The organism is Nocardia cyriacigeorgica (genome assembly GCF_010858045.1).
In the GTDB taxonomy this organism is placed as follows: domain Bacteria; phylum Actinomycetota; class Actinomycetes; order Mycobacteriales; family Mycobacteriaceae; genus Nocardia; species Nocardia cyriacigeorgica_E.
In genome coordinates, this window is sequence record NZ_JAAGVC010000015.1 from 57,672 (window position 1) to 111,016 (window position 53,345).

The 53,345-nt window shown below is 69.3% G+C and carries 44 protein-coding genes and 1 pseudogene (1 of these 45 only partly in view); 15 read left to right on the plus strand and 30 right to left on the minus strand.

Annotated features, from left to right (window positions below; genetic code table 11):
- From GV790_RS15670 to lepA, 3 genes are all read right to left on the minus strand, one after another.
- Positions 1 to 1,647 carry the 5' portion of a dynamin family protein gene (locus GV790_RS15670; protein ID WP_163814096.1) on the minus strand. 159 nt of this gene lie to the left of the window's left edge, so only the first 1,647 of its 1,806 coding nucleotides appear in the window; the start codon lies at positions 1,645 to 1,647; the stop codon falls past the left edge of the window.
- A gap of 105 nt (positions 1,648 to 1,752) precedes the next feature.
- Entirely contained in the window at positions 1,753 to 4,068 is a 2,316-nt protein-coding gene (locus tag GV790_RS31655) for a hypothetical protein (RefSeq protein ID WP_163814097.1), read from the minus strand.
- Between the two features lie 223 nt (positions 4,069 to 4,291).
- On the minus strand, positions 4,292 to 6,169 hold the full coding sequence (gene lepA / locus GV790_RS15680) for a translation elongation factor 4 (protein ID WP_130919267.1): 1,878 nt from the start codon (positions 6,167 to 6,169) through the stop codon (positions 4,292 to 4,294).
- Between the two features lie 162 nt (positions 6,170 to 6,331).
- Here lepA and GV790_RS15685 point away from each other — a divergent pair, with 162 nt between their 5' ends.
- Positions 6,332 to 6,913, plus strand: coding sequence for a type II toxin-antitoxin system PemK/MazF family toxin (locus GV790_RS15685; RefSeq protein ID WP_163814098.1), 582 nt, complete (start codon positions 6,332 to 6,334; stop codon positions 6,911 to 6,913).
- A gap of 55 nt (positions 6,914 to 6,968) precedes the next feature.
- Here the strand turns inward: GV790_RS15685 and GV790_RS15690 are convergent, their stop codons facing one another.
- Positions 6,969 to 7,757: an aquaporin gene (locus tag GV790_RS15690; protein ID WP_163814099.1), complete on the minus strand. Its 789-nt coding sequence runs from the start codon at positions 7,755 to 7,757 to the stop codon at positions 6,969 to 6,971.
- A gap of 396 nt (positions 7,758 to 8,153) precedes the next feature.
- On the opposite strand from GV790_RS15690, the gene rpsT reads away from it, so the two are divergent.
- Positions 8,154 to 8,414, plus strand: a complete 261-nt coding sequence (gene rpsT / locus GV790_RS15695) for a 30S ribosomal protein S20 (protein WP_014349721.1) — start codon at positions 8,154 to 8,156, stop codon at positions 8,412 to 8,414.
- A 135-nt stretch (positions 8,415 to 8,549) separates the two neighbouring features.
- Positions 8,550 to 8,795, plus strand: a complete 246-nt coding sequence (locus GV790_RS15700) for a hypothetical protein (protein ID WP_163814100.1) — start codon at positions 8,550 to 8,552, stop codon at positions 8,793 to 8,795.
- A 129-nt stretch (positions 8,796 to 8,924) separates the two neighbouring features.
- Here the strand turns inward: GV790_RS15700 and GV790_RS15705 are convergent, their stop codons facing one another.
- Positions 8,925 to 9,887: a helix-turn-helix domain-containing protein gene (locus GV790_RS15705; protein WP_256673328.1), complete on the minus strand. Its 963-nt coding sequence runs from the start codon at positions 9,885 to 9,887 to the stop codon at positions 8,925 to 8,927.
- Between the two features lie 118 nt (positions 9,888 to 10,005).
- Between GV790_RS15705 and GV790_RS15710 the strand changes: the two genes are divergently transcribed.
- Entirely contained in the window at positions 10,006 to 11,070 is a 1,065-nt protein-coding gene (locus GV790_RS15710; protein ID WP_163814101.1) for an aldo/keto reductase, read from the plus strand.
- Between the two features lie 138 nt (positions 11,071 to 11,208).
- Positions 11,209 to 11,472 (plus strand): DUF2798 domain-containing protein, encoded by a 264-nt coding sequence (locus GV790_RS15715; protein WP_163814102.1) that lies wholly within the window; start codon positions 11,209 to 11,211, stop codon positions 11,470 to 11,472.
- Between the two features lie 120 nt (positions 11,473 to 11,592).
- On the opposite strand, the gene holA is transcribed toward GV790_RS15715, so the two are convergent.
- The 13 genes and pseudogenes from holA to GV790_RS15780 all read right to left on the minus strand — a co-directional run bounded on the left by holA (position 11,593) and on the right by GV790_RS15780 (position 28,796).
- Positions 11,593 to 12,561 carry a DNA polymerase III subunit delta gene (gene holA / locus GV790_RS31145; RefSeq protein ID WP_163814135.1) on the minus strand — a complete coding sequence of 323 codons (969 nt, stop codon included), beginning with the start codon at positions 12,559 to 12,561 and terminating at the stop codon, positions 11,593 to 11,595.
- A 984-nt stretch (positions 12,562 to 13,545) separates the two neighbouring features.
- Positions 13,546 to 15,471: pseudogene (locus GV790_RS31150) on the minus strand (ComEC/Rec2 family competence protein); the annotation flags it as partial.
- Positions 15,468 to 16,139 carry a ComEA family DNA-binding protein gene (locus tag GV790_RS30760; protein ID WP_306043262.1) on the minus strand — a complete coding sequence of 224 codons (672 nt, stop codon included), beginning with the start codon at positions 16,137 to 16,139 and terminating at the stop codon, positions 15,468 to 15,470. The gene GV790_RS30760 and the pseudogene GV790_RS31150, both read right to left, overlap by 4 nt.
- Before the next feature lie 651 nt (positions 16,140 to 16,790).
- Positions 16,791 to 17,630, minus strand: a complete 840-nt coding sequence (locus GV790_RS15735; protein ID WP_163814103.1) for a DegV family protein — start codon at positions 17,628 to 17,630, stop codon at positions 16,791 to 16,793.
- A 3-nt stretch (positions 17,631 to 17,633) separates the two neighbouring features.
- Positions 17,634 to 18,371, minus strand: coding sequence for a diglucosylglycerate octanoyltransferase (gene octT / locus GV790_RS15740; protein WP_163814104.1), 738 nt, complete (start codon positions 18,369 to 18,371; stop codon positions 17,634 to 17,636).
- A gap of 676 nt (positions 18,372 to 19,047) precedes the next feature.
- Positions 19,048 to 19,710, minus strand: a complete 663-nt coding sequence (locus GV790_RS15745; RefSeq protein WP_163814105.1) for a histidine phosphatase family protein — start codon at positions 19,708 to 19,710, stop codon at positions 19,048 to 19,050.
- Positions 19,707 to 20,111 carry a ribosome silencing factor gene (rsfS, locus tag GV790_RS15750; protein ID WP_036534670.1) on the minus strand — a complete coding sequence of 135 codons (405 nt, stop codon included), beginning with the start codon at positions 20,109 to 20,111 and terminating at the stop codon, positions 19,707 to 19,709. Before rsfS ends, GV790_RS15745 begins: the two co-directional genes overlap by 4 nt.
- A gap of 28 nt (positions 20,112 to 20,139) precedes the next feature.
- Positions 20,140 to 20,781 (minus strand): nicotinate-nucleotide adenylyltransferase, encoded by a 642-nt coding sequence (gene nadD / locus GV790_RS15755; RefSeq protein ID WP_081597211.1) that lies wholly within the window; start codon positions 20,779 to 20,781, stop codon positions 20,140 to 20,142.
- Between the two features lie 51 nt (positions 20,782 to 20,832).
- A complete protein-coding gene (locus GV790_RS30570; protein ID WP_175585905.1) occupies positions 20,833 to 23,256 on the minus strand; it encodes a hypothetical protein in 2,424 nt (807 codons plus the stop codon).
- Between the two features lies 1 nt (position 23,257).
- Positions 23,258 to 25,093, minus strand: a complete 1,836-nt coding sequence (locus GV790_RS15765; protein ID WP_163814106.1) for an HSP90 family protein — start codon at positions 25,091 to 25,093, stop codon at positions 23,258 to 23,260.
- A gap of 51 nt (positions 25,094 to 25,144) precedes the next feature.
- A complete protein-coding gene (locus GV790_RS15770) occupies positions 25,145 to 26,569 on the minus strand; it encodes a vWA domain-containing protein (protein WP_163814107.1) in 1,425 nt (474 codons plus the stop codon).
- Positions 26,570 to 26,573: 4 nt separating this feature from the next.
- On the minus strand, positions 26,574 to 27,470 hold the full coding sequence (locus tag GV790_RS15775; protein ID WP_175585906.1) for an AAA family ATPase: 897 nt from the start codon (positions 27,468 to 27,470) through the stop codon (positions 26,574 to 26,576).
- 60 nt (positions 27,471 to 27,530) lie between these two features.
- Positions 27,531 to 28,796, minus strand: a complete 1,266-nt coding sequence (locus GV790_RS15780; RefSeq protein ID WP_163814109.1) for a glutamate-5-semialdehyde dehydrogenase — start codon at positions 28,794 to 28,796, stop codon at positions 27,531 to 27,533.
- A 136-nt stretch (positions 28,797 to 28,932) separates the two neighbouring features.
- Between GV790_RS15780 and GV790_RS31750 the strand changes: the two genes are divergently transcribed.
- Positions 28,933 to 29,604 carry a pentapeptide repeat-containing protein gene (locus tag GV790_RS31750; protein WP_280210924.1) on the plus strand — a complete coding sequence of 224 codons (672 nt, stop codon included), beginning with the start codon at positions 28,933 to 28,935 and terminating at the stop codon, positions 29,602 to 29,604.
- Between the two features lies 1 nt (position 29,605).
- Here GV790_RS31750 and GV790_RS15790 read toward each other — a convergent pair whose 3' ends face one another.
- On the minus strand, positions 29,606 to 29,971 hold the full coding sequence (locus GV790_RS15790; protein ID WP_163814110.1) for a winged helix-turn-helix transcriptional regulator: 366 nt from the start codon (positions 29,969 to 29,971) through the stop codon (positions 29,606 to 29,608).
- 96 nt (positions 29,972 to 30,067) lie between these two features.
- Between GV790_RS15790 and GV790_RS15795 the strand changes: the two genes are divergently transcribed.
- Together GV790_RS15795 and GV790_RS15800 are read left to right on the plus strand one after the other, a co-directional pair.
- Positions 30,068 to 30,556: an NADPH-dependent F420 reductase gene (locus tag GV790_RS15795; protein WP_163814111.1), complete on the plus strand. Its 489-nt coding sequence runs from the start codon at positions 30,068 to 30,070 to the stop codon at positions 30,554 to 30,556.
- Positions 30,553 to 31,428 (plus strand): ribokinase, encoded by an 876-nt coding sequence (locus GV790_RS15800; protein WP_163814112.1) that lies wholly within the window; start codon positions 30,553 to 30,555, stop codon positions 31,426 to 31,428. Before GV790_RS15795 ends, GV790_RS15800 begins: the two co-directional genes overlap by 4 nt.
- A gap of 99 nt (positions 31,429 to 31,527) precedes the next feature.
- On the opposite strand, the gene GV790_RS15805 is transcribed toward GV790_RS15800, so the two are convergent.
- The 3 genes from GV790_RS15805 to GV790_RS15815 form a co-directional block, all read right to left on the minus strand.
- Positions 31,528 to 32,751, minus strand: a complete 1,224-nt coding sequence (locus GV790_RS15805) for an RtcB family protein (RefSeq protein WP_163814113.1) — start codon at positions 32,749 to 32,751, stop codon at positions 31,528 to 31,530.
- Between the two features lie 157 nt (positions 32,752 to 32,908).
- Positions 32,909 to 33,859, minus strand: coding sequence for a non-homologous end-joining DNA ligase (ligD, locus tag GV790_RS15810; RefSeq protein WP_163814114.1), 951 nt, complete (start codon positions 33,857 to 33,859; stop codon positions 32,909 to 32,911).
- Between the two features lie 54 nt (positions 33,860 to 33,913).
- Positions 33,914 to 36,037 carry a RecQ family ATP-dependent DNA helicase gene (locus tag GV790_RS15815; RefSeq protein ID WP_163814115.1) on the minus strand — a complete coding sequence of 708 codons (2,124 nt, stop codon included), beginning with the start codon at positions 36,035 to 36,037 and terminating at the stop codon, positions 33,914 to 33,916.
- A 226-nt stretch (positions 36,038 to 36,263) separates the two neighbouring features.
- On the opposite strand from GV790_RS15815, the gene GV790_RS15820 reads away from it, so the two are divergent.
- From GV790_RS15820 to GV790_RS15835, 4 genes are all read left to right on the plus strand, one after another.
- A complete protein-coding gene (locus tag GV790_RS15820) occupies positions 36,264 to 36,737 on the plus strand; it encodes a hypothetical protein (RefSeq protein WP_163814116.1) in 474 nt (157 codons plus the stop codon).
- A gap of 187 nt (positions 36,738 to 36,924) precedes the next feature.
- Positions 36,925 to 37,863 (plus strand): D-isomer specific 2-hydroxyacid dehydrogenase family protein, encoded by a 939-nt coding sequence (locus GV790_RS15825; protein WP_163814117.1) that lies wholly within the window; start codon positions 36,925 to 36,927, stop codon positions 37,861 to 37,863.
- 92 nt (positions 37,864 to 37,955) lie between these two features.
- On the plus strand, positions 37,956 to 38,729 hold the full coding sequence (locus GV790_RS15830) for a MerR family transcriptional regulator (RefSeq protein ID WP_163814118.1): 774 nt from the start codon (positions 37,956 to 37,958) through the stop codon (positions 38,727 to 38,729).
- 86 nt (positions 38,730 to 38,815) lie between these two features.
- On the plus strand, positions 38,816 to 39,913 hold the full coding sequence (locus GV790_RS15835) for a methyltransferase (protein ID WP_163814119.1): 1,098 nt from the start codon (positions 38,816 to 38,818) through the stop codon (positions 39,911 to 39,913).
- A gap of 66 nt (positions 39,914 to 39,979) precedes the next feature.
- Here the strand turns inward: GV790_RS15835 and GV790_RS15840 are convergent, their stop codons facing one another.
- Genes GV790_RS15840 through GV790_RS15875 form a run of 8 tightly spaced genes read right to left on the minus strand, consistent with a single transcriptional unit; the run spans position 39,980 to position 51,053 of the window.
- Entirely contained in the window at positions 39,980 to 40,978 is a 999-nt protein-coding gene (locus GV790_RS15840) for a hypothetical protein (protein WP_280210927.1), read from the minus strand.
- On the minus strand, positions 40,954 to 41,571 hold the full coding sequence (locus GV790_RS15845; protein ID WP_175585907.1) for a nitroreductase family protein: 618 nt from the start codon (positions 41,569 to 41,571) through the stop codon (positions 40,954 to 40,956). The genes GV790_RS15840 and GV790_RS15845 overlap by 25 nt, the downstream gene beginning before the upstream one ends.
- Complete coding sequence (locus GV790_RS15850) at positions 41,571 to 42,563, minus strand: ScbA/BarX family gamma-butyrolactone biosynthesis protein (protein ID WP_163814121.1); 993 nt, start codon at positions 42,561 to 42,563, stop codon at positions 41,571 to 41,573. The genes GV790_RS15845 and GV790_RS15850 overlap by 1 nt, the downstream gene beginning before the upstream one ends.
- Positions 42,560 to 43,480, minus strand: a complete 921-nt coding sequence (locus GV790_RS15855) for a nucleoside-diphosphate kinase (protein WP_163814122.1) — start codon at positions 43,478 to 43,480, stop codon at positions 42,560 to 42,562. Before GV790_RS15855 ends, GV790_RS15850 begins: the two co-directional genes overlap by 4 nt.
- Positions 43,477 to 44,562, minus strand: a complete 1,086-nt coding sequence (locus GV790_RS15860) for an SDR family oxidoreductase (RefSeq protein WP_163814123.1) — start codon at positions 44,560 to 44,562, stop codon at positions 43,477 to 43,479. The genes GV790_RS15855 and GV790_RS15860 overlap by 4 nt, the downstream gene beginning before the upstream one ends.
- Positions 44,559 to 44,819 carry an acyl carrier protein gene (locus tag GV790_RS15865; protein WP_163814124.1) on the minus strand — a complete coding sequence of 87 codons (261 nt, stop codon included), beginning with the start codon at positions 44,817 to 44,819 and terminating at the stop codon, positions 44,559 to 44,561. The genes GV790_RS15860 and GV790_RS15865 overlap by 4 nt, the downstream gene beginning before the upstream one ends.
- Entirely contained in the window at positions 44,816 to 48,325 is a 3,510-nt protein-coding gene (locus tag GV790_RS15870) for an AMP-binding protein (protein WP_163814125.1), read from the minus strand. Before GV790_RS15870 ends, GV790_RS15865 begins: the two co-directional genes overlap by 4 nt.
- Complete coding sequence (locus tag GV790_RS15875; RefSeq protein WP_163814126.1) at positions 48,318 to 51,053, minus strand: phosphoenolpyruvate synthase; 2,736 nt, start codon at positions 51,051 to 51,053, stop codon at positions 48,318 to 48,320. The genes GV790_RS15870 and GV790_RS15875 overlap by 8 nt, the downstream gene beginning before the upstream one ends.
- A 252-nt stretch (positions 51,054 to 51,305) precedes the next feature.
- On the opposite strand from GV790_RS15875, the gene GV790_RS15880 reads away from it, so the two are divergent.
- The 3 genes from GV790_RS15880 to GV790_RS15890 form a co-directional block, all read left to right on the plus strand.
- Entirely contained in the window at positions 51,306 to 52,010 is a 705-nt protein-coding gene (locus GV790_RS15880) for an ESX secretion-associated protein EspG (protein ID WP_163814127.1), read from the plus strand.
- A 67-nt stretch (positions 52,011 to 52,077) separates the two neighbouring features.
- Positions 52,078 to 52,452 carry a hypothetical protein gene (locus tag GV790_RS15885; RefSeq protein ID WP_163814128.1) on the plus strand — a complete coding sequence of 125 codons (375 nt, stop codon included), beginning with the start codon at positions 52,078 to 52,080 and terminating at the stop codon, positions 52,450 to 52,452.
- A partial coding sequence (locus tag GV790_RS15890) for a hypothetical protein (protein WP_163814129.1) occupies positions 52,449 to 53,345 on the plus strand: 897 nt, incomplete at its 3' end. The genes GV790_RS15885 and GV790_RS15890, both read left to right, overlap by 4 nt.

The following is a 53,345-nucleotide window of genomic DNA, read 5'->3' on the forward strand; positions in this document are numbered from 1 at the left end:
GGCGATCTCGGTGAAATGGTCGCGCAGCGCGCGTTGGGTCGCGCGCAGGCGATTGCGGGATTCCTTGCTCACCTGGAACACGACATCGTCCATCAGGCGGGCCACCGCCACCTTGGCCTCGGCCTGCCGCCGCTGCTTACGGGCCCGGCGGTCGTCCCACAGCGCGTTGATACCCAGCAGCACACCGGCGCCGGCCGAATACCAGTTCACCAGCGACATTCCGAGCAGGCTGGTGGCAAGACCGACCATCAAGATGCCGCCGTAGGAACCGCGCAGGGCTGAAAGGAACTGCTGGGTGAGGCTGGTCTTCGCGCTTTCCAACGGCTCCAGCGGCGCCACCTGTTCGAGCACCTCACCAGGCTGCTCCAACCGCACCTCCGGTAGCTGCGGGGCACGATGATCGGCCGGGAATTTCGCCGCCACCTGCTCCGACAGCTCCACCGATCGGTAGTGCGCCATCGCGAAGTTCTCCTCGACGGCCTCACAGATGCGGGCGTCCAGGTCGGCGCCGAATTCGTTCCAGCGCCGCGCCGGGTCGGTCTGGGCGATCTCGGCCTCCGCGTCGCGGACCAGGCTGCGCAGGCGGTGACGTAGATCGTGTTCGATATCGGCCATCAGCTCGGTACTGCCGTCGGCCAGGGTGACCTGCCAGTTGGCGGTCCGTTGACGCAGCTGATCGGCCTCGTCGCGGGCGGCCGCCAGCTGTGCGGTGATCTCCGAGCGCCGACGTGGATCACGCAGGGTTTCCGCTTCGGTGCGCAGCGAAGCGGCCAGATGGTCGCAGACCAGCCGGATATCGCCCGCCGCCGCTTCGGTGGCCACCTCGTCGGCGCGGTTGACGATGAAATCGCGCAGATGATCGACCAGCTGCGGCACACCGGATTCGATATCGCGCTGGTAGTTGCCCACCAATCCGGCCTGCCGATGCATCTCCGCCGATACCGGGGCGACCGCGAAACCGAGGCCGGCGGCGTCGAGCAGATCCCGGTTGCGCTGCTGAGTATGTGCCCAATGCGAGTGCACGTCGATCTTGTTCAGCACGCAGACCACGGTCGGGCAGATCTGCTGGATGCGCTGCAGATGGCTGATCTGGTCGGGTGTCAGCTCGGCGGCGGCGTCACCGACGTAGAGCACGGCGTCGGCGGCGGCGATCATCGACCAGGTGGTGTTGTCCTCACGGGCCGCGCCCGGCGCGTCCATCAGCACCACGCCCTCGGCCAGCAGCGGGCTCGGCTGGGTGAACTCGGCCCGGATGACGCCCTTGGCATTGAGTGCGGGCGCCGGATCGAGCGGGTCGACCGGCTGACGTTCGATCCGGCCGCCACCCAGCGACCGCACCAGGGTGGCCGTCGGCTCCGGGCCGTGCTCGATGATGACGGGAACGCTGATCGGGCTGTCGGTGGCGCTGATCTTCGCCCCGACGAGGGCGTTGACCAGGCTACTCATCCCGCTCTTCGGGTCACCGACCACCACGAGCCGCACCCGTGGATCGCTCACCCTGCCCCGGACCATGCTCAGCCGGCCGCCGAGATCGTCACGGCCGGCGGACCGGGTCAGCTCCCGCAGTTCGTCGATGATCCGGATGAGCGGGGCCATGGCGTCCGGATGTTTCACGGTCGCGGCCTCGAGTCCGGCTGCGGCAGACAACCCTGCTCCTTACTATCGTCGCTGTCGTCGAATCTCTCGCACGCTGTCGGCTCTCATTCGATCATGGCGCCCGCGAGCGCCGTCAACCCGTCCCGCTTCGCCCGGTCACATCATCGCGGGGTCCACGTGCGCGACCACATGGTGGGTCTGCGCCATGGCGGACTCCGGCAGCAGGGCGCCGCTGAGCTCACCACCGGCCAGACCGTAGGGGCTGTGATCGGCGAACGAGGCCACCGCGAGCAATGCCGGATCATGCGAACCGGAGTCGTAGTCGGCGATCGGCTTGACGCCGACCTGCGGTTTCATCGTCGGAGCCGGGTTGTTCGGCTGGATGTCCACGGTCGGCGCCTGGGTGGGCGGATCGTAGGTCGGTGCCGTAGGCCGAGGGGCGCTCACCGTCGGAACATCGGCGGTGGGCACGTCCGCGGTGGGGACATCGGCGGTGGGCACGTCGGCGGTGGGCCGGTCCACCGTCGAGGGCAGATCCGCCGTGGTCGGGGTGTCGACCGTCGGCTGCGGCCGAGTGCTCGGCTCCGGAGCGTCGGTGGTCTGCGGGCGGGTGGTGGCGCCGCCGGTGCTTCCGGGCGTGGTGACGTCGTCGTCCGGATCCGACGTGGACGGGCGGGTGCTCGGCTGGCTGCCGCTCGCGCCCGGGGTCTTGGTGATCGGATCGTCGGAGGTCGAGCTACCTGGCCGGGTGGTGACGCTCGCGCCAGGCAGCTTGGTCACGCTCACATCGGGCGTGGAGGTGCTCGGGTCCGGCGAGGTGGTCTTGCCAGGCGTGGTCGGGGTCGGCAGCGTCGAGGTGACCGTGGTCGTCCCGCCAGGGGTGGTGCCGGGTGTCATCTGGGTCGGATCGTCGATTCCGGTGCCCGGCGGCGTCGGCCGCTCGGCGGGCACCGAGCGTTCGAAGATCGCCGGGACCGCCGCTGCGGGGGCGGTGAGCGGGGACGGGCCCGGCGGCGGCGCGATCACATTCGCGATCGGTGACGTCGCGGCGTCGGGCTGGATGGTGGTTTGCAGTGGCGTCGCCACCACCGGCTGGGCTACCGCTGCCGGGGCGACGGCCGCGGGGGCGGGCGCCGGAACCGGGGCGATCGCGGCCGGCGCGACGGAGGCGGCGGGTGCGACCGGCGCGGGCGCGGGAGCGGGCGCCACGGGAGAGACCGGGGCCGCGGCGGCAGGAGCCGAATGCGGGGCGGCCGTCGCCGAATGCGTGGCTCCGTGCGACGCCGACTGCGCGGCCGAAGCGCCGGTCGCGGCCGAACCCGCACCGCCGGCGTGCGGCATGGTGACACCGCCGACCAGGCCCTGATGCGCGCCGCCCGGCTCCCCTGCCTCGGCAGCGGAACGCGAACCGTCCGGTACCCGGATACCGTCGGCCAGCCAGTCGGTGTACTGGTCGAGCTCATCGCCGACGTTGCCGATGCCGAAGTCGACCTTCATCGCGGTGTTCAGGTAGATGCCGTCCGCACCGATGCCGAAGTCGACGCTCAGCTCGGTGCCGAGGAACACCCCGAGATTGTCGCCGTTGCCGATACCGTCGAACGGGTCGCCCGCGCTGGGCGCCCCGGGAGCGGCGGCGTCCGGCTGGGCCACGGGCGAGGCGCCCGGCAGCCCGAAGGGGTTGGAGCCGGGGGCGACGAAGCCATTGGTGCCGGGCAGCCCGAAGCCGTGCCCGGCCTGGCCGAGCCCGTGCCCTGGCAGGCCGAAGCCCTGCCCACCGGGCTCCGCGAGCTCGTCCCCGCCGGTGCCAGGCAGTCCGAATCCGTTCGATGGCCCACCGGTCCCCGGGATTCCACCAAGACCTGGCACGCCCTCGGACGTCGAACCGGGCAGACCACCGAGACCGGGGACGCCCTCGCCGGAGGCGCCGGGAATGCCACCGAGCCCGGGCACGCCGTCACCGCCGGCGCCGGGGATGCCACCGAGCCCAGGAACGCCCTCACCGCTCGAACCGGGCACGCGCATACCGTCGGAACCGTTGCCGGGCAACGACGGCAGTCCCAAACCCGCGTCGGTACCGCCGCCCGCGCCGCCGCTGCCGACACCGCCGTCCAGCCGGGGCAGCGGCATGGTGACCCACGGGTCGGCCCCGGGATCGTCGACCGCGGGCCCCTGATCGGCGACCGGAGTCTGGGTGTACTCGCCGGGAGCGGGATCCGGGAAGGTGAGCACCGGGCTCGGAACATCGGGATCGGGATCACTGTTGCGGGCCCAGCCGGCATTCCAGCTGTCCAGGTGGTGTTCGTTGCCCGGCTGAGCCGGAACTCCACCGCCGTTGGCGGCCACCAGTGCGCCGCCGGTGACGTATGCGCCGCCCCTTGCTACCCGCGCGACACCACTCGCTACACGGTAGGCAGTGTCGCCGCCACGCTCGTCGGCATCGAAATCGCCGTCGAAGGGCAGGTCACGCGTCATACGACAACTCCACTCTCGGGTCTTCCAGCATCCTCACCACGCCGGACCGACCGAGAGTGAAGATCAGGTACCACCATATTTGTGCAGAACCCAGCTGTCACATCCTCCGGGACGCTGAAAAAGTTAACAACGCCACGCGAATTGCTCCAGCCCCCAGTTACCGGGTGGCGACGCCGGCACCGGCCGACGCGCCATTATCCCTGAACAGACCCGAGATCGCGCGCTATTTCTTATCTTTCGGCTTATCCGACTGCGCGTCCGAGGACAGTGCCGCGACGAAGGCCTCCTGCGGGACGTCCACCCGGCCGATGGTCTTCATCCGCTTCTTGCCTTCCTTCTGCTTCTCCAGCAGCTTGCGCTTACGGCTGATGTCACCGCCGTAGCACTTGGCGAGCACGTCCTTGCGGATGGCGCGGATGTTCTCCCGGGCAATGATTTTCGAGCCGATGGCGGCCTGGATCGGCACCTCGAACTGCTGGCGCGGGATCAGCTCGCGCAGCTTGGTGGTCATCTTATGGCCGTAGGCCTGCGCCGCATCGCGGTGCACGATGGCACTGAACGCGTCGACGGCCTCACCCTGCAACAGGATATCCACCTTGACCAGCTGCGATTCCTGCTCGCCCGCCTCTTCGTAGTCGAGGCTGGCATAGCCGCGGGTGCGCGATTTCAGCGAATCGAAGAAGTCGAAGATGATCTCGGCCATCGGCAGCGTGTAGCGCAGCTCCACCCGGGTCTCCGACAGGTAGTCCATGCCGCCGAGTTCGCCGCGACGCGACTGGCACAGCTCCATGATCGAGCCGATGAACTCGCTCGGAGAGATGATGGTGCACTTCACGACCGGCTCGAAGACGCGGCGCACCTTGCCTTCCGGCCAGTACGACGGGTTGGTGACGACCTGCTCGCTGCCGTCCTCCATCTCCACCCGGTAGACCACGTTGGGCGCGGTGGAGATCAGGTCCAGGTCGAATTCGCGCTGCAACCGCTCGCGGGTGATCTCCATGTGCAGCAGACCGAGGAAGCCGCAACGGAATCCGAAGCCCAGCGCCACCGACGTTTCCGGGGTGTAGGTCAGCGCGGCATCGTTGAGCTGCAATTTCTCCAGGGCATCGCGCAGATCCGGGTAGTCGGAGCCGTCGACGGGGTACAGGCCGGAGTACACCATGGGGCGCGGTTCGCGGTATCCGGTGAGCGGTTCGGTGGCGCCGCCGCGAGCCGCGGTGACGGTATCGCCGACCTTCGACTGGCGCACATCCTTCACGCCGGTGATCAGATAACCCACCTCGCCGACGCCGAGGCCCTGCGTCGGTTTGGGCTCGGGCGAGACGATGCCGATCTCGAGCAACTCGTGGGTCGCGCCGGTGGACATCATCTTGATCTTCTCGCGCGGGGTGAGCTTGCCGTCCACCACGCGGATGTAGGTCACCACGCCGCGATAGGTGTCGTAGACCGAGTCGAAGATCATCGCGCGCGCCGGTGCGTCGGCCTCGCCCTGCGGCGGCGGGACCTGCGCGATCACCTCGTCGAGCAGTTCGGCCACCCCGACGCCGGTCTTACCGGAGACGCGCAGCACGTCCGAAGGCTCGCAGCCGACGATGTGCGCCAGCTCGGCCGCATAGCGGTCGGGATCGGCGGCGGGCAGATCGATCTTGTTGAGCACCGGGATGATCGTCAGATCCTTGTCCAGCGCCAGGTACAGGTTGGCCAGGGTCTGCGCCTCGATCCCCTGCGCGGCGTCCACCAGCAGGATCGCGCCCTCACAGGCCTCCAGCGCGCGCGAGACCTCGTAGGTGAAGTCGACGTGGCCAGGGGTGTCGATGAGGTGCAGAACGAAGTCGGTGCCCTCGTGTTCGCCGCTGCGCGGGGTCCACGGCAGCCGGACGTTCTGGGCCTTGATGGTGATGCCGCGTTCGCGCTCGATGTCCATCCGGTCCAGATACTGAGCGCGCATCTGCCGCTCCTCGACCACTCCGGTCAGTTGCAGCATCCGGTCGGCCAGCGTCGACTTGCCGTGGTCGATGTGCGCGATGATGCAGAAGTTCCGGATCCGCGACGGATCGGTGAACGTCGTGTCGGCGAAGCTGGCGGGCACTCCACTCCTCATTCGGGTATCGGCGAACTGCGCTCCATCGTCCCATGGGTAGGGGCAGGCACCCTCCGCTGGCCCGTGCATTGCCGCAATTACCGGCGGCCACACGATGATCGGGGGCCCGCGGACCGCTTCGGTGCGGATGTGATCGCGGCGGCTCGCCGTTATATTCCAGTGATGGCCCGCAGTTGGAACTCTCTCGGCAAGCAGCTCGGCCTCATCGCGAAGGAGCAGGGTCCCAAGATCGTCAAGTCGCAGGCGCCGAAGCTGGTCGGCAAATTGCAGCGCTCCAGCCTGCTGGAGCGGGCAGTCGGATCGCTGGCGCCACCGCGCAAAGCCGCCGCCGTGCCGGTTCGCCCGGCCGCCTCCACCCCCGTGCCCACCGCCGAGCGCGCCCGCCACATCGTCTACGCCCCGCACCTGGACGGGCGGGCCGACCCGGGCGAGATCGTGTGGACCTGGGTGCCGTTCGAGGAAGACCCGGCCAATGGCAAGGACCGGCCGGTGCTCGTGGTCGGCCGCGACCGCCGCACCCTGCTCGGGCTGATGCTGTCGTCGAATCCGGTGCGCGCCCACGATCGCAACTGGGTCGGGATCGGCAGCGGCAGCTGGGACCACGACGGCCGTCCGAGCTGGGTCCGCCTCGACCGGGTGCTCGATGTTCCGGAAGCTGGCATCCGCCGCGAGGGCGCCATCCTGCCGCGCAAGACCTTCGATGTGATCGCGCACCGGCTGGTCATCGAATACAACTGGAGCTGAACGACGGCAGCCCCCGCGCCGATCCGGTCGACGCGGGGGCTGCCGATTGCGGGGATCAGCTGATCATCTCGCGGGACCGGCCGAACAGCATGCCGTAGATCAGGGCGCCGAGGCAGCCGCCGATCAGCGGAAAGACCACGAAGGCCCAGGACTGGGCCATCGCGCCATCCTGATAGGGCGCGACACCGAGGCTGCGGGCCGGATTGACGGAGGTGTTGTCGACCGGGATGGAGATCAGGTGGATGACCGCCAGCGTCACACCGATCGACAATCCGGCCAGCGGGACATCGGAGATCTGATCGGTGGAGGCCAGCACCACGAACACCAGCAGCGCCGTCAACATCACCTCGACGATGATCATGGCCGCCATGCCGTAACCGTCCTGGATCACCACCTGCCCGAGCGGGCCGGTCTGCGCGGACGGACTGTGCTCACCCCAGCCGTTGGCACCGAGCCCGTCGACCGAGCGGTCGTAGGACGGCAGATTCTTCGCGATGGCGAACAGCACAAGGCCGGACAGGAACGCGCCGATCAGCTGGGCGATGACGTAGCCGACCGCGCTCACCGTGGACAACCGGCCCATCAGCAGCTGACCGATCGTCACCGCCGGGTTCACGTGGCACCCGGAGATCGGGCCGATGGCGTAGACGAGGAACATCAGGGTGAGACCGAAGGCCAGCGCCACCCCGAGCGCACCGACTTTATCGCCGGCCAGAACCGCGGTACCGACACCGCCCATGACCAGAATGAAGGTGCCGAGCGCCTCCGCGGCCCATTTCTTGGGCTCGGGTATCGGCTTCAGCTCGGCGGCTTCCTCGACGACTTCCTGCGCAGTAGGTGACATGGCATCCGCCTTCCGAGAGGATCGTCCCCGCCACGGCGGAGAACACACCGGGTAGTCCTGGGTCCTGCTGGAAAAACTGGTACGGCCGAAGTGAAACGGAACGTTACGCGAGGTAATCGACCTGCACAATGATTTCGCGGATGGTTCGGTGCGGTGTCGATGCGGGTCGGCCGCGCTGAGCCCGCGCCTGCCGCGTTGCCGGTACCCGCAAACCGCCTTGCCCGCGCCCGCGTACCCGGCCTCGGCTCGGGGACCGATTTCGTGTGCCGCGAGCGTGCTGGTACCCTCGATCTTCGGCGCAGCGTTACCGATGCCCGGCGTAATCGCAGGGCGCGATGCGCGCTACCAGACTTCAGAGACATCCATCAGCGACAAAGGAAACCAGAGGATACAGGCGTGGCCAACATCAAGTCCCAGATGAAGCGGATCCGGACCAACGAGGAAGCGCGTCAGCGCAACCAGTCGGTGAAGTCCGCGCTGCGCACCGCCATCCGTAGCTTCCGCGAAGCCGCTGCCGCCGGCGACAAGGATGCCGCCGCCGAGCGTCTGCGCTTCGTGAGCCGCAAGCTCGACAAGGCCGCCTCGAAGGGCGTCATCCACGCCAACCAGGCCGCCAACAAGAAGTCGGCCCTCTCGCTGGCCTTCAACAAGCTCTGATCCACCCGGTACCGCTCGGTACCGTCTCGACGCTCCAGCCGCCGCGGCCACGACGACCGCGGCGGCTTTCGCTGTCTGCCCGGCGCGCCCCCAGCGGTCGCGCTGCTGTCGGCCGGCTGCCGTACGATTCGCCCCATGGTGACCCTGTATGCGAATCAGACCGTGGTGCGTGCCGAGGATCTCCCGGAGGTGATCCGCGCCGCCGAGGTGCTCAATATCGGGGTGAAGATCGAGAACGTGGCCGTCCCGCTCGGTGACGACACCTACTCGATGGAATGGATCGTCACCCGCGAGGAGGAGGCGCCCGCCTACGAGGAGTGGGACGGCCGCTACGAGGAATCCGACGACGAAGAACCGGCCGAGCTCACCGCCGTCGACTAGCGCGAACCCGCCAGACCCTCCCCCGGCCCGCTGCCTCGTGCAGCGGGCCGATCATCAGCGCCGCCGAGAACGCCGGCCACCACCCGGAGCGCCGGTTGGACCGCCGCGCTCGAGACACCTGCGTCCACTTCAGGAGCTGGATCCATCAGCGGCTGCGCCGACGGCGGCGCGGCTCTTTCCGGGGCCGCCTCCGTTCACGCTGTGCGCCCGGTCCGGCGGTGCGTCCGTCGGTGCGGTACGCCCGGAGCCCGTTGGCGTGCGGTCGCGGGCGGCGAGGCGGTCGAGAGCCTGCTGGGACGCGGCGTCGGCGGCACGGTAGATGATCAACCGCTGATCGGTCTCCTGTAACGGCATCAGCACCTCGAAATCAACCGTCACCAGGCCGGCCACCGGGTGCTTCATCCGCTTACGACCGCGACCGCGCACCCGCACGTCGTGTTCGGCCCAGGCCATGGCGAACTCGGGGCTGCGCGCGCTGAAGTCGGCCACCATATCGGCCAGGGCCCGATCATCGGGATGCGCCGCCCACGCCGCCCGCAGATCGGCGACGCCCTCCCGGATGATCTGCTCTCGATCGAGGTAGAAATCGCGCATACCGGGATGCATCAGGCACAACCACATGGTGTTGCGGTGCGCCGGCGGCAGCCCATCGATATCGAGCAGCAGCCGCGACATCTCCCGGTTCCAGGCCAGGATGTCGTAGCGGTGATCGACCAGCATCGCCGGCAGTGGCGCCAGGTCCTCGACCAGCATGACCAGCGTCGCGGACGGGACGGTGCTCGCCGTGTCGCAGTAGGGCAGCCGCTGCTGCGCCAGATCGAACAGGTAGGCCGTCTCGTCGAGGGTCAACCGCAGCGCCCGCGCCAGCGCCTCCAGCACCTCCGCCGACGGCCGCAGTCCGCGGCCCTGTTCGAGCCGAACGATGTAGTCGGTGCTCACCCCGGCCAGTTCCGCGACTTCCTCGCGCCGCAGCCCGGGCGTGCGGCGCGACTGTTTGCGGATGGCCAACCCCAGGTCGGCGGGTCGCAGCCGTTCCCGGCGGGCGCGGAGGAAGGCGCCCAGTTCCCGCGTCGCATCGATCGTCCCGGTCATCGGCACCGATCTTACGGCGCGGCCAGGGTGGGACCGGTTTTCCCAGGAAGAACCTTCCCTTACCGACCGGGCGGCCTCGCCACAGACTTGCTGTCGACGCACGACGACAGGAGTTTCCATGAGCACCACCCTCGACACCTACCGGACCCTCGGCCGTTCGGGCCTGCGGGTCTCGCCACTGTCGCTGGGCACCATGACCTTCGGCGCGGACTGGGGCTGGGGCGCCGACAAGGACGAAGCGCGCAAGATCTTCGACACCTATACCGACCGCGGCGGCAACTTCATCGACACCGCCAGCCAGTACACCGACGGCAGCTCCGAACAGCTGCTCGGTGAATTCACCGCAGCCAACCGTGAATCGCTGGTGCTGGCAACGAAGTACACGATGCTGCGCCGCGCAGGCGATCCGAACTCCGGCGGCAACCATCGCAAGAGCATGTTCGCCTCGGTCGAAGCCAGCCTGCGGCGTTTGAACACCGACTACATCGATCTGCTCTACCTGCACGCCTGGGATTTCCTCACCCCGGTGGAGGAAATCTTGCGCGCCATGGATGATCTGGTGCGGGCGGGCAAGGTGCTCTACGTCGGCATCTCCGACGCTCCGGCCTGGCAGGTTTCGCGCATGCAGACCATGGCCGACCTGCGCGGTTGGTCGCCGCTGATCGCGTTGCAGATCGAGTACAGCCTCATTGAGCGCACCGTGGAGCGCGACCTGATTCCGATGGCCCGCGAACTGGGGCTCGGCGTCATTCCGTGGTCGCCGCTCGGCAGCGGAGTCCTCACCGGCAAATACTCGCGCGCCGATCTGGCCGACGCGGCCTCGGCCTCGCCGAGCGGCACGCGGAAGAACGTCGCCGTGGCCAGCGGTGCGCTGACCGAGCGTGGGCTGGCGATCGCCGACGTGGTGGGCGCGGTAGCCGATGAGCTCGGCCGGTCGCCTGCGCAGGTGGCCATCGCGTGGACGCTGCGGAATCCGGGCGTGGCCTCGCCCATCGTCGGGGCCCGTACCGCCGCGCAGCTGGAGGACAATCTGGGCGCGCTGGACATCGAGTTCGACGCCGCGCAGCTGGCCCGGCTGGAACAGGCGAGCGCCATCGAACTCGGCTTCCCGCACGACTTTCTGGCCCGCCCCATGACCCGCGAGGTCACCTTCGGCGACCTGAAGATCGAGGGCGCCGCCTGAGGTACGCGGTTGCGTCGCGGCGCTGGGTCTGGTTAGGCTCGGCCCGCGACATCCGTTCGCCGTAAGCGTTCACGTGAATCAACGCACCGGCCTCGCCATCCGGCGTGGTCGTTGCCCGCGAATGTTTATGGAGTACCGATGAATTCCGCGAATCCCACGCCTCGCGTCAGCGTCGAGCGTTGCAAACTGCCCGCCCGCGCCGCGTCCTTCGTGTTGCCTCTGCTGTTGTCGCTATTGATGACCTGCATCGTCTCGTTGATCAGCACCCTGATGAGTGACGGCCTCGACGTCGGGCTGTGGCTGCGGTCGTGGGCGGTGTCCTGGCCGATCGCTTATCCGACGCTGCTGCTGGTGCTGCCGATCGTGCGACGGATCACGACGCTGGTGGTGCGGGCGGCGTAAAGCCTTGGTGCGCGGGCGGTTCCGGCTGCCGCCGGCGCATTCGGTGGCGCGGGCGGGCAGGGGATCGACGCCGATGAGGTGACGGCCATCGGCTCGGCGAGCGGGTCCTTCGGATGATGATCAGCGGCCGTGCAGGTCGAGAATCTGCATCAGCGCATGCTCGAGCGCGAAGGCCGAATCGGCCGCACCGCCCTTCACGTCCGCGTTCAGCGTCGCGACGACTTGCAGGGCGGAGCCGATGGTGGCGGGGGTCCAGCCACGTGATTGGGCCTGGGCCTTCTTCACCTTCCACGGCGGCATACCGAGCGGACCGGCCAGTTTGAACGGATCGCCGCGGCCCGCCGAGCCGACCTTGGCGATGGTGTGCACCGAATCGGCCAGCGCGTCCGCCAGCAGGACGTGCGGCACGCCGCGGTCGTTGGCCCACCGCAGGGCCTCCATGGCGCCGGGACGGTCACCGGTGACTGCCAGCTCGGCGACGTCGAATCCGGTCACCTCGGCCTTGCCGGAGTAGTAGCGGCGCACCGCCGCGACGTCGATCTTTCCGCCGGTGTCGGCGGCCAGCTGGGAGCTGGCGGCGGCCAGCTCACGCAGGTCCGAACCCACGGCTTCGATCACGGCCTGCACGACGTCACCCGAGACTCGTGCACCCGCTGCCCGGAACTCGGCGCGGACGAACTCGGCGCGCTCGGAGGCCTTGGTGAGTTTGGCGCAGTTGTGCACCACCGCCCCCGCCTTCTGCAGCGCGGGCGCGAGCGCCTTGGCGCGGCCACCGCCGGAGTGCACCACCATGAGCACCACGCCGTCGGGTGGTTCGGCCGCCGCCTCGGTGATCACCGCGACCGCATCCTTACCGGCCTCGGCGGCGGACTCCAGGATGATCACTCGATCCTCGGCGAACAGGGACGGACTCAGCAGCTCGGCCAATTCGGCGGTACTCGCCTCCCCTGCCCGCAGCCGGTCCACCGGCACGCCCTCCGGATCCGGCGCCCCCGCCCTGACCTGCGCGACCACGCTCGCGATGGCACGCTCGATCAACAACTCCTCGTCCCCGAGCACCAGGTGGACCGCCGCAGGCCGTTCGCTCACGCCCCCGATCCTACGGTCGAGGCCCGACAGGGTTCGGCCGGCGGTGGGCACCCCGGCTCGCCGAGTGCTGCTCCCTCCTCCCGGATCGAGCCCGCGCCGCGCTCCTCGCCGACGCTGCGGCGGTCTGCGCGATCTGTGCGTGGGCGTGGCACCGGTGGTGCGGATTTCCAGGTTGCCGTCAACGGCGCGGAGGGTGATGCTGCCGTCACGGTCGGTGCGGGCGATGACGGTTCCCATGGATTCCAGGTCGGACAGGATGCCCGGGTGCGGGTGGCCGAAGGTGTTGATGGCGCCCGCGCTGATGATGGCCAGGCGTGGGTGTACCGCGCGCAGGAATTCGGGTGTGGTGGTGCGGGAGCCGTGGTGCGGGACTTTGAGGATGTCGGCGTGGATCGGCGCGCGGGAGGCCAGCAGCGACCGCTGAGTCGCGGCTTCGATATCGCCGGTGAACAGGATGCGGCCGACCGCTGTGTGTGCGGCGAGCACGATCGAGCGGTCGTTGGCGGTATCGAGATCGAGCGGAGCTCCGCGGGGTGAGCGCGGCGCGGCTGGTGCGAGCACGTCGAGCACGAGGTCGCCGACGGTCAGCCGACAGCCCGCGACGAGCTCCACCACCGGGATGCCGGTGTCGTGAAGAGTTTGCGCGACCTCGGCCGGACCAGCTCTGCTGCGGTCACGGTGACTTCCGTGGCCCTCGGCCAGGGCACCGTCATCGCGATCATCGACCCCGTCGTCGCGCGCTCCACGATCCGCGTCGGCCCCGTCGAACCCGCTTCGCCCCAGATCGTCCCCACCGGTGAGACTGCGAAAACCAGCGGGCCGGCCGAATGCCACCCCGATGCCGGGACCCGGCGACGGCGCCGACATGTCTCCGATAGCGCCCGATGGCTGCGCGTCGGCGGCGCCGAAATGGGCCGTAGTGCCGGGCGTCGGGCCGCATCGCGTGGGCGCCGGCCGGTGTTGATCACCAGGAACCCGGCTTGCCCGGCCGGATGCCGGATCGCTGCGGTGCGTGGGCAATTCGCCGGGGCCGACGGCCACCGCACCGACGTCGCGCCCGTGCAATGCTCCATCGAGTCCGGCGATGTGGTCGGCGTGCGGGTGGCTGAGGATCAACAACGGTATGCGGGTGATGTCGAGGCGGTCCAGACACGCCCGCATGGCGCGGGAATCGGGACCGACATCGATGACGACGGCACTCCCGGCGCCGGCGGCCAGCGCCAAGCCGTCTCCCTGCCCGACATCACAGGCGGCGAGGGCCCAGCCGTCGGGCGGCCAGCCGGAGAACCACAGCCGGACCGGAATCAGCACGGCCGCCGCGGCGATCAGCACGGCCGCCGCCAGTCGGCGCACGAGGGCCGAGCGCAATAGCCAGATCCCCGCTGCGACCACCGCACAGACGATCAGCCCACCGCTCGAACCGCCGGGCACCGCCACCATCGCGCCGGGCATCGCGGCGAAGTACTCGGCCACCGACAGCAACCACCACATCGGCGGCGTCGCGCAACGTAACACGAGCTCCGCCAATGGCATCCACACCGTCGCCGATACCGCACCGGCGGCGCCGACCACGGTGATCGGCGCGATGACCGGCGCGACAAGAACATTCGCGACAACGGCCACCAGGCTGATCTTGCCTGTCAAGGCCACCACGATCGGCGTGGTCACAACGAACGCCGCCGCCGAGACCGCGAGGACCTCCGCAGGCAATCGCCACATCCCCTTCGCCCGTAGCCAGTCCGTCCAACTGGGCGCCAGCAGGATCAACGCGCCGGTCGCCAGTACCGAGAGGGCGAAGCCCGCCGACATCGCCAGCTCGGGCCACAGCGCGAGCAGCCCGATCACCGCGGCACACAGGGCGGGCAGAGCTTGCCGACGGCGGCCGGTCAGCAGCGCCAGCAACGTCACCGCCCCCATCGCCGCCGCCCGTAGCACACTCGGATCCGGCCTGGCGATGACGACGAACATCACCAGCGCCCCGGCCGCGACCCCTGCGGTCATTCGCGGACCGAGAGTGAGCAATCGGGTGAGAAACAGTGCGACGGTGAGCAGAATCGTGAAATTCGCCCCGCTGACGACAGTCAAGTGAGTAAGTCCGGCTGTTTCGAAGTCGCGGCGAACATCGTCGGACAGCGCCGAGGTGTCCCCCACGACGAGCGCCGGCAGCGATCCGGCGGCCGCATCCGGTAGCGCCGCGGCTGAAGCGGTGACCAGGTCCGCGCGCACCGAACCCGCGAGTCGCTGCCACCACGGCAGGGGCCCCGCGGGCGCCGGGGCACCGAGGGGCCGCAAGGTCGCCACGGTGAGATCGCGCAGGCGCGGCGGTGCCACACGAGCGCGAAACTCGACGGGCTGCCCGGGCGGCAGCGTCGCCCATGCCGAGCCCGTGGCCAGAATGACGACCGCTCCCCCGCTCCGCACGATGGTCGAACCGTGCTGATACTCCCGCATGCCCGCCCGCACCAGCCAGGTCCGTTCGCCGCCGAACGCCGCACCGCGCACCGGTTTCGGATCATCGACCGGTGTCACCACCACCCGCACGGAGATCCCCGCCGGGACCGCCCGCAGCGGATGGGTCTGCACCCGATGTTCTCGGCAGGCCGCCGCCACGGCGAAACCGGTACCCAACACGATCGCGCCCAACGCGACCACCGCGACGGCCCGCCACCGTTCCCGCCGATGCGCCACCGCCCACATCAGTGCCATCCACAACCCGATCGCCGCCACCGTCGCGCCCCCGGCGATCATCACCCCGACCCGCCACCCGGCACCGAGTACCAGCACGGTCGCCACCCAGCAGCACACCGCCGCAGGCAGCAGCCGCCCATCGAGCCGGGCGTCCGGCGCACCGTCCTCGCTCTCCGCGCGCCCGATGCCGGGCTCGGTGGCGGCAGCCGATTCTCGGTTCATACCGTCACCAGGTCCCGCAGCCGCGCGAGGCGGGCGGGGCCGATGCCCTCCACATCACCGAGTTGTTCGACGTCGGTGAATCGGCCGTTGGTGGTGCGCCAGGCAATGATGGCCCGAGCGGTGACCGGCCCGATTCCGGGAAGCGCATCCAGGTCGGATTCGGTGGCGGAGTTCAGGTTCACCCGAGTCCCCGGCTCGGCACTCGATCCCGGTGCGGTAGGTCCAGCCGTGCCGGAGGGTCGTCCGGACGCACCGATGGTGGTGCTACCGAGCCGGGGTACGCCGGGTTCGCCGCCTGCCGTGCCGACGATCACCTGGTCGCCATCGGAGAGCCGTTGAGCGAGATTGATACCGGTCAGATCGGCGCCGTCACGAGCACCGCCGGCTGCGGCCACCGCGTCGGCAACCCTGGATCCGGGTGGCAGGCGCACCAGTCCGGATTCGTGCACCAAGCCGACCACACTCACCACCAGCTCGGCGCCGGTACTGTCGGGTGCGGGGACGGCACCGCCGGGTGTAGCAGCCGGGCCGACCACGGCGGACGGAGCGTGCTGCGCCGGAGCCGCGGTGTAGACCGCCGCCACCGGCGGAACCTGTTGTGCGGTGGGACGTTCCCACAGCACCACGCCGACCGCGACCAAGACGGCGACCAGACCGACTCCGGCCATCGTCATCACACCGCGCCGGCCGGGGTCCATCCGTGCCCGACGAAAACGTGGCGGCACCAGCCGGTCTCGCCATCGTCTCCCGGCACGGTCCGGTTCGTCCAACCAGCCGGGAGCACCAACCTCACCGGCGTCGTCGGGCTGATCGAGACGTCGCGGTGGGTCATCGGGCGGCAACTCCGTCAGATGCCATCGCCCGGATTCACGTGCTGTGTTCGAGTCCGGAAGGCCCCCTGCGTCTTCCGGACCTCGACCGACCGAAGGTGGCCGCTCGGTCAGCTCCGCTGCGTCGTGCGGCTGCCGGATCGGCAATTGTTCGCCCCGCCCGGGATTCCCCTCCGTTCCCGGCCGGGATGTCGCGGCCGATCGCGCGACGATCCCCGGTCTCTTCGTTGTGGCCGACCCGGCGACTGCCCGCGTCGCGCCGACCCGTGCGGTCAGCACGCCGAGTCGTTCCCGGATCCGTTCGCGCTCCTCGTGTCGTGACATGGCGGCAACGCTAGGGCCGCCGGCCGTCTCGCCGCCGACGCCGACCAGGGACTTCGACAAACCTGTGGATAACCGCGGGCCTGTGGACAACTCACGCGGACACGCCGCGGCGGCGAGGCCGAACCAGGTCTCGGACCGATGGCCGGATGCGACTATTCGACGGTGTCAGCAGCCACCGGGCAAGACCAGCACACCCACCGCCCCGACGCCGAGATGGACGGCCAGCGCCGGACCGAACTCGGCGGTGATGACCTCGTCCACCCCCGGGACTCGTTCCCGCAGTTGGGCGGCGAGGCTGTCGGCGGCATCGGGAGCGCCCAGGTGCTGCACCGCCACCGCCGCACCGTCTTCGCCAGCGGCGTCCACCGCGGCGGCGACCAGCTTCGCGTAGGCCTTGGAGCGAGTGCGCACTTTCTCCCGCAGCTCCAGCCTGCCACCGACGATCTGCAGCAGCGGTTTGGTGACGAGCTCGCTGCCGAAGAACGAGGCGGCGGAGCTGAGCCGGCCACCGCGGCGCAACTGTTCGGTGCGGTTGACCAGGATGAACGTTCTGGCTCTGGCCGCTGCGGCGACGGCCGCCTCATAGACCACATCCAGCGCCGCACCGGCACACGCGCGCCGCGCCGCCGCCAACACCGGCAAACCGGTCGCCAATCCGGCACCGAGCGAATCGACCAGGCGCACCGTGTCATCGGCGCCCATATCGCGCACGGCCTGTCTGCCCGCCTCCCAGGTGCCCGAGAGCTGACGCGACAGGTGTACGGCCACCACACCGTCGCCGTCACTGCGGTCGAGCGCCGATTCGTAGACGGCACGCAGCTCACCCGGCGACGGCGCCGAGGTGGTCACGGTGTCACTGGTGTAGTCGATGTCGAGGTCGTCGACGCCCTCGCGTACTGCCCGGTCGCCGATCAGGACATGCAGCGGCACAACACCGATGCCCAGTTCGCCGACGAGATCAGCGGGCAGACTCGCCGACGAATCGGTGACGACCACGACGGACACGGACTACCGAACCTCCTGCAAGGTCTTCACCATCGCGTTCGCGACGGCAGTGTGCCCATCCCAGCCCCAGTGGATGCCGTCCGGGTTGGCGGCATCGGAGAAGATGTTCTCGCGCACCGCTTCACCGAGGTCGACCAGTGGCACCGAGGTTCGTTCCGACCAGGCGCGCAGCGCTCGCACGGCACGCTCACGGCCACGGTGGACCCGTCCGTAGGCGGCACAATTGTGCACCGAGGGCAGCACCGCCACCACGGGCAGATCCGGACGCAGCTGCGCCAGCGCCTCACGCGATTGCTCGAGGTAGCCGACGCTGACCTTCGGCGGAAGCGCCACGGGCCGACCGAGTTTCGACAATTTCGGCTGCAACCACTGATAGGTGGCCCGTACTCCGCGCCGTACGGCGGGCGGACGCACGTAGCGGATCAGCTCGCGCAGCGCGGTCGGCAACGGCGAGGGCAGACTGTCCATGCCGCCAACGGCGAACACCACCGCGCCCGCACGCGGAACCGCGGCCCAGACGCGCGGATCACCGATCAGCGCCCAGTAACCGTCACGGCAGGTCCAGCCGATCCGGGCAACCAGCTCCACATCCCAATCCAATTCCGCGCCGACGAGGTTCGGCCAGATGCGGGGATGGTCGGCGGGCAGGCCGCCTTCGGGCCCGAAGTAGGCCAGCGAGTCCGCGATCACCAGCAGGACCGGCCGCTGCTCCGGGGCAGGTGGAGCGACTTCCTTCGACACGGCCGCGACCGGGGTCCCGGCGGGGATTCCGGGCTCGGCGGCAGCGCGATCCCCACCGTCCGCGGGTTCTACCCCGGAAGCGACCGATTCCAGCGCCGAGCCGAGCTCGCCGGATTCAACGGATGCGCTCCGATCGGTTTCCGCGACAGCCGAACTCGTTGCGGCCATCCCGGATTCGTTCGGTGCCGAGTGTGCTCGGCCCGCGTCATCGGGCAGTTCGGCCGACTCGACCGGGGCACCTTTCGGTTCAGCCGAAGCTTCATCCGCCGCAGCCGCGGACTCGACCGCGGATCCCACGGTTGCCGCGGGCTCGACCGCACCCGACGTGCCAACAGCCTCGACCGGGAGAGCCGAAGACTCCGTCGACTCGTCCGAAGAACCGGCCGGCCCAGCCGACGTTTCAGCGATCCCCTCCGCGGGTCCGGCGGCCGCGAGCGCAGCTTGCTCCGGAACACCCTCCGAGGCTGCGGCTTTCACGCTGTCGTCAGCGGCATCCGGAGGTTCGGTGGGCGGTTCGGGCACGACGTCATCGGTCGCGCCGGGCCGGTCGCCGGCCGGAACGGTTTCCGGCGTGCGCGGGGTCGGTGGCGGGCCGAACAGGGCATCAGGGAGGGCGCGTTCCGGTCGGGCGGACACCTTCCGGAACAGTTCGTCCGGCACCTGCCGGAGGGGCTCTTCAGAGGACATCGGGTGCTACCTTCGCCGCTGCGTTCCACACATCGAGGCGCCAGCCGGGCTGGTCGATGCTCGGGCCGTGGCTGCTCAACTGCACCCAGCTGGTGTTGGCCAAACCACCGAGGGCGGGCCAGCTGCGAGGTGGCAGGTCGAGCAGCGCGGCCGTGAGGGCGGCGATCAGCCCGCCGTGCGCCACCAGGATGATAGTCCCGCCGGGCCAATCCTGCCGTTCGGCGAACAGTTCCTGTACCACCGGCAGCGCTCGCGCGCCGACCTCGAGCTTGCTCTCGCCGTTGGGCGGGGTGAACCCGGCGTCCAGCCGCCACGCCACCCTGGCCCCTGGGTATCCCGCGTCGACCTCGATATGGGTGAGGCCTTCCCAGTCACCGAGGTTGGTTTCGCGCAGTCGCGGGTCGCGAACCACTTCGATCCCGGTGTGGTCGGCCAGTGCGACCGCGGTCTCGTAGGCCCGTTTGAGGTCGGAGGAGATGATGGCGATCGCGTTGTGGGTCACCAGCTCTCGGGCGGCCTCTTTGGCCTGGCGGCGGCCGAGTTCGGTGAGATCGGTGTCGATCTGGCCCTGCATGCGGTCGATGGCATTCCATTCGGTCTGCCCGTGGCGCAACAGGATCAGCTTGCGCACATGGCTGTACTTCGAGGTCACTCGCCGTCCTCGGAAGTCGCCGCTTCGGTGGCGGCCGGGCCGGCGAGGCCATCGACCGGTACTACCGGGCAGTCCTTCCACAAGCGTTCCAGCGCATAGAAGTTGCGCTCGTCGTTGTGCTGGATGTGCACCACCACGTCGACGTAGTCCAGCAACGCCCACCGGCCCTCGCGAGTGCCCTCGCGACGGACCGGCTTGTGCCCGGCGGCGCGCAGTTTCTCCTCGACATTGTCGACGATCGCGTTGACCTGACGTTCGTTCGGCGCGGACGCGATCACGAAGCAGTCGGTGATCACCAACTGCTCGGATACGTCGAGCACGACCACATCGGAAGCCAGCTTCTCATCGGCTGCCCGTGCGGCGACCTGCGCCATCTCCACCGCTTCGACAGAGGCCGTCATGCCCGCACCTCGCTGCGCTCGCTCACGCTCAGCTACCTTCCGCTCCTGCCGGCACATACAGGTGCCGCTTCGATATGTACTGCACGACACCGTCGGGCACGAGGTACCAGACCGGCCGGTTCTCGGCGGCGCGGCGACGGCATTCGCTCGACGAGATCGCCAACGCCGGGATCTCGATCATGGTCACCGCATCGGCCGGAAGATCACGCAGGTGCTCCTCCAGATGATCGGTGTGCAGTTCGTAACCCGGACGGCTCACCCCGACGAACCTCGCCAGTTCGAACAGTTCCGCCCAATCCTGCCACGTGAGGATATTGGCCAGCGCGTCCGCTCCGGTGATGAAGTACAGCTCCGCGTCCGGATGCTGGGCACGCAGGTCGCGCAGGGTGTCGACGGTGTAGGTGACCCCGCCGCGGTCGATGTCGGCCCGGCTGACCGAAAAGCGCGGGTTGGACGCCGTCGCGATGACGGTCATCAGGTAGCGATCCTCGGCCGGGCTGACCTGCTTGCCTGCCTTCTGCCACGGCTGCCCGGTGGGCACGAAGACGACTTCGTCGAGGTCGAAGCGGTTGGCGACCTCGCTGGCGGCGACCAGGTGGCCGTGGTGGATGGGATCGAACGTTCCGCCCATCACCCCGAGCTTGCGTCGAGGCCGGCCTGTCGTGTGCATGAGTGCCGAGCTTAACGGGTGGGTGCCGCCGCACCGTGGGCGTGATGGCGGCTATCGGTCGTCGCCGTCCTCGCCGTCGATCTCCGCGCGCATCCGCGCCCGCTGCTCGCGGGTGATCGCCAGCTCCGCAGCCAGCGCAGCGGCGGGCTCGGGTGCCGGATCTCGAGCGAGCGCGGCGCTCAGTTCCGCGATCAGGCCGTCGATGGTGGCCAGCCAAGCCGGTGACGCGGAGTCGGCGTCGGCGTCCCAGGTCTGCATCCAGGCGACGCGGCGCAGGCATTCGCCGCGCGCGCCGATCCGGCCCAGATCGCCCCACAGCTGTGCGGCCCGCCGAAAGGCAGCCAGCGCCTCGGCGCTGCGACCCGCGCGCGACAGGGCCTCGGCTGCCGCCTCGGCGAGTTCGGCACGAAGCCGGTCGTGGCCGGGTAGCTGCTCGATCAGTCGCGCCGCCGATGCGAATTGACGTGCGGCCTCGGCCGGTTTGCCGAGCGCCGACAGCGAGGCCCCGTACTGCGCCCCGATCACCGCGAGTTCCGAGGCCGGGTACCCGAGGTCCGGATCGCCGACGACCTGCTCGAACAGCGCGGCGGCCGGGCCGTGCTGGCCTGCGCGATGGAAGGCGCGTGCCGCGACACAGCTGTGGTGGGCGGCGTCGGCCTCCGACAACCCCGACCAGCGCGCGGCGGCGTACAGGGCCGCGTCGGCCAGATCGGCCTCCCGGCCCGGCTGCCCGGCAAGGGCCGAGACGAGCAGCGAGTTCAGCCGTGCGAGGTCCTCGCGGGGCAGCACACCGGAGGCGAGCGCCAAGGCCCGTCGGAGCTGGGTCTCGGCCGCGGCCGGGTCGGTGTGCAGGCGCGCGGTGGCCGCTTCGATCAGCCGGGCGGTCTCGGCCGCTCGGTCCACGGCCGCATCGTCGGCCGGTTCGGCGCTTGCCGATACCGTCGTCCGGGGCAGGTCGGCCGTGCCCCCAACGGCCGTGCCGGTACCCGGCGGCACCGCGGCAGCCTTGCCCACGGCGACAGCCCCCGAACCCGCGACGGCACCCTCCGAGCCCACCGCGGCCGCCGGGCCAGCAACGGCAGCACCCGTGCCAGCGGCAGCTCCCGACTCGGCAACGACAGCCCCCGAACCCGCGACGGCACCCTCCGAGCCCACCGCGACCACCGAGTCAGCAACGGCGGCCCCTGCGCCAACGGCGGCCCCCGTTCCAGCGGCAGCCTCTGAGTCGGCGGCAGCTCCGGAGTCGGCGGTAAGTTCCGAGCCCGCAACGGCAGGTCCCGGGCCGGAAGCTCCCGAGCCGGTCATGGTGGATACCGAGGCAGCGACGGTGGATACCGCGGGCGCCGCTCCCGGGCCGACAGCGGTGGACGGCGCGTGCCCAGTGAATGAGCGTGAACGCAGTCCCAACGGCAGCAGTTCGGCCAGCGGCTGCCTGGTCAGCCGCTCATCCACCCGCTTGCGGTACTCGCCGGTGCCGTTCCTGGTGTCGTAGCGCCGCACGATCTCGTCGATTTCGTTCTCCAGGCCGGCCAGCACCGACGATGCCGGCGCATCGCCCACCGGCAGATCCGCCATATCCAGCGCGACCAGCCGCCGCAACAGCACGCTCACACCGGTGATGAACGACAGCCGGCTGCCGATATCGGCCGCCTGTTCGGTGATCCAGCCGCTGTGTTCGGCCAGGATCTCCAGCCCACGGGCCTCATTTCCGGTCAGTGCACAGAACTCGATGTGCTCGCCCACCGACGCGCGCAGCTCGATATTGTGCCGGACCAGCGGATATCCGGTCAGGTGGGCGCTGCGGGCCGCGGCGGAGCGACCGGTCCGCAGCATCGGCACCAGCGCCTTGGCCAGCGTCCGGTGCGGTTCCTCAGCGCAGCTGCGTTCCCCGTCGATCACCGGGCGCCACTGTTCCAGCGCCGCCTCGTCGTCGCCCGCGGCCGCGCTGATCACACCCCAGCCGTTGCGTTCGCAGGCGTCGCAGTCGGCCATCTGATCGCGCTGCGCGGCCAGTGCGGAGTCGCGTAGCGCGATCGCAGTGTCGTGGTCACCGATCGCGCTGGCCAGGTCGGCGCGCAGGCTCAGCACCGGGCGGGCGCTGTAACCGCGCTGACGGTAGCGGTTGTCCATCTCGTCGAGCCAGCGATGAACCGTCGGCAGCGGCACGGCCGGATTGCCGATCAGATCCCACGTCATCCACTTCAGCTGCCAGTGCACCGAGTAGCTCAGATGCCCGAGCTCGGCCGGATGCGCGTCGTAGATGCTCAGCAGGCGGCCGTACGCCATCGGTGAGAGGTCGCGTTCGCCCGCGTACATGTAGGAGCGAGCCAGTTCGAGCAGCACGCTGCCCTCGAGCGCGCGGTCGGCGCCGGAGCGGGCGGCGGCGGCAAGTGTTTCCAGGCGCTGGGTGCGGGAACGTCCGTGTGGCAGGGATCGGCAGCGGCGCAGTTCGCCGTCGATATCGAGGTGTTCCATCTCAGTTCTCCCCCTGGTCGCCGCCGGCGGCACGTTCGGTCGCCCAGCTCAGGAACTCCCCGAACGCACGATTGAGCAGGGCGGTATCGGCGGGCCGCAGGGGCCGGTGGGTCATCAGCAGCGCCTGCCCGTACAGCGATTCCACGGCCGTCTTCAGGAAGGCCGGATCACCGATGCGGGCCAGTCTGCGGATCACCGGGCTGTGGAAGTTGAGCACCAGTTGTGCCCGTGGCGTGGCAGATTCGAGCGCGCCGAGAATGTCGGACCACAGATCGTCGGACTCGGCGACGGTGTCGGCCCTGGCGCGCTCGTTGCGGGCGCCGCGGCTGTCGAGGTAGAGCGCGGGCACCGACACCGGATGAAAGGCACGCAGCAGCACATCGCAGGACAACGGATCGAGCGTGCTGCGCGCGATCGCCAGCACCGGCGCCAAGGCCAGCTCCTCGGCCGCGTCCACCGGGTCGAGGGCGGCGGTCAGGGCGGCGTCGTCGAGTTCGGCCACCTCGACGCCTGGCATGATCTGCGGCAGCAGCGCGACCAGTTCGGCGTCATAGGTGTAGCCACCGTTGACGATGCCGATACCCTGCGCCGACGCCGTCTGGGCGACCTGACGGAACTCCTCCACCGTCGCACTGACCCGCAGCACCGGATGCTTGCGGACGAACTCGGTCAGCGGGATGCGGCCTTCGGTGGTCTCGAACAGCAGATGCGGCACCATGATCCGCAGCAACTCGGTCGAATGCCTGGCCATCGCCTTCACCCCGAGCGCGTGCACCGACAGGAAGGCGGCCAGCCGATCGGGCTGCTCGGCGGCGATCTCGGTCAGCCATTCCCGCACCCGGTCACCGAGCGCCTCACGGACGATGGCCAGCCGTTCGTCTTCGTACAGTCCCTCGCGCGAGGCAGTGGGCCGCAGCGTATCGGTGTCGATGACGCAGCGGACGAAGAACGCCCAATCGGGCAGCACACCGCGCACGGCATCGCCGAGCAGCATGCCCTTCAGATACACGCGGTGAGCACTGGATTCGGCCGGATTGCCCGGTTGCGACAGCACGTACGCGACACCGCTGACGCCGGCCGGTTCCGCGTTGAGGTCGATCACGTCCAGCGGCGCGAAGCCGAGCACTCGTTCGCCGTAATCGAACAGCGCGGCACGACGCAACGCGGGCGAGTCGAACGGGCGCCGCCAGACCGGCGGCGGATCGGTCACCCGCACCACGCCGCCTTCGGACTCGACAGTGACCTCGTACGGCAGTAGCGAACCGTAATCGGTGACCAGTTCCAGCACGCGTTCGGCGGTGAACCAGGTCTGCGCACCCGGCCGCGGGGTCAGCTCGACCGTGGTACCGGGGTCGGGGAACTCCCCCGGCTCCAGTACGCGCAGCGAGTAGGTGCCGTCGGCCTCGGCGATCCATTCCACCGGTGGCGCGTCCGGGTCGACGGCCGACCTGGTCCGCACGCGAAGGGATTCGGCGACGGTGAAGCAGGCCAGCAGGCCGATGCCGAATTGGCCGAGGAATTCGCGCCGGGCACCTTCGATGTCGTCCCGTTTGGAGGAGCGGCCGATGGTGGCGAGGAAGCGGTGCACGTCGGCCTCGGTGAGCCCGATGCCGGGGTCGGTGATGCGCAGCCCGTGACCGTCCAGGTGTAGCCGGATGGTGGTCGGGGCGGTGGGGTCGAGGGTCGTGCGGGCGGTGACGGCGTCGACGGCGTTCTGCAACAGCTCCCGGAGGTAGACCCGCGGACTCGAGTACAGGTGGTGCGACAGCAGATCCACGATGCCGCGCAGATCGACCTGGAACTGAAAATTGTTGTCCACCGGAGCTGTGTTGACCATTCGCGCATTGTCGCGGCAGCACCATAAGGTTCGCTTAACAAGCGCTGATCGTCACACCGGCAGCAGTCGCGACACCACCGCGGTCAACTGCGCCGCCGACCGGCACTCGTGCATCTCGATCACCTGCTGGTACTTGTCGGCGGCCGAATCCCCCGACCCCCACTGGGTTCTCGGTTCCGGGTTGAGCCAGTGCGCGTGCTTGGCCACCTGCACCAGCTCACGCAATGTTTCCAGATCGGGGTCGCGATAGTTGGTGCGCGCATCGCCGAGGATCAACAGCGAACTGCGGCTGGTGACGGCGTCGGGCCACTTCGCGGCGAATCCGGACAGCGCGGTGCCGTAATCGGAATGCCCGTCGAACCCGGCCACCTCGGCCTCGGTGAACACCCGCTTCATCGCTTCGTCCAATTGGGTTCGCGCGTCGAAGAACCGGGTCACCTCATCGGTCTGGTCGACGAACGCGAAGATCCGCACCCGTGAGAACTGCTCACGCAGGGCACTGACCAGTAGCAGGGTGAAGTTGCTGAATCCGGCGACCGAGCCCGACACATCACACAGCAGTACCAGTTCCGGCCTGCCCGGCCGCGGTTTGCGGCTGACCAGATCGATCGGTACCCCGCCGGTGGACATGGATTTGCGCAGCGTGCGCCGCAGATCTATCTCACCGCGCCGGGAATGCCTGCGCCGCACCGCGAGCCGGGAGGCCAGAATCCGGGCCAGCCGCTGGCTGCTGCGGCGCAACTCGGCCAGCTCCGATTCCGAGGCACGCAGGAAATCGACTTCCTCGGCCTGCCGGGAGACACCGTAGCTTGCCACCCGTTCGCGCCCGATCCGCTCGGCGACGCGCCTGCGGGTTTCGGCATCGACGGTGGCACGGAAGGCATCGATCCGCTGACGGGCGGCGCGGCGCGCGACCTCCGACTCGAAGGCGCTCGCATTCGGACTGGCCAGTCCGGCCAGGATCTTGGCAAGCAAGGTCTGCGGCTGCACCTCTTTGAGTGCCTGATATGTCGAAAACGATGGTCCGCGCGCGGACTGATACTGCCCCAGCTCTTCGACCATCTGCCCCGCCAGCGACTCCAGCTGGGCGGCCGAGCCCTCGTCGGTCAACAGTTCGGCGAGCAGTTCACGCAGCGCGTCGATATCGACGTCGCCCGCAGGCGTGCGCGGAATCTCCACATCATCGACCGAATCGGTGCGGGCGCCGATCGCGACCGGGAACCACAGATCGAACAGGCCGTCATAGGTGGCGCGGTGGGTGGTGCGCCGCAACAATGCGCAAGCCAGACCTTCGCGCACCGCTTCCCGGTCCAGCAGGTCGAGCACGGTCAGCACCCGGCCCGCGTCCACCGTCTCCGACGGACCGACCGGAACGCCACGCGCCCGCAACGCCTCCACGAAATCGACGAGATGACCCGCGAACCCGTGTGGCGCACGGAAATCCGGCGCTTGCGCGGGGACCGAACGCGCGGACATCGGCTCAGGCCAGTTTCAGCTCGGCCAGCGCCCGCTCGTGGTCGCTGCGATGCTTGAGCACCACGCCGAGGGTGGCGCGCACGGTCGTGTCGTCCAGATCCTGCATGCCGAGGGCCAGCAGGGTGCGCCCCCAGTCGATGGATTCGGCCACCGACGGCAACTTCTTCAACGGCATCCCGCGCAGCACGTGCACGATCCGCACCAGCTGCGCCGCGACCGCCTCCGGCAGGTCCGGCACCCGGCTGGCCAGAATGCGACGTTCCAGCTCGGCATCGGGGAAATCCAGATGCAGATACAGGCAGCGGCGCTTGAGCGCCTCCGACAGTTCCCTGGTGGCATTCGAGGTGAGCACCACGAACGGCTTGTGCTGTGCGGTGATGGTGCCCAGTTCCGGCACCGTCACCGCGAAATCACTGAGCACCTCGAGCAGCAGGCCCTCGATCTCGACGTCGGCCTTGTCGGTCTCGTCGATGAGCAGCACCGTGGGTTCGGTGCGCCGGATCGCGGTCAGCAGCGGCCGCGCCAGCAGGAACTCCTCGGTGAAGACGTCGGCCTTGGTTTCTTCCCAGTCGTTCTCGCTGGAGGCCTGGATGCGCAGGATCTGCTTGGCGTGGTTCCACTCGTAGAGGGCGCGGGCCTCGTCGACGCCCTCGTAGCACTGCAACCGCACCAGCTCGGCGCCCGCGGTCTGCGCGACCGCACGCGAGAGCTCGGTCTTGCCGACACCGGCCGGGCCCTCGATCAGCAGCGGCTTACCCAGCCGATCGGCCAGGAACACCGAGGTGGCGGTGGCCTTATCGGCCAGATAACCGGTCTCGGCGAGCCGATCGATCACCTCGTCCACCGACGCGAAGATCGGCTCCTGAACCGCGACCTGATCCGAATTCGAGCGATCCACCACGCGTCCCTTCCCTGCGACTTACCAGCCCCACGCTACGGGACGGCGGAACCGCGCTCCGGCTCAGACCGGGCGCACCTGCCCCTCGCCCCACACGATCCACTTGGTGGAGGTGAGTTCCGGCAGCGCCATCGGGCCGCGGGCGTGCAGCTTCTGGGTGGAGATACCGATCTCGGCACCGAAGCCGAACTGCTCGCCGTCGGTGAAGGCGGTGGAGGCGTTCACCATCACCGCCGCGGCGTCGACCCGGCTGGTGAACTCGCGAGCGGCGGCCAGCTCCGAGGTGACGATGGCCTCGGTGTGGCCGGTGCCCCAGGTGTTGATGTGCTCGACCGCGGCGTCCAGGCCGTCGACCACCTTCATCGCGATGTCGAGGGTCAGGTACTCCTCGCCCCAGTCGGCATCGGTGGCCGGGACCTGGCCGGGTAGATCGCCGTGAATGGTGACGCCGCTGTCCTCGAGCGCTTTGGTGAGCCGCGGTACGGCCGTCTCCGCGATGGCGGCGTCGATGAGCACCGTCTCGGCGGCATTGCAGACACTCGGCCTGCGGGTCTTGGCGTTGATCAGGATCTTTTCGGCCATCTCCAGATCGGCGCCCGCGTGCACGTAGACGTGGCAGTTGCCGGTGCCGGTCTCGATGGTGGGCACCTGCGCGTCGCGCACGACCGCGTTGATCAGGCCAGCGCCGCCACGCGGGATGACGACGTCGACCAGACCGCGGGCCTGGATCAGATGGGTGACGCTGGAACGGTCCTCGCTGGGCAGCAGCTGCACGGCGTCGGCCGGAATATCCTGCGCGACAAGCGCTTCCCGCAGCACCTCGACCAGCGCGGCGTTGGACCGCGCCGCCGACGACGAGCCGCGCAGCAACGCCGCGTTGCCGGACTTCAAGGCCAGGCCGAAGGCATCGACGGTGACATTAGGCCGGGCCTCGTACACCATCCCGACCACGCCGAGCGGCACCCGCACCTGGCGGATCTCGAGCCCGTTGGGCAAGGTCGAACCGCGCTCCACCACACCCACCGGATCCGGCAGGCCCGCCACCTGACGCAGCCCCGAGGCGATGCCGTCGATGCGGGCCTTCGTCAGCCGCAGCCGGTCGAGCAACGATTCCTCGGTGCCCGCGGCCTGCGCGGCGGCGATGTCCTCGGCATTGGCGGCCAGCACCCGGTCGGCGGCGGCGAGCAGCGCATCGGCGGCGGCGTGCAGCGCCTCGTTCTTCTGGGCGGTGGTCAACTGGGCGAGCGCACGCGCGGCGACCCGTGCCTTACGCGCGGCGTCGTGCACGGCCTCGCGGGTATCGAGCTCGGCTGTCGTTCCTACCGTCATGGGTTACAGACTACGCACCCGCTATGACACCGAATCATCGCGTTGCGCGCCGCGGACGCACTGGTCACGGCGGGCTGTCGGTGCTGTCGCGTAGCTTGCCGGAGACGGCTCGTCCTCGATACAGAGCGGAGCAACGGTGGCAGCCTCTCGTCACAGCAATGTCCCGGTGGTGCCGAGTACACCCCGGTCGCGGCCACGCCGCCCGGCCGAGTCACCGCGCGACGATTTCGACGACGACACCACGATCGACGAGGTCGAATACTCCGGTGCGGACCTCACCCGCGCCGAAACCCACGCCCTCGGCCTGGAGGGCTGCCGGTTCGACAACTGCCGGTTCGGCGGAGTCATGCGCGGTGTCACGATCTACGAGTCCGAACTGTCGGTCTGCGATCTGGCCAACCTGCTGGCCGACGAATGCTCGATGGCCGAATGCGCGATCAGCACCAGCAGGCTCACCGGCATGTCGTGGACCGCGGGCAGCTGGCGCGACGTCCTGCTCGAAGGCACCCGCGCCGATCTCACCTCGTTCCGCTACTCCAAGCTGCGCACCGTCGTCTTCCGCGACTGCGATCTACGCCAAGCCGATTTCGAGGGCGTCGAATTCCGCAACGTCGTCTTCGAACACTGCAACCTCACCGGCGCCCGCTTCACCGGCACCGCACCCCGCCACAATCTGCGCTTCACCGACTGCACCCTCGCCGACATCGACGGGGTAGCCGGCCTGCGCGGCGCCACCGTCGACGGCGGCGACCTGCTCGGCCTCGCCGCGAGTCTGGCGCGCGACGCCGGGATCATCGTGCAGTGGTGAATCAACCGGTGATCGGATCGGCGCGTTCACTCGACTCCAGCAGCGCGTCTCCGTGCTCGGTGATCCACTCGGCCAGCGCCACCAACGGGCCCTCGACCAGGCTCGAACCCAGGGCCGTCAGGCCATAGTCCACTCGTGGCGGCGCCTCTCGAAACGTCCGCCGCCGCACCAGACCGGTTCCGGTCAGCCGATGCAGGGACTCGGTGAGGACCTTGTCGCTGATCCCGCCGATCGCCAACCGCAACTCCCGGCGTCGGCGCGGGCCAGCACGCAGCGCGGCCAGCACCAGTGGATCCCAGCCATGGGTGAACAGCTCGGTCGCCGCCCGGAGCCTGCAATCCACGATCCGGTCGATGTGCTGCGTCATCGCCCCAGTATGACCGGCCGATTCGCACCGATCGGTGCGCGCCGGAATGCCTACTCTCGCGCCGGTCGGCCATCGGATCGAACAGAGGAGAACACGATGCGGATCACCATCTTGGGAACGGGCCTACTGGCGGAATCCCTGGGCACGGTGTGGGCAAGGGCGGGTCACGACCTGGTGATCGGTGGCCGTTCTATGGACAAGGCGCGGGCCTTGGCGGCGCGAATCGGTCACGGTACGCGTGCGGCCGTTCCGCGTGCGGCAGTCGAGGGGCGGGAAGCCGTGCTGCTCGCGGTGAGCTGGCACGGTGTCACCGACATCTTGCGCGAGGCAGGGGCCGAGAAGGGCTCGCTGTGCGGCGCAACGCTGATCGACCCGACGAATGCCGTCGACCACGGCATCGGGATACTGCTCACCGGCGCTGGCGAATCTCAGGCGGAGCGGATCGCGGCGCTGGCCCCCGGCGCCCATGTGGTGAAGGCGTTCCACCTGTTTCCCGCGCAGCAGTGGACCGATGCGGTCGCCGGGCCGGTGACGGTGGCGATGTGCGGCGACGGCAGCCGGCCTGCCGCTACCGTGCCGGTATGACCGACGGACGTGAGCCCGTGATCGCGGTGCTCGGCAGCATCAATATGGATCTGGTCACCACGACCGAGCGACGGCCGGAGCCGGGCGAGACGGTGCTCGGCACCGGGTTCACGATGGTGCCGGGCGGAAAGGGCGCGAATCAGGCGGTCGCGGCGGGGCGGGCCGGTGGGCGGGTGGAGTTCATCGGCGCGGTCGGTGACGATGTGTTCGCCGACGGGCTGCGCGCGGTGCTGCGGGAATCCGGCGTCGGGACCGCGCGGTTGCGGACCGTCGACGGGCCGAGCGGTATCGCTGCCATCGTCGTGGACGCCAGCGGGGAGAACAGCATCATTGTGGTGGGTGGGGCCAATGCCACGGTGACCGAACTGGCCGGCGAGGATCTGGACGTCATCGCCGCCGCGGATATCCTGCTGTGCCAGTTGGAGATTCCGGTGCCGACCGTGGCCGCCGCGGCCGCGCACGCGCAGGCGAACGAAACCGTGGTGGTGCTCAACCCGTCGCCGGCCCGGCAGCTTCCACCGGAGCTGTGGGCCGCCGTCGACGTCGCGGTGGTCAACTCCGGCGAATTCACCGACCTCGGATCGGCCCTCGAACCGGTCCCGCACCTGGTGGTGACGCTGGGCGCGGACGGAGCCCGCTACCGCGGCCCCGACGGCACCGAACTCGCCGTGCCCGGTTCGGTGGTCGACGTCGTCGACACCACCGCCGCCGGCGACACTTTCACCGGCGCTCTCGCCGTCGCATGGCAGCGCGGACCGGCCGAGGCCCTGCGCTTCGCCTGCACGGCGGGCGCCCTCGCCACCACCAGGCTGGGCGCCAGCGCCTCGATACCCGGCCGCGCCGAGATCGACGCCGCCCTCGGTGACGGCTGAGCCGAACGCCGTCTGGGCACGTCAAGCGGGCGACCGCTGAGAAGGTGGCGGGCCGGGCGGAACTCCGGCCGAACCATGGCGGTACGGCCGGAGTGTCGCTCATCCCTTCACGCACAGCACCTGACGCAGTGTCGCCACGACCTCGACGAGGTCTCGCTGGGCGGCGACGACCTCGTCGATGTCCTTGTACGCGGCCGGGATCTCGTCCACCACGCCTGCGTCCTTGCGCGACTCAACGCCCTCGGTCTGAGCGATCAGGTCGGCGACGCTGTAGCGTTTCTTCGCGGCGGTACGGCTCATCCGCCTACCCGCGCCATGGGAGGCGGACTGGAAGGAGTCGGGATTTCCCTTGCCGCGCACGACGTATGAGCGAGTTCCCATCGAACCAGGGATCAGGGCCAGGTCGCCCTTACCCGCACGTACCGCACCCTTTCGGGTCACCAGCATCGGCATGCCGTCGATGATCTCCTCGGCCACATAGTTGTGGTGGCATGAAATGGGTGCATCGAAATGAACGGGCCGACCGGCGAATTCGTCGCGGACCGCGCGGCACACCAGCGCAAGCATGACGGCCCGGTTGCGGGCAGCGTATTCCTGCGCCCAGCTCAGATCCCGACGATAGGCTTCCATTTCCGGAGTGCCGGAAAGGAATACGGCCAGATCCCGATCCGGCAAGTCCACGTTATGCGGAAGTTTACGAGCGACAGCCATATGACGTTCTGCAAGTTCTTTGCCGATATTCCGGCTTCCGGAATGCAGCAGAATCCACACCGCGTCGTCCTGGTCCAGGCATATCTCGATGAAATGATTGCCAGATCCCAGCGTCCCCATCTGCTTATGGGCCTTGGACTCGCGGTCCCGAACACTCCTGTCGAGGTCGCTGAACAATCCCCAGAACCGATCCCAACCCGAACGCAACGTCGCAGTACTCGCGCCGAGCCTCGAAACCTCGGCGCCGATTCGGCGCACATCCACCGGGTCGTCGTGGGCGTGGAATCCCACCGGTACCGCGGCCTCGATGCGACTGCGCAGCGAATGCAGGTTGGCGGGCAGATCGGCGGCGGTAAGGCTGGTCTTGACGCTTTCCATGCCGCAGCCGATATCCACACCGACGGCGGCGGGTGCGACCGCGTCTTTCATAGCGATAACCGAACCGACGGTCGCGCCCTTCCCGAGGTGCACATCCGGCATGACGCGCACGCCGTGGACCCATTCCAGTTGCGCGATATTTCGCAGCTGGCGCAGCGCGGCCGGCTCGATATCGTGCTCGGAGGCCCACATCAACGTCCGCGCCCGGGTGCCGGGCAGCTCGACGGGAAACATTGTCTCGGTCCTTTCACTCCTTGCGAATTCGCTTCGCCTTACACAATCAACGGTAGGCACGGCGCCGCCGCGACGCACCTGAATTTCGGCGGAAGGGAGGGCAGCGAGATGTGATTCGAAGAGCCTTCGCGGCCATGCGACAGAATGTCGGCCGCGGTCAGTCCTCGTCGTCCAGCTCGACCTTGTCCCGGTCGGCCCACTCGATCAGGCGATCGAGTTCGAAGACGGCGTCGTCGATGCCCGCGTGCAGGTCACCGAGCTTCTGAAAGCGGGCGGGCACTGTGGCGATGGTGAAGTCACGCGGGTCGATAGCGGGGATCTCGTCCCATGCCACCGGGGTGGATACGGTGGCCTCGGGGACGCCCCGCACCGAGTAGGCGGCGGCGATGGTGTGGTCGCGGGCGTTCTGGTTGTAGTCGACGAACAGCATCCGCGGGTCGCGGTCCTTGCGCCACCAGGTGGTGGTGACGTCCTCCGGCGCGCGCCGCTCGACCTCGCGAGCGAAGGCCAGCGCGGCGCGACGCACATCCTTGAAGCCCCACTCCGGCGCGATCCGCACATACACGTGCAGCCCGTGCCCGCCGGAGGTCTTCGGCCAGCCCACCGCACCGATCTCGTCGAGCACTTCCTGCACCACCCCGGCCACCCGCTGCACACGCGTCCACGGACAGTCGGGCATCGGATCCAGGTCGATGCGCCATTCGTCGGGGCGCTCGGTATCGAAGCGGCGCGAGTTCCACGGATGGAACTCCACCGTCGACATCTGGACCGCCCAGATCACATCCGCCAGCTGAGACACGCACAGTTCGTCGGCATGCCTGCCGTAGCGAGGGAAGAACACCCGCACCGTCGGCACCCAGTCCGGCGCGCCCGCGGGCAACCGCTTCTGGTGCACCTTGTCCCCGGCGAGCCCCTTCGGGAAGCGGTGCAGCATGCACGGCCGATCCCGCAGCGCGTTGACGATGCCGTCGCCGACGCTCAGGTAGTACTGCACCAGATCGAGCTTGGTGGCACCGGATTCAGGGAAGTAGACCCGATCCGGATTGGAGACACGAACCAGCCGGTCCCCGACCTCGAGCTCGATCGCCGACCCCTTGCCACTGGCCACGTCCCGACCATAACCCGCGCCGGGCAGATCCTCCGGCCGAACCACGCCGCCGGCTCAGGTCGGAGTGGCCAGCGCGAACGGCAGGACCGCCGGAGCGCCGGCCCTGCGGAGTTGATGCGCGGCGGCGGTGAAGGTCCAGCCCGTATCGGTGAGAGCATCGACCAGCAGGATCGGCCCGTCCAGCGGGCCGAGATCGGGCAGTTCCCATAGGTCGTGCAGCGCGGCCACCCGGTGCGCGGAGTTCACCGCCGATACCGGCGGCCGGTCCGGGCGCACGCGCATCGTGCCGAGATCGCGGAGCTTGCCGATCTCGGCCAGCCGCGCGGCGACGCTCGCCGTCAGCACCGGATGCGTCGGAGATTCCAGGGCCAGCACCGCGGTAGGACGGGTCGCCCAATCCCAGTCGCGCAGCACCGCGATGCAGGCCTGGATCACCGCGTCGGGGACCGGCTGATCCGGGCCGTCGAGCAGGGACCGCAACCGCTGCCCCCAGCCGAGGGCACTGAGCCTGCCGAGCACCCGGCCGGTCTCCGCACCCTCGGAGATCTTGCCCGACAACGGAATACCGAGCTTCGCCATTCCCGTCGGCCACATCTTGCGTGGCGCCAGGTCGATTCCGGGACGGTCCAGGCGGGCACGCGTGGCGGCGACCGCCTCGGCATCGAGCGCGGTGTCCGGCCGGACGCCGGTGCAGTTGTCACAGCGGCCGCAGTCGGCGCTGCCGGGGCCGGCCCCGTGCAGGCCCGGATCGTCGAGCTGGCCGCGCAGGAACACCATGCGGCAACCGGTGGTCGTCTGATAGTCGATCATGGCCTGCTGTTCTGCGGATCTGGCCGCCTCCAGCCGCTCGTAGCGCTCGCTGTCGTAGACCCAGTCCTGGCCGGTGGACAACCAGCCGCCGCGCACCCGGCGCACCGCGCCGTCGACGTCGAGCACCTTCAGCACCATTTCCAGGCGCGACCGGTTCAGCTCCACCAGCGGCTCCAACGCCGCCGTCGACTGTGGACGCTCGGTGTCCAGCGCCGCCAGCACCGAGCGCACGATGTGCTCACGCGGGAAGGCGACGGAGGCGAAATAGCTCCAGATGCGTGCGTCCTCCGGGCCGGGCAGCAGCACCACTTCGGCGCGTTCGGTTCCACGCCCGGCGCGACCGACCTGCTGGTAGTAGGAGATCGGCGAGGAGGGCGCACCGACGTGCACCACGAAGCCGAGATCCGGTTTGTCGAACCCCATGCCGAGCGCCGACGTGGCGATCAGTGCCTTGACCTCGTTGTTCAGCAGCGCGGCCTCGAGCATCTCGCGTTCGGCGGGATCGGTCTGGCCCGTGTAGGCGGCGACCGTGTGGCCGTGCGAGTTCAGGACGTCGGCCAGGTCCTGTGCCGCGGCCACGGTCAGGGTGTAGATGATGCCGGAGCCGGGCAGCTCACCCAGATGGCGGCTGAGCCATGCCGTGCGCTCGACGGCATCGTCGAATCGCACCACCGACAGGTGCAGCGATTCGCGGTCGAGGGTGCCGCGCAGCACCAGCGTGTCGGTGCCGATCTGGGTGGCGACGTCGGTGACCACGCGGTCGTTCGCGGTGGCGGTGGTGGCCAGTACCGGTACATCCGAACCGAGGTCGGCGATCAGGGTGCGGATGCGCCGGTAGTCCGGCCGGAAGTCGTGACCCCAGTCGGACACGCAATGCGCCTCGTCGATCACCACCAGGCCCGCGTCGGCTGCCAGCTTGGGAAGGACCTGGTCGCGGAAATCCGGGTTGTTCAGCCGCTCCGGGCTCACCAGCAGCACATCGACCTCACCGGCCGCGACCTTGACGTGGATGTCGTCCCATTCGGTGACGTTGCCGGAGTTGATGGTCGCGGCGATCACCCCGGCGCGTTCGGCGGCCGCCACCTGGTTGCGCATCAGCGCCAGCAGCGGCGACACGATCACCGTCGGCCCGCGCCCTTGCGCCCGGAGCAGTTTCGCCGCGATGAAGTACACCGCGGATTTTCCCCACCCGGTGCGCTGCACCACCAGGGCGCGACGCCGGTGCACCACCAGCGCCTCGATGGCGGTCCACTGGTCCTCGCGTAGCCGCGCCGCGCCCCCGGCCAGCTCCCGCAACAGGCTCTCGGCCCGCTCCCGCAGCCCGCCAACGTCGATACCCGCCGTTGTCGTCCCCTCAGCTGTGTCCATGGGGGCCATGGTGCCCTACACCACCGACACATCATCGATCCCCGCACCGAATCCGACGGTGACGACTGATTTCGCCGTGTTGTGGGTAACTCGTCGGGTACGGGCTACCTGTCCGACCCGTCACCGCCGGCCGCCGACGCTACTGTCTACCCACCCGCGTCCGGCCGAGAATCGCGGTGCGGCGGCAGTGGGGGCGCCGGGCGCCATGACCTGGTAGGAGGACGTAATGCCGGACAGATTTCAGTCGCCCGCGGGGTGGTCGCCGCCCGGAGCGCAGTTCCAGAATCGTGGCGCGCTCGGCCGCACCCTGATCGGTACCGTCGTCGCGCTCGTGGTGACGCCGATCGGAATCGGGATCGCCGCGCATGGTTCGCTCGCCACCAGCCGGTGGTGGGATTCGGTGGACCGCTGGAGCGCACCCGGACAGTCGGTGCTCGGTGCGGTCCTGCTGCTGTTGGTGGCGGTGCTGGCCGCGTATTCGCCGGCCGCGACCATGATCGCGGGCCTGATCTGGGGGATCCTGCCCGGCATCATCCAGATCTTCTTCCCGGAGGACACCTTCCGCCTGATCGGCGACATTCCCGGTCTGGCCGCCGAGCTGCACGTCGCGCTACATGCCTGGCTGGTCAGCGGGATGGTGCTGATCGTCGGGACGCTGCTGTTCGGCGCGGGTGTCGTCGCGACGTTGAAGCGTCGCTGAGTGCACACCGCCCCACCGGGACCGGCCACCGGAGCAGTCGCGTACGCCCTTTACCCGATCTGGCGGGCCACTCCTGCGTATCGGCCAGAGGTGATCGAGAACCAGCTCTCCCCGATCGGGCGGTACGTTCGGTGCGAGGAGGGCCTGGCCCGGGAAGGCCGGTGCGCTGAGTGAAGGAGGTCCGAGGATGAGCCGGACGACGGTTGCGGTCGGTCCGGGGGAACAGCCGCTGCTCGAGCAGGCGGTGCGGGAGGCGGGTGCGGAGCCGGCCGGGCTCGACGAGGCGCGCGCGCTCATCTGGAATGGTCCGCCGGCGCAGTTCCCGGATCGGCTTCCGGAGGGCCTCGCGTGGGTGCAGTTGAATGCGGCCGGTGTCGAGGACTGGTTCGACGCCGGTGTGTTCGAACGCTTTCCCGGCCTCCGATTCACTTCTGCCGCAGGCGCTTACGCCGCGAGCGTGGCCGAGCACACGCTGATGCTGCTGTTGGCCGGGGTGCGGTATCTGCCGGAACATGTGCGGGCCGAGAGCTGGCGGCAGCGCGAGTTCTTTCCGCATGTCGGGTCGTTGCGCGGGGCGACGGTCGCGATCGTGGGCGCGGGTGGGATCGGCCGGGCGCTGATACCGATGTTGACGCCGCTGGGGGCGCGGATCATCGCGGTCAATCGGTCGGGTCGGCCGGTGACCGGGCCCGGTATCCCGGAGGACATGGAAACGGTGCCCGCAGGCGAACTCGCCGGGGTCTGGTCGCGCACCGACCATGTGGTGATCGCGGCGCCGGCCACGGCCGAGACCAGGCATCTGGTGGGCGCGAAGGAGCTGGCGCAGCTGCGGCCTGCATCGTGGGTGATCAATGTGGCTCGCGGCAGTCTCGTCGACACCGACGCCCTGGTCGAGGCCCTGCGCACCGGCACGATCGGCGGCGCGGGGCTGGACGTGACCGATCCGGAACCGCTGCCCGATGGGCATCCGCTCTGGTCGCTTCCCAATGCCATTGTCACACCGCATGATTCGAATCCGCCCCAGCTGCGCATGGCGGCATTCGCCGAGCACGTGCGGGCCAACGTCATCCGTTTCGCCGATGGGCAGCCGTTGCTGGCACCGATCGAACCGGACCGTGGGTATTGAGGTGGGGCGGAAGCGGCGAGCGTTAGACTCGGGCGGTCGACGGCCGGGCGCCCGCCGGTCCGGCGCAGGTGGGGACTCGAGGAGGTGCAGCGATGCCGAACTACCGGATCGATGACCTCGCACGTGCCGCCGGGACCACCAGTCGTAATGTCCGCGCCTATCAGGAGCGCGGGCTGCTGCCGCCACCGGTCGGTAAAGAGGGCCGCGCCAGCATCTACGACGACTCTCATCTGGAACGGTTGCGGCTGATCGACGCGCTGCTGCAGCGCGGTTTCACCACCGCGCACATCGCGGATTTCATCACCAGCTGGGAAACCGGCAAAGATCTGACCGAGGTGCTCGGCCTCCAGCACGCGGTGACGGCGACCTGGTCCAAGGAGGAGCCGTTCGAGGTCTCGCGGGAGCTGATCGAATCCATCCTCGGCGCCGACGCCGACGAGCTGGTCGGCCAACTGCGCGATCTCGGCCTGGTCCGTGTCGAGCACGACACGGTGGTCTTCACCGACAGCCAGCTGCTGAGCACCTTCGCCGAACTCGACGAGTACGGCTTCGACCTACGCGCCCTGATCAGCGTGCACGCCCAGCTCGCCGCGCACATCGACGACATCACCAAGATCATGATCACCGCCGCGAAGCAGCACATCGTCGACGAGCACGGCCCCGGCTGGTTGCCGGAAACCAGTGAAGAGATCGCCGAGACCACGGCCATGCTCAACAAGATGCGCGAACTCGGAGTGGCGTCGGTGCACAGCACGCTGGCCCGCTCGCTGGACACCAATCTGCGCCGCGAACTCGGTGAATACCTGGAAACCGCGGCCCAACGTGAACGCAATCGCGCCACCGCCACCGGCGAATCGACCCGCTAGCGACGGCAACGACACGCGATTCACGCCCGGGAGACGGTTCGGGCCGTAATCTGCTTGGCAAGCGTTTGCCGACGAATGGAGTCGTCATGACCTCCGATCGAGCGAAGCTGCCGCCGCAGGGCCTGGTGCGGGTGGTGGAGCGGGTGCGCAATGTCATGGCGAGCGCGCACCGGCGGATGGTGCCGGGCCATATCGCGCTGCTGGAGATGGTCGCGGCCGGCTGGTTGACCCAGGCCATTCACGCCGCGGCGGCACTCGGCGTCGCCGACGCGCTGGCCGACGGGCCCCGCGACAGCGCGGATCTGGCGCAGGCGGTCGGCGCCGACGAGGACGCATTGCGCCGGTTGATGCGGCTGCTGATCAGTCACGGCATCTTCACCCGCCGCCGCGACGGCCGCTACGCGCTGACACCGATGGCGCAGGCGCTGCGCGTCGACGCCGACGTCTCGTTGCGCGACGCCACCCTGTTCTTCGGTTCGAAGATCCACCGGGACAATTGGACACAGTTGGTGCAGGTGGTGCGCACCGGCGACGCGGTGGGCAATACCGTCGAGGGCGTCCCGCTGTTCGACTATCTGCGCACCGACCGCGAGTTCGGCGTGATGTTCGATCGCGCGATGTCGAGCATCGATACTCTCGGCCGGGAGCCGCTGCTGTCGGCCTACGATTTCGGCCGTTATCGCACGCTCGTGGATGTGGGCGGCGGGCAGGGCGCCTTGCTGGCCGAGATCTTGCAGCGGGCACCGCGGTCGCACGGCATCCTGTTCGACCTGCCGGAGGTGGTGGGCGAGGCTCGTGAACGGCTGACCGAGCTGGGTGTGGCCGATCGCTGCGCGGTGGTGGCCGGCTCGTTCTTCGACACCGTGCCCGAGGGCGGCGATGCCTATCTGCTCAAACACGTCATCCACGATTGGCCGCACGATCACGTCACCCGGATTCTGCGCACCGTACGCAATGCCATGTCACCGCAGGCACGGCTGTTGCTGATCGAACTCGTCCTGCCCGACGACGATCGCCCGCATCCGGGCAAGTACATCGATCTGGAGATGCTGGTCAACACCGGCGGGCGGGAACGCACCGAGGCCGAATACCGTGCGCTGCTGGCCGAATGCGGCTTCACGCTCACCTCGGTGACACCGACCCTGTCCCCGGAGAATGTGCTCGAAGCCATCCCGGCGGGCTGAGCGTGACCGGTTGTCCAGGCCTCGCTGATCCCTGTGGACGCCGCACCTTTCGACCTTCCAGCGCTCCTACCCCGCCACCGCCTGCACGATGAGCGCCAGGTACAGCGTGAGGATGAACAGCACCGCCGGAATCACCGGATATTCCTCGTCCGCGGAGCGCATGAACCGCAGCCCGCCGAGGAGCGGAATCACCAGCAATACCAGCGGAATCCAACCGAGCACCGCGCGGGCACCCTGGTGCTCCCAGGGCCGCACCAATGCCAGATCGGCCGCGACGGCCACCACCGCGCAGCCCAGCGCCGCGAACACCGACCCCGCCGTGCCGAGCGCGTTCGAGTAGTACATCTCCCCCGGCCGCGGGATCCGCGAGGTCTTGCGCGCGAATTCGAATTGCAGGAACGCCCCGGCGAAGATCACCGCGGCGGCAGCCGCCTGCCAGCCGGATGCGACGTCGCCGGTGTCGATGGCCGACACCACGACATAAGCGGTGACCAGCAACTGCACCGGATAGGTGACCACCAGATTCAGCAGGATATTGCGGCGAATCGGTTCGGAGATCCGCTCCAGTCCCCACAGCCCGAGCCCGTAGCCGAGCACCGCGGTGATGGCCACGGCCGAACCGATCGACAGCAGCAGACTCGCGGCGATCGCGCCGACCGCGATGACGGCCATCGCGGCCCGCAGATCCCACGCGGTGACCGCGCCCGTCACCAACGGCCGGTCCGGGTTGTGCACCCGGTCGTAGTCGAGATCCTTCTGCTCGTCGACCATCCGCAGATACAGCAGGACGACGGCCACCACGACAATGCGCAGTGCCGTCGCCCAGCTCGGCCGCCAGCTCGCCTCCGGATCGGTGACCAGCGCGGCGGTGCCTTCGAGCGCCAGCACCCACAGGATGCCGTAGAGCAGATAGTGCGGCTTGTACATCACCGCGGTGAAGCGGGCGATGCGTACGAACGAGGCGACGGGGCCCGCGCCGCCCGGTGCCCGGTCGGCCCGGCCGGAGACCTGTTCGCCGGTGCGCACGCTGCCGCCCTCGCTCACCGCGCACCCCAGCGGTCCCACATGGTCACCTCGGCCGCGGGGGCTCGGGTGGCCCGGCGCGCCTCGCCGGGTAGCAGATGGCCGACCGGCAGCAGCGCCACCTGCGTCACCTCCGCGAACGGGATGCCGAGCAGGTCGGCGATCTCGCGTTCATAAGCGAGATGCGCGGTGGTGAGGCAGGAACCCAGGCCTCGATCGTGCAGGGCCAGTTGAAGATTCCACACCGCCGGATAGATGGATCCGTAGAAGCTGGCCAGCAGCCGCGAGGACGCCTCCGCCGGTGGGCGGCCCAGCGAGCACACCACCACCAGCGCGGGCACCTCGTGCAGATGCGCGGCCAGGTATTGCCCGGAGGCCAGGTCGCCCAGCTGATCCGGCCGCGGCGTGCGCGCGGAGAGATAGGCCGCGAAGCCCTTGCGGTAGTACTCGGCGATCTGCTGTTTGGTATCGGGGTCCTCGACGACGAGGAATCGCCACGGCTGCCGGTTGGTGCCGCTCGGCGCCTGCACCGCGATATCGAGGCATTCGAGTAGCTCGCGGCGTTCGACCGGACGGGTCAGGTCCAGCCTGCGCCGGAACGCCCTGGTGGTGGTGAGCAGTTCGGCGCCGCCCATCACCGGCCCGCCTCGTCGCCCGGTTCGGCGACGACGGTGTCGTCGATGAACTCGGCATCTACCCGGGCCGCGACGGCGCCGGCCTGATGGATCTCGCAGCGCACCACCGTGCGGTCACCGGTGCGCCCGATGATCTCGGCGCGGCATTCGGCGGGGCTGTCCAGCTCGACGAACCGGTCGAAGGTGCTCGAGACGCCGAGCAGCCTCGGTGCCTGCTCGAGCACCATGGCCAGCGCGGTCTGCCTGCACGCCTCGATCAGCAGGCTGCCGGGGACGTGGTCGAGCGGATGGTCGAACAGGAATGGATGCCCGATATCGGGCACCAGCGTCGCGATCGCGGTGCTGGCTTCGCGCCGGACGGGGCCGACCACCACGTTGCGCCAGTTCTCCCGGCCCACCGCCGCCGGTTCGGCACGCTCGGTCAACGCGGAGGCGCCGACGAACGGGCCGAGGCCGAGACTGTCGCGGAAGCCGCTGCGCATCCGCTCCCAGCGGCGCCCGGTGGTCCAGGAGAACGACCCGTCGACGGTCATCATGGGAACGCCGCCGCAGGAGATGTCGAGCACCATGTCGACGCCGTGCATATCGGTGCCGTCGTGGTGTTTGCGCGGCACTCGCACCGCCAGCACCAGATCCGCCGGCGCGAATCCGACGTCCCAGGCCGCGGTGTCGGAGCCGGCACCGTTGAAGGTGCGCACCAGGAATGCCCGGTCGGTGGGGACGGCGTAGAACTCGTGGGTCAACGCGATCGCGGCCTGCCTGGCAGCCTCCATCACCACCAGCGGATCGTGGCGCAGCGCCAGGGTGCCCGCGTGGTCGCCGTAGTAGGAGTGCATGCGTGGTAGTTGCGCGCCGGCGACGAACTGGTCCTCGCCGAGGCTGTCGAGGGAGGTGACGAACACCTCGGAAACCGCGCAGCGGTGCGCCAACTCGCGGGAGATGGTGCGGGTATGCGATGCGGTGTTGTCGGCATTCACTGTCTCGACGCTCACGGCCGGGCCTCCAACCAGTCGGATGCGGTCACCGGGCGCAACGTCTGCGGTTGCGTCCCCACCCGCATGGGCAGTACGTAGGACCCGAGCACGATCACCGACCACGGATCGAGCTCGACGCCCTGATCCCAGGCCGTGGTCAGCAGCCGTGCACAATCGGGATCGGATTCGGGATCGATGCCACCGGGCAGCCTGATTCCCGCGTCTTCGGCTTCGGCGATCAGGCGGTGGGTGGCTGCGGCCCGGTCGAAATCGCGGGCCGGTGTGCTCGCGTAGAGCTCGGCGGCCAGCTGCCCGGCGTCAGCGGATCGGTCGGCGCCCGCGGCGGCGCGGGCGATCAGCTCGGCGCGGCGCGGCTCATCGAACAGAATGGCCAGCTCGCGCAGCACGTCGGCCGGATCATCGGGCGAATGCACCAGGTTCAGCAGGTAGCTGTGCTGCCCGAGCAGATGACGCAGTTCGCCGCTGCGGCGTTTGCGCGGGTCGGTGGGGCCCTTGGCCTCGGTCAGCCGGACCGGGACGGGCAGTTCGGCATCGGCTCCGGCCACCACGAGCACCAGCACATCGCAGATGCCGACCAGCAGATCGGCCAGGCGGCGGCGCTCGGTGGAGGCGATGTTCCATGAGTAGTACCACAGGGCGCGCGCCAGCAGCCGGTCACCGGTGACGCGGTCGGCGTCCACCACCCGGAAACCATTGTCCGCCAGCCACTCCAACGTCGGCTCGACCGCACGGCCCACGATGGCATCGGGTTTGAGCAGCAGCAGCGAATGTGCTCTGGCGAATGTCGCCGCGTCCACCCCGGCACGGTCGAGCTGATCGACGCTCTCCTGTACGTAGGTGTCACCCGCATAGGCGTGCACCTTCTCCGGCTGCGTGGTCAACGCGCCCAACAGCTCGCGCAGCGCGTGGCTCATCGGCGCACCCCGCCGACGCCCGCCAGGACGTCCTCGATCGAGGGCAGCGGCACACCGAGATACCCGGATTCCAGGCAGTAGTCGAGCAGTGTGCGCAAATAGTCCTTGCCGGTGGCCGGCGAGGGCCTGCCGAGCAGCGCGTCGGCGTGCTCGGTGTCGAAGACCAGCCTGCGCCGGAAGTAGCTGGTGTAGAGCGAGCCGATGCGGCGGTAGTACTCGCGTTCGATAGGCGCGAGGTCGGATTCGGCGAAGCTGCTCTCCGGGACGAACGTCGCCACCTCGAAGGACGGATATTCGGCCAGCACGTCGGAGACCTCGCGCAATGACAGCGTGTCCCGGCCGAGCGCGTGCATGGTGCGTCCCGAGGCCGAATCGAAGTCGAGCACCGCCGCGGCCACCACATCGGCCACATGGTCGACCGGGGCCAACGACAGCGTCGCGTCGTAGCGGCCCGGCAGCGAGCGCAGTTTGCCCTCGACCATCAGTTTCACCACGGTGTAGAGGTTCTTGTACTCGCGGATGACGCCGGTACCGCTCGCACCGGTGACGATGCCGGGCCGCACGATCGCCCAGCGCAGACCGCGCTCACCCGCGGCGTGGACCAGCTGTTCGGCCCGGAACTTACTGGCCTCGTAGCCGTTGCCGAATTCGTGGCCGGTGTCGAGTTCGTCCTCTCGGACGGTGCCGCCGCGCATCCCGCACACGTACGCGGTGCTCACGTGCACCAGCGGCACCTGCCAGCGTTGCGCGAGGTCGATGGCGTTGGCGGTGCCCGCGATATTGAGCTGCTCGTACTCGGCGTCGGAAGCGTCGAAGGCGGTGGTGGCCGCGCAGTGCACGATCACCCCGACCCGCTCGGCGAGACCGTCGGCGTCGCGATCGTTCAGCCCGAAACCCGCAGCCCGGATGTCACCGGTGACCGCGCTTCCCGGTTCCAGCAGAGTGCCGTCGTTGCGGGTGATCTCACCCTTGCTGTGCAGCACCGCGGCGACCGGGCGACCGGCCGCAGCCAGCCTGGCCACCACTTCGGCGCCGACCAGGCCGGTCGCGCCGGTGACGAGGGCGGTGTCGCGATCGCTCATGACCGGCCGTTCAGACTGCCGGTGATCAGGGTGACGACCTCACCGACCCGGCGCACCCCGGCCAGCTCTTCCGGCTTGTATCTCGGCAGCTCGAAGGCGCGCTCGAGCACCACGGTCAGTTCCATCAGCCGCAGCGAATCGAACCCGAGGTCCTCCATGAGCCGCTGATCGTCGGCCATGGCCGCGTCCTGGTCCGGTGCCATGGCGCGGATGAGGGCGCGGACCCGGTCGGCGACGGCGGTGTCGATGGCGCTCATGAGGTCTCGCTTTCGCGTAGATGGGGTTGCCGGCCGCCGGTACTCAGGAGATCGCGGGCCTCGTCCAGCGGCAGGTCGGTGTCGAGATAGCCGGCGATGCGCAGCCAGTCGTAGCCGATGGCGAGGGTGCGCCGCCACTGTTCGCGCGAATCGAAGGAGGCCGGGAAGTCGGCACCACCGGCGACCGCGCGCACCAGGACTACGAAATCGTCGATCGCGGCGAACCCTGCCATCATGTCCGCGCCCGAGCCGATGGCCGTCGAGAAGCGCACCGCCTGCGCCGTTTCCAGCGCGTCGAGCAGTTCACCGCGGCGCCCGGCGTGCGGCGGCAGCAATCGGCGCACCGTCTCGACGGGCGCGACGTCGGCGGGCAGCGGATGAATCCCGAAGGCGGACAGCAGCACCCGCACCGCCATCGCGATCATCCGGTGCGCGGCGATATCGGCGACCGCGCCCTGCGCGTTCTTCACCGCCCCGGCCAGATCCTCGCGGGCGTTCTCCAGCACGATGTTCGACCACACCAGGTTCATCGCGCATTCGGTGAACCTGGGGGCGGGCAACGGCGAGAGGGTGGCGATCGGATCGGTGCTCACCGCCCCCGTGACGCCGAGCGTCGGCGCCGCCCACGAGGGGACCGGGGTATAGGGCCGCAGCGGTTTGCACATGGCCAGCGCGGGTTCGATGGGCCGGTCACCGCGCCAGTGCAGGCCGACCAAGCCCAGCCGCAGGAACTCGGCGAGTTCGGCCCGCAGATCTGTGCTCGCGCGACCGAGCACCGCGGCCAGCGAATGCCGGAAGACCACCGAACGCCAGGCGCGGCCGCCGCGTTCGGACAGCACGAAGACGTCGCGGTCCTCGCGGATGACGTGGATACGCTCGCCGATCTTCCAGGTGGTCACGCCGGGAACCCGGGCGAACAGGATCTGGTCCGCGTCGTCGGCGACACCGGTCACGCCGAGGTCGGCGGCCAACGCGAGCAGCTGCTCCCACCACAGGCGCTGTTCGAGGGCCCGCTCGGTGCCCGCACCCAGGATGCCTTGCGGACGAACGGAATCCGCTTCTCCAGCGCCATCAGCGCCGATCTGCTCGCCGGTGGCGCAGGCGATCGCCGCATGACCGCCGGTGAGCAGATCGTGGAATCGAGTGATCCGCTCGTCCGCGCCGATGCGCGTCAACTGCTGGGGCAGCCATTTGGTTTCGAGGTAGGTCTCGTTCACTCCGGCCGCCCAGGCCTTCATCGCCTGCCGCAGCCCGTCCTGCGCCCACTCGCGAGCTTCGGCGTCCGCGCCGAGGGTGCGCAGCGCCACCGCGTACCGCAGCGCCTGACGTGCGCGCGCGGCCCACCAGTCGGCCAGCGCGGCCGCGAACTCGCCGTGCGGCAGGGCGGCGCGCAGATCGTCGATCGCGGGTGTGCCCGAGCGCACCACGGTGGCGCGCAGGAATCGCTGGCAGCGATTGAGCAGGTCCTCGTCCAGGACCGTGGGATCGGCGGCCTGAGCGACCGTGTCCAGTTGCCTGCGCAACTGGGCTTCCGAACGCGTGCGCACTTCGACGCGGCGACCATCGATGAACAGCACCGTCGGCAGGGTCGGCAGCTCCTCGGCGCCGGGTGCGACGACCAGGAAGTCCACATCGGAGCCCTCATTGCCGAAGCCCTCGGCCAGCGAGCCCTCGAACAGCACCGCCGAATCCGCGGGGATCGCCACCTGAGCGAGCGCGGCATCGAGCAGTTCCCTGGTGCGGTCGGCGGACAGGGTCGGCGTCGGCGTGCCGGCATCGGCCGGTGCCGCGCCGGTGGCCGCGGAGGACGCGGTGCCGTCGGCCTCGTGCACCACCGCACCGTCCAGCGCACCGTCGGCGAACAACTGCCACATATGCCTGCGGCGCGGCTTACCGCTGGAGGTGCGCCGGATCAGCCCACGCGGCCCGGTGACGATGGTGGCCGTCTGCGCGGGGCCGAGCTCACCGCGAATGATCTTGCGTGCCTCGGTGATCCACTCCCCCGGCGCCGACTCGGCGAACAGGGCGATGCCCTGCGCACCGGCCTCGGTGATCGCCACCGCGGCCAGTTTGCCCTTGGTGATGCCGGTTTCCTGGGCGACCCGCGATTCGATGTCCTCCATGAACACCGAACGACCACGCACCTTCAGGCTCGAACCCATCCGGCCGAGCACGAAAACCTCACCGCGGTGCAGGAAACCGGCGTCACCGGTGTAGAGCACGCCGTCCTCGATGCGAGTCGACGACCCCGGACTCGGCGGCCCTGAGTAGCCGAGGGCGACCGAATCGCCGACCACCACCATTTCGCCGAGGGTGCCGTCGGGCAGGTCGTTGCCCTCCTCGTCGACCACCCGCACCGTCGATTCAGGGGTGGAATAGCCGAGGCCGGTGATCCAACCAGCGCCGTCCACCCGGTGGTTGTCATCGAGGGGTTGTTCCTCGAGCACCGCGACCGGGGCGCCGAACCGTAGGGCGGCGTTGTCCAGCCGCAGTGCCGTCACCGGGCGGCCGCGCGCCGAGGACGTCACCATCAGCGTCGCCTCGGCCAGCCCGTAGGCGAGGGTGTAGGCGTTCATCGAAAAGCCCTGGCGGCCAGCAAGTTCCGCGAACGATTGCAGATCGGCCACCTCGACCGGCTCAGAGCCGACGGCGAGGGTTCGCCATCCGGACAGGTCCAGCTCGGCGATGTCCTCGGGCCGCACCCGGTGCGCCACATAGCCGAGCGCGAACGACGGCGAGGGCGAATGCTGAGCCCTTGTCATCGCCCGCAGCCAGCGGACCGGGTCGCGCACGAACTGGTCCGGCCGCATCAGATACAGCTCACCCTGATTGGTGACGGTGGTCAGGAACGCGCCGACCAGCCCCATATCGTGATACAGCGGCAGCCACGACACCATCGCCTCACCCGGGCGCCAGTCGATCAGCCGCGAGATCATGTCGATGTTGTTGGCCAGGTTGTGCCAGCTCACCCGCACCCCGCGCGGCGTGCCGGTGGACCCGGAGGTGAACTGGAGCAGCGCGCACGGATCCGGCGCGCCGAAAACGCGCTCCGCCGGGGCCGGCGGCAAGGTCGCCGGGTCGACGACGACCGGCTCATCGGTACGCCCCGCCTCCACCATCGCGCGCCGGGCCAGCTGCTCGAACTCGACCGAGGTCACCACCACCCGCGGCTGCGCCTGCGCCAGGATCGCGGCCACATGACTGATGTACTGGTCGAGATCGCCGAACATCGGCGGCGCCACGGGCGTGAATACCCCGCCACATGCCCACACCGCGTAGAACGCTGCCGTACAAGGAAACCCGGTCGGCATGACCACACAGGCGCCGTCGCCGCTGCCCATACCGTGCTCGCGCATCACCTGCGCGATCGACCAGGTGAGGTCGGCCAGTTCGGCGTAACTGCGGTAATCCCAGCCGTCGGCCTCGTCCGCGAAATGGATGCCGGTGGCGGCGTCCGGCTCGACGAGCCACTGCCGCACCGTCGCCACCTGATCGATCTCACTCATCGCCGGGCTCCGCTCCGGACAGCACCGTCACAGTCCCCGTGGTTCCGTCCACCCGTATCCGCATTCCCGTCCGTATCCGCTTGGTGATGTCCTTGACCTGCACAACCGTCGGCACGCCGAGTTCGCGCGCCACGATCGCGACGTGGGTGAGGGGGCTGCCCCGCTCGATCACCAACGCCGACGCGGACGGCAGCGCCGCCACCCATCCGGGGTCGGTGCGGTAGGCGATCAGGATGCCTCCGGCGACGTCACGGGGCTCGTCTACCATAACCGCGCCGCCCTCGACCACACCGGATGATGACGGCGTGCCTGCCAGGACGGTACCCGGGGTCGCGGGCGGGGTATCGGTGACGGGAACCCAGCCCTGGGAAGCCAGCTCCGGCCGGCCGAACGTGGCACCGACCGTGCTGAACCGCGCGGGCGCCACCAGCTCGGCATCCTTGGCGCGCTGCACCTTTCGCGCCGTCACCAGATCGCGGTAGCTGCTGGTATCGGCGCCCTCATAGCTACCGCGCAACTCCTGCACGGTGAGGTAGAAGACATCGGAGAACTCGTCGATGACCCCGCGCGCGGCCAGATCGCGACCCATCACCCGGATCATCCGCTTCACCATGCCGAACGCCCTGGTGCGGCAGAACCGCAACCGCTCACGGTGCGCCGCACACCGGGATACCTTGGCGCGCAGCCGTTCATAGATCCGGCGGCGCACACCGGTCAGATGCGCGTCGAGGTAGGCGTCGGCTTCGGCGGCCCGATCGGGCTGCTGCCCGGCCTGCCCCACCCGGCCGAGCGCGCTGCGCAGCATCACGAACAGGCTCGCCGGATCCTCGCGCAGATCCGGGGTCTCCAATTTCAGCTCGTCCAGGCTGCGGTAGCCATAGCGGTCGATATAGGCGTCGACCTCGGCACGGAATGCCGCATGGGTTTCGCTCGCGTGCAGCTGACGGTAGACCTGTTGCGGTTCGGTCGAATTGACGAGTGCGGTCAGTTCCGGGTCGGCGTGCACCGTCTCGGCCATCGCGGTCAGCGCACGGGCCGGTTCCGCCGATTCCACATCCGCGCCCGGCCCGACGACCGCGTACAGGAACCATTCCGGCGCCTTGGGCTGGAACAGCTTGGTGAGCAGGAACATCGCGCCGGTGCAGGTGAGCAGGATGGCGTCGAGCACCATCAGCGGCCCCCAGCGGCGCACCAGGTCGGCGTCGACCCTGCGGTACGCGGCGTAGGCCTGCTCTCCGGTGAGGGTGGTGTAGTCGAGTGCCTCGTATTCGTCGTAGACCCGGTAGAACTCGGTGAGGAACTGCTCGACCAGCGCGTCGATGCCGAACAGCCTGCGCAGGTAGGTGACGGTGGTGACCGTGCGCGAGCGGATTCGTTCGGCCGTCGAGCCGAAGGTGTAGGGCCGCAAGGTTTTCGCGATCTCATCGGGCAGCGGTTCGTCCACCCCGAGCGCCGCCTCCAGCACCTTACGGTTGAGCGGATAGCCAGGGGCGATACCGACCATGCGATACCAGTGCAGCAGGTTGTAGTAGACCCGGCCGTGGAAATAGCCGAGCAGCACCGGCGTCCACGCGTCGGTCTGGCGCAGCTGCTCGGCGGGCACCTTCAGCGATTCGGCGTAACCGCGGTAGACGCGACCGTAGATATCGGCGGCGGTGGTGTAGGTCAGCGGCGAGGTGAGGCCGCTGAAGCTCTCGATGATGTTGGAGTTGTCCCAGATCCGGGTCTCGCCGTCGGGCACCGCCTCGCCTGCGCCGCGGATCAGCGCGGCCTCGGCCACCGCCCGGTCCGCCACGGACGCGAGTGCGGTGGTGATGGGGCGGGCCTGCAGGAACCAGATGCCGTCGTCGTCGATGGCCCATTCGATGTCCTGTGCGGCGCCCAGCTCGGCCTCGAGCTTGCGGCCCAGCTCCGCGAGGGCGGCGATCTCGGTCGGCGTCAGCGCAAGGCGTTCGCGGCGCGCGGCGTCGACCTCGCTGGTCGTCGCGCCACCGAGCTCACTGGGCAGGACGGCGCGGTCCTTGTCACCGATGACGGTGTCCAGCACCGTGCCCGCACGGTCCACGACCACCGAATCGGCATCGACCGCGCCCGAAACCAGGCCCTCTCCCAGTCCGTAGACGGCGCTGATCACCAGCTCATCGGGCGACCCACTCGCCGGATTCGCGGTGAACATCACCCCACTGACCCGGGCGGGCACCAGCCGCTGCAACACCACCGCGACGGCCGCGACCCTCGGCTGATCGTGGGCGAACGCGTAGTCGATCGATCGCTGCGAGAAGGCCGAGGCCCAGCAGGCCCGCACCTGGCGCCGCACCGCGTCCTCGCCGTCGACATTGAGGAACGAATCGAATTGACCGGCATAGGAATGCGCAGGCCCGTCCTCGGCGGCGACCGAGGAACGTACCGCGACGGCCCCGCCGCCGAGCCGGCGATAACCCTCCCCGATCAGCTCGGCGACGTCTGCGGGCAGATCGCCGGATTCGATCGCCGACCGCAACGCCACGCCGGCAGCGGAGGCCGCCTCGGGCGTGTCGGCCGCGGCGAACGCCGCGATCTGCTCGTCCAGACCCGCACCTGCGGCGAACGCGTCGAAGACGTCGGTGCCGAGCACCGCCCACTCCGGTACCGCGAATCCGCTGTTGTGCAGGATGTGCAATCCGCGGGCCTTACCGCCTGCCGAGGCCGAGATGGCCTCCGAGTCGGTCCACGGTCCGAGCAGCTGCACGCTTCCTCCCATCGCTCCCGGTCGATACCGGGCAGCTCATATTCTCGGGCCCCCCGCGATCACGAAGGGCCCGCGACCGAGTAAATCCGAGCATTGTCTGTATATCCGAGAATTGACCATGGTGTTAGCTCACAATCCTCGGGTCCCCGGCAGCACCACACCATTCGGTACGGCATCGGCGGCCGACACACCGGCGGCGACCACTAAGCTGTCGGGCAGCGTCGGTGGGTGCGGTGAGGATGTGATCGGGTCGTGAGTTGGACGTTCACCCCGGACGAGTTCGCCCATATCTGGCGCGAAACCGACCAGGACCGGCATCCATACCCCTTGCGCATCCTGGAAACTCCACGCACCGAACGCGAGGCCGACGCGCTGCGCGCCGAACTGACCACCCGGCTGCCGCTGGGCGCCGACCCCGATCTGTCGGCCTGCCTGCGCATACTCGCCGCCCCGCACACCAGGATCGTCGCCGTCGGCGGCGGGCACACCGCGGGCAGTGAGATCCGGCTGCTGGCCGCGGCCGTCTTCGATCGCGGAGTGCTCGCCGTCCAGGAACCCGGACGCACGCCGGATTTCGGTGGGCAGGTCCGCGTCTCCATCGGCCACAGCGCCAAACTCGGCACCCGCATCGCCGCGCTGCTCCCCAGGACACCCGCAGGACGCGAACCGGCTCGCGCCGCCGCGATCGACGCGATCCGCGACGACGAGGTGGTGGTCGCCACCGAACGTGCGGCGCTACCGATCCGGCGCCTGCTGCTACGACCGCACACCGCCGAAGGCCATATCCGCATCGAGGCACGCCTGGACCGGCCGACACCGCCCGCGCCGGTGCACTACACCTGGATCGATGTCGAGGGCGACGGCCGCTATCTCATCAAAGCCGGTGACACCGTGCACATCGTGCCCGCGAGCAGCGAACAGTTGGCCGCGCAACTGCAAAAGCGGGTGCCTGCCTGATCCGTTCACCCACTGACCGGCGGCCTCGATTGCGGCTACGCTGAATCGGACCGAGGAGGGGACAGCGATGACGATCGAGAGCAGCCGAGCTGAAATCGCCCGGTTTCGGCAAGCGGCACACGCGGGCACTGTCAAGTTCGATCCGGCCGCGGCGCGGCGCTGCGCCGAACTCTACGACCACCAGGTCGATCGCCTCCTACACCTGCAACAGCGGCTGGAATCGGTAGCCGAACCGCACGGTTTCGGCGGGTTCATCTCGGCACAGCAGTTGCAGGCCGGATTCGGGCACAAGGCGCGCGACGCCGCCGCTCTGCTCGACCACTACATCGAAGCCGCCTACCGGATGAAAGAGGCGTTCCTGATCAGCGGCGGGCTCTACGAGGAAGCCGACGCCGCCAATGCCGCCGCCGTGCGGGCCGTCGCCGCGAGGCTGCCACGATGAGCGGCACCGACCCCGAGTACATCAGCGCGATGGAGCACTTCGAGTCCATGCGGCACGAAGAGATCTACGCGAAGACCCAGGAAATCGACGCGGCGGCGATCCTGCAGACCTCCGCCGCCTGGCTGGAAGCCGCAGCGGGCCTGTCCACCTCGTTCCCGCTCACCCGCGACAGCGTCGACCGGGTGATGGACGCGATGGAATGGGAGGGCGCAGCCGCCGACGCCGCGCGTGCCGGCGCCCACAGCTTCGCCGCCTCGGTCGACGAACTCTGCGCGGTCCTCGGGCAGGTCGGCGCCCGGATCGGTGCGGTCGCCGCCGCGGCGGAAGCGGTGAAACTCGCGGTCGTGCCGCCCGGCGGATCGGGGCCCATCGGCGCCATCGCCCGGCTGCTCGAAGCCGCGAACGTCATCGACGCGCAGATGGCGCAAGAGGCCTTGCGCCAGGAAGCCGTGCTGGCGATGAACATGATCTACAAACCGGCGTACCAGCTGGCAGGCACCGGTGTTCCGGCGTTGCCCGACCCGCCGGCGGCTCCGGGACAGCCGGCTCCACTGGCGCCGGCCCCGCAGCAACAGTTGCCCGGCGACCGGGATACGCCACCGAATGGTGCGGCGCCCTCGAATCCCCCACGGGCCCAGCAGGATCCGGACTCCACGACACCCGGCCCGCCGGACGCCGGAACTCCCCCACCGCAGTCTCGTGGCGAGGACACACCACCCCCTGCCGAGAATCCGCAGGACGACACGCGGCCCGGGCCGCAGGCTTCCCCGCCGCCCGTCCCGCCCGAACCTGCGCCGGTCCCGAACACGCCCGCCCCGGCACCACCGTCGTCCGATGCCCCGGCTCCGACCGAACCCCCGGCTCCGGCACCACCATCCGCCGAGGCCCCGGCC

Excerpts from the sequence above, each read along its gene's own strand:
- GV790_RS31655 (WP_163814097.1), bottom strand. The coding sequence starts at position 4,068 with ATGACGCGTGACCTGCCCTTCGACGGCGATTTCGATGCCGACGAGCGT.
- lepA (WP_130919267.1), bottom strand. The coding sequence starts at position 6,169 with ATGAGGAGTGGAGTGCCCGCCAGCTTCGCCGACACGACGTTCACCGAT.
- GV790_RS15685 (WP_163814098.1), top strand. The coding sequence starts at position 6,332 with ATGGCCCGCAGTTGGAACTCTCTCGGCAAGCAGCTCGGCCTCATCGCG.
- GV790_RS15690 (WP_163814099.1), bottom strand. The coding sequence starts at position 7,757 with ATGTCACCTACTGCGCAGGAAGTCGTCGAGGAAGCCGCCGAGCTGAAG.
- GV790_RS15700 (WP_163814100.1), top strand. The coding sequence starts at position 8,550 with ATGGTGACCCTGTATGCGAATCAGACCGTGGTGCGTGCCGAGGATCTC.
- GV790_RS15705 (WP_256673328.1), bottom strand. The coding sequence starts at position 9,887 with ATGACCGGGACGATCGATGCGACGCGGGAACTGGGCGCCTTCCTCCGC.
- GV790_RS15710 (WP_163814101.1), top strand. The coding sequence starts at position 10,006 with ATGAGCACCACCCTCGACACCTACCGGACCCTCGGCCGTTCGGGCCTG.
- GV790_RS15715 (WP_163814102.1), top strand. The coding sequence starts at position 11,209 with ATGAATTCCGCGAATCCCACGCCTCGCGTCAGCGTCGAGCGTTGCAAA.
- GV790_RS30760 (WP_306043262.1), bottom strand. The coding sequence starts at position 16,139 with ATGGCCGGAGTCGGTCTGGTCGCCGTCTTGGTCGCGGTCGGCGTGGTG.
- rsfS (WP_036534670.1), bottom strand. The coding sequence starts at position 20,111 with ATGACGGCCTCTGTCGAAGCGGTGGAGATGGCGCAGGTCGCCGCACGG.
- nadD (WP_081597211.1), bottom strand. The coding sequence starts at position 20,781 with ATGCACACGACAGGCCGGCCTCGACGCAAGCTCGGGGTGATGGGCGGA.
- GV790_RS30570 (WP_175585905.1), bottom strand. The coding sequence starts at position 23,256 with ATGGAACACCTCGATATCGACGGCGAACTGCGCCGCTGCCGATCCCTG.
- GV790_RS15765 (WP_163814106.1), bottom strand. The coding sequence starts at position 25,093 with ATGGTCAACACAGCTCCGGTGGACAACAATTTTCAGTTCCAGGTCGAT.
- GV790_RS15770 (WP_163814107.1), bottom strand. The coding sequence starts at position 26,569 with ATGTCCGCGCGTTCGGTCCCCGCGCAAGCGCCGGATTTCCGTGCGCCA.
- GV790_RS15780 (WP_163814109.1), bottom strand. The coding sequence starts at position 28,796 with ATGACGGTAGGAACGACAGCCGAGCTCGATACCCGCGAGGCCGTGCAC.
- GV790_RS15790 (WP_163814110.1), bottom strand. The coding sequence starts at position 29,971 with ATGACGCAGCACATCGACCGGATCGTGGATTGCAGGCTCCGGGCGGCG.
- GV790_RS15795 (WP_163814111.1), top strand. The coding sequence starts at position 30,068 with ATGCGGATCACCATCTTGGGAACGGGCCTACTGGCGGAATCCCTGGGC.
- GV790_RS15800 (WP_163814112.1), top strand. The coding sequence starts at position 30,553 with ATGACCGACGGACGTGAGCCCGTGATCGCGGTGCTCGGCAGCATCAAT.
- GV790_RS15805 (WP_163814113.1), bottom strand. The coding sequence starts at position 32,751 with ATGTTTCCCGTCGAGCTGCCCGGCACCCGGGCGCGGACGTTGATGTGG.
- GV790_RS15815 (WP_163814115.1), bottom strand. The coding sequence starts at position 36,037 with ATGGACACAGCTGAGGGGACGACAACGGCGGGTATCGACGTTGGCGGG.
- GV790_RS15820 (WP_163814116.1), top strand. The coding sequence starts at position 36,264 with ATGCCGGACAGATTTCAGTCGCCCGCGGGGTGGTCGCCGCCCGGAGCG.
- GV790_RS15825 (WP_163814117.1), top strand. The coding sequence starts at position 36,925 with ATGAGCCGGACGACGGTTGCGGTCGGTCCGGGGGAACAGCCGCTGCTC.
- GV790_RS15830 (WP_163814118.1), top strand. The coding sequence starts at position 37,956 with ATGCCGAACTACCGGATCGATGACCTCGCACGTGCCGCCGGGACCACC.
- GV790_RS15835 (WP_163814119.1), top strand. The coding sequence starts at position 38,816 with ATGACCTCCGATCGAGCGAAGCTGCCGCCGCAGGGCCTGGTGCGGGTG.
- GV790_RS15845 (WP_175585907.1), bottom strand. The coding sequence starts at position 41,571 with ATGGGCGGCGCCGAACTGCTCACCACCACCAGGGCGTTCCGGCGCAGG.
- GV790_RS15855 (WP_163814122.1), bottom strand. The coding sequence starts at position 43,480 with ATGAGCCACGCGCTGCGCGAGCTGTTGGGCGCGTTGACCACGCAGCCG.
- GV790_RS15860 (WP_163814123.1), bottom strand. The coding sequence starts at position 44,562 with ATGAGCGATCGCGACACCGCCCTCGTCACCGGCGCGACCGGCCTGGTC.
- GV790_RS15865 (WP_163814124.1), bottom strand. The coding sequence starts at position 44,819 with ATGAGCGCCATCGACACCGCCGTCGCCGACCGGGTCCGCGCCCTCATC.
- GV790_RS15870 (WP_163814125.1), bottom strand. The coding sequence starts at position 48,325 with ATGAGTGAGATCGATCAGGTGGCGACGGTGCGGCAGTGGCTCGTCGAG.
- GV790_RS15885 (WP_163814128.1), top strand. The coding sequence starts at position 52,078 with ATGACGATCGAGAGCAGCCGAGCTGAAATCGCCCGGTTTCGGCAAGCG.